This is a genomic window from Specibacter sp. NPDC078692 (assembly GCF_040686835.1).
Lineage (GTDB): Bacteria > Actinomycetota > Actinomycetes > Actinomycetales > Micrococcaceae > Specibacter.
The window spans coordinates 1-57671 of the sequence record NZ_JBFBLV010000023.1 but is presented as its reverse complement, the minus strand read 5'-3'; the positions used below and the strand labels follow the sequence as shown (position 1 = coordinate 57671).

At 56.3% G+C, this 57671-nt stretch carries 49 protein-coding genes and 3 tRNA genes; 29 read left to right on the top strand and 23 right to left on the bottom strand.

The genetic code is table 11. The features are described from left to right. Positions 1–30: 30 nt before the first annotated feature. Positions 31–660 (bottom strand): histidine phosphatase family protein, encoded by a 630-nt coding sequence (locus tag AB0O97_RS14945; RefSeq protein WP_363883744.1) that lies wholly within the window; start codon positions 658–660, stop codon positions 31–33. 46 nt (positions 661–706) lie between these two features. Further along, entirely contained in the window at positions 707–2182 is a 1476-nt protein-coding gene (locus AB0O97_RS14940; protein ID WP_363883742.1) for a CCA tRNA nucleotidyltransferase, read from the bottom strand. A gap of 138 nt (positions 2183–2320) precedes the next feature. Between AB0O97_RS14940 and AB0O97_RS14935 the strand changes: the two genes are divergently transcribed. From AB0O97_RS14935 to AB0O97_RS14910, 6 genes are all read left to right on the top strand, one after another. Next, a complete protein-coding gene (locus AB0O97_RS14935; RefSeq protein ID WP_363844170.1) occupies positions 2321–2851 on the top strand; it encodes an NUDIX hydrolase in 531 nt (176 codons plus the stop codon). Positions 2852–2991: 140 nt separating this feature from the next. Further along, positions 2992–4812 (top strand): lipid II flippase MurJ, encoded by a 1821-nt coding sequence (locus AB0O97_RS14930; RefSeq protein ID WP_363883740.1) that lies wholly within the window; start codon positions 2992–2994, stop codon positions 4810–4812. A 158-nt stretch (positions 4813–4970) separates the two neighbouring features. Continuing rightward, positions 4971–6380: a hypothetical protein gene (locus AB0O97_RS14925; protein ID WP_363883738.1), complete on the top strand. Its 1410-nt coding sequence runs from the start codon at positions 4971–4973 to the stop codon at positions 6378–6380. A 125-nt stretch (positions 6381–6505) separates the two neighbouring features. After that, positions 6506–7462: a thioredoxin-disulfide reductase gene (gene trxB / locus AB0O97_RS14920; RefSeq protein WP_363883736.1), complete on the top strand. Its 957-nt coding sequence runs from the start codon at positions 6506–6508 to the stop codon at positions 7460–7462. A 16-nt stretch (positions 7463–7478) separates the two neighbouring features. Then, positions 7479–7805: a thioredoxin gene (gene trxA, locus AB0O97_RS14915; RefSeq protein WP_363883734.1), complete on the top strand. Its 327-nt coding sequence runs from the start codon at positions 7479–7481 to the stop codon at positions 7803–7805. Positions 7806–8102: 297 nt separating this feature from the next. After that, a complete protein-coding gene (locus AB0O97_RS14910; RefSeq protein ID WP_363883732.1) occupies positions 8103–10550 on the top strand; it encodes a DUF222 domain-containing protein in 2448 nt (815 codons plus the stop codon). A gap of 121 nt (positions 10551–10671) precedes the next feature. Here the strand turns inward: AB0O97_RS14910 and AB0O97_RS14905 are convergent, their stop codons facing one another. From AB0O97_RS14905 to rpmH, 10 genes are all read right to left on the bottom strand, one after another. Continuing rightward, positions 10672–13272 carry a polynucleotide kinase-phosphatase gene (locus tag AB0O97_RS14905; protein ID WP_363883730.1) on the bottom strand — a complete coding sequence of 867 codons (2601 nt, stop codon included), beginning with the start codon at positions 13270–13272 and terminating at the stop codon, positions 10672–10674. Positions 13273–13274: 2 nt separating this feature from the next. Further along, a complete protein-coding gene (locus AB0O97_RS14900; protein ID WP_363883728.1) occupies positions 13275–14690 on the bottom strand; it encodes a 3' terminal RNA ribose 2'-O-methyltransferase Hen1 in 1416 nt (471 codons plus the stop codon). Positions 14691–16392: 1702 nt separating this feature from the next. Next, on the bottom strand, positions 16393–17406 hold the full coding sequence (locus AB0O97_RS14895; RefSeq protein ID WP_363844194.1) for a ParB/RepB/Spo0J family partition protein: 1014 nt from the start codon (positions 17404–17406) through the stop codon (positions 16393–16395). An 89-nt stretch (positions 17407–17495) separates the two neighbouring features. After that, the gene (locus AB0O97_RS14890) at positions 17496–18551 is read right to left on the bottom strand and encodes a ParA family protein (RefSeq protein ID WP_363883726.1); all 1056 of its coding nucleotides are present in this window, start codon (positions 18549–18551) and stop codon (positions 17496–17498) included. Positions 18552–18625: 74 nt separating this feature from the next. Beyond that, positions 18626–19264 (bottom strand): 16S rRNA (guanine(527)-N(7))-methyltransferase RsmG, encoded by a 639-nt coding sequence (gene rsmG, locus AB0O97_RS14885; protein WP_363844200.1) that lies wholly within the window; start codon positions 19262–19264, stop codon positions 18626–18628. An 86-nt stretch (positions 19265–19350) separates the two neighbouring features. Next, on the bottom strand, positions 19351–19896 hold the full coding sequence (locus tag AB0O97_RS14880; protein WP_363883724.1) for a R3H domain-containing nucleic acid-binding protein: 546 nt from the start codon (positions 19894–19896) through the stop codon (positions 19351–19353). Continuing rightward, positions 19896–20864, bottom strand: a complete 969-nt coding sequence (yidC, locus tag AB0O97_RS14875) for a membrane protein insertase YidC (RefSeq protein WP_363844206.1) — start codon at positions 20862–20864, stop codon at positions 19896–19898. The genes AB0O97_RS14880 and yidC overlap by 1 nt, the downstream gene beginning before the upstream one ends. An 18-nt stretch (positions 20865–20882) precedes the next feature. Then, a complete protein-coding gene (gene yidD / locus AB0O97_RS14870) occupies positions 20883–21227 on the bottom strand; it encodes a membrane protein insertion efficiency factor YidD (protein WP_363883773.1) in 345 nt (114 codons plus the stop codon). Positions 21228–21274: 47 nt separating this feature from the next. Continuing rightward, entirely contained in the window at positions 21275–21700 is a 426-nt protein-coding gene (rnpA, locus tag AB0O97_RS14865; RefSeq protein WP_363844211.1) for a ribonuclease P protein component, read from the bottom strand. 54 nt (positions 21701–21754) lie between these two features. Continuing rightward, a complete protein-coding gene (gene rpmH, locus AB0O97_RS14860; protein ID WP_011776797.1) occupies positions 21755–21892 on the bottom strand; it encodes a 50S ribosomal protein L34 in 138 nt (45 codons plus the stop codon). A gap of 566 nt (positions 21893–22458) precedes the next feature. Between rpmH and dnaA the strand changes: the two genes are divergently transcribed. From dnaA to AB0O97_RS14800, 12 genes are all read left to right on the top strand, one after another. Continuing rightward, positions 22459–23895: a chromosomal replication initiator protein DnaA gene (gene dnaA, locus AB0O97_RS14855; protein ID WP_363844216.1), complete on the top strand. Its 1437-nt coding sequence runs from the start codon at positions 22459–22461 to the stop codon at positions 23893–23895. Between the two features lie 455 nt (positions 23896–24350). Beyond that, the gene (gene dnaN, locus AB0O97_RS14850; RefSeq protein ID WP_363844219.1) at positions 24351–25475 is read left to right on the top strand and encodes a DNA polymerase III subunit beta; all 1125 of its coding nucleotides are present in this window, start codon (positions 24351–24353) and stop codon (positions 25473–25475) included. A gap of 21 nt (positions 25476–25496) precedes the next feature. Then, positions 25497–26426: a phosphogluconate dehydrogenase (NAD(+)-dependent, decarboxylating) gene (gnd, locus tag AB0O97_RS14845; RefSeq protein WP_363883771.1), complete on the top strand. Its 930-nt coding sequence runs from the start codon at positions 25497–25499 to the stop codon at positions 26424–26426. Positions 26427–26437: 11 nt separating this feature from the next. Beyond that, positions 26438–27700, top strand: coding sequence for a DNA replication/repair protein RecF (recF, locus tag AB0O97_RS14840; RefSeq protein ID WP_363883722.1), 1263 nt, complete (start codon positions 26438–26440; stop codon positions 27698–27700). Further along, on the top strand, positions 27693–28283 hold the full coding sequence (locus AB0O97_RS14835; RefSeq protein WP_363883720.1) for a DciA family protein: 591 nt from the start codon (positions 27693–27695) through the stop codon (positions 28281–28283). The genes recF and AB0O97_RS14835 overlap by 8 nt, the downstream gene beginning before the upstream one ends. Positions 28284–28671: 388 nt before the next feature. Next, entirely contained in the window at positions 28672–30702 is a 2031-nt protein-coding gene (gyrB, locus tag AB0O97_RS14830) for a DNA topoisomerase (ATP-hydrolyzing) subunit B (RefSeq protein ID WP_363844231.1), read from the top strand. Between the two features lie 70 nt (positions 30703–30772). Further along, positions 30773–33427: a DNA gyrase subunit A gene (gyrA, locus tag AB0O97_RS14825; protein ID WP_363883718.1), complete on the top strand. Its 2655-nt coding sequence runs from the start codon at positions 30773–30775 to the stop codon at positions 33425–33427. Further along, positions 33424–33999, top strand: a complete 576-nt coding sequence (locus AB0O97_RS14820; protein WP_363883716.1) for a DUF3566 domain-containing protein — start codon at positions 33424–33426, stop codon at positions 33997–33999. The genes gyrA and AB0O97_RS14820 overlap by 4 nt, the downstream gene beginning before the upstream one ends. Before the next feature lie 153 nt (positions 34000–34152). Beyond that, a tRNA-Ile gene (locus AB0O97_RS14815) sits at positions 34153–34226 on the top strand. 35 nt (positions 34227–34261) lie between these two features. Next, positions 34262–34381: a DLW-39 family protein gene (locus tag AB0O97_RS14810; protein ID WP_363844240.1), complete on the top strand. Its 120-nt coding sequence runs from the start codon at positions 34262–34264 to the stop codon at positions 34379–34381. 40 nt (positions 34382–34421) lie between these two features. After that, positions 34422–34497, top strand: a tRNA-Ala gene (locus tag AB0O97_RS14805). Positions 34498–34578: 81 nt separating this feature from the next. After that, positions 34579–35445 carry a DMT family transporter gene (locus AB0O97_RS14800; protein ID WP_363883714.1) on the top strand — a complete coding sequence of 289 codons (867 nt, stop codon included), beginning with the start codon at positions 34579–34581 and terminating at the stop codon, positions 35443–35445. 142 nt (positions 35446–35587) lie between these two features. On the opposite strand, the gene AB0O97_RS14795 is transcribed toward AB0O97_RS14800, so the two are convergent. Next, positions 35588–36628 carry a hypothetical protein gene (locus AB0O97_RS14795; protein ID WP_363844245.1) on the bottom strand — a complete coding sequence of 347 codons (1041 nt, stop codon included), beginning with the start codon at positions 36626–36628 and terminating at the stop codon, positions 35588–35590. A gap of 111 nt (positions 36629–36739) precedes the next feature. Here AB0O97_RS14795 and AB0O97_RS14790 point away from each other — a divergent pair, with 111 nt between their 5' ends. Both AB0O97_RS14790 and AB0O97_RS14785 read left to right on the top strand, forming a co-directional pair. After that, a complete protein-coding gene (locus tag AB0O97_RS14790) occupies positions 36740–37282 on the top strand; it encodes a peptidylprolyl isomerase (protein ID WP_363844248.1) in 543 nt (180 codons plus the stop codon). Between the two features lie 96 nt (positions 37283–37378). Next, a complete protein-coding gene (locus tag AB0O97_RS14785; protein WP_363883712.1) occupies positions 37379–38242 on the top strand; it encodes a rhomboid family intramembrane serine protease in 864 nt (287 codons plus the stop codon). A 75-nt stretch (positions 38243–38317) separates the two neighbouring features. Here the strand turns inward: AB0O97_RS14785 and AB0O97_RS14780 are convergent, their stop codons facing one another. Further along, positions 38318–38869 carry a flavin reductase family protein gene (locus tag AB0O97_RS14780; protein WP_363844254.1) on the bottom strand — a complete coding sequence of 184 codons (552 nt, stop codon included), beginning with the start codon at positions 38867–38869 and terminating at the stop codon, positions 38318–38320. Positions 38870–39450: 581 nt separating this feature from the next. Between AB0O97_RS14780 and AB0O97_RS14775 the strand changes: the two genes are divergently transcribed. The 4 genes from AB0O97_RS14775 (at position 39451) to AB0O97_RS14760 (ending at position 43425) form a co-directional block, all read left to right on the top strand. Then, positions 39451–42108 (top strand): LuxR C-terminal-related transcriptional regulator, encoded by a 2658-nt coding sequence (locus AB0O97_RS14775; protein ID WP_363883710.1) that lies wholly within the window; start codon positions 39451–39453, stop codon positions 42106–42108. A 75-nt stretch (positions 42109–42183) separates the two neighbouring features. Next, positions 42184–42624 carry an isopeptide-forming domain-containing fimbrial protein gene (locus AB0O97_RS14770; protein ID WP_363883708.1) on the top strand — a complete coding sequence of 147 codons (441 nt, stop codon included), beginning with the start codon at positions 42184–42186 and terminating at the stop codon, positions 42622–42624. Positions 42625–42681: 57 nt separating this feature from the next. Next, entirely contained in the window at positions 42682–42834 is a 153-nt protein-coding gene (locus AB0O97_RS14765; RefSeq protein WP_363883706.1) for a hypothetical protein, read from the top strand. Between the two features lie 312 nt (positions 42835–43146). Then, positions 43147–43425, top strand: a complete 279-nt coding sequence (locus AB0O97_RS14760) for a hypothetical protein (RefSeq protein WP_363844260.1) — start codon at positions 43147–43149, stop codon at positions 43423–43425. Here AB0O97_RS14760 and AB0O97_RS14755 read toward each other — a convergent pair. Next, positions 43422–43676, bottom strand: coding sequence for a cell division protein CrgA (locus AB0O97_RS14755; protein ID WP_363883704.1), 255 nt, complete (start codon positions 43674–43676; stop codon positions 43422–43424). The two genes, AB0O97_RS14760 and AB0O97_RS14755, sit on opposite strands and share 4 nt — an antisense overlap. A 331-nt stretch (positions 43677–44007) precedes the next feature. Between AB0O97_RS14755 and AB0O97_RS14750 the strand changes: the two genes are divergently transcribed. Continuing rightward, complete coding sequence (locus AB0O97_RS14750; RefSeq protein WP_363883769.1) at positions 44008–44724, top strand: class E sortase; 717 nt, start codon at positions 44008–44010, stop codon at positions 44722–44724. A 168-nt stretch (positions 44725–44892) separates the two neighbouring features. Continuing rightward, entirely contained in the window at positions 44893–45531 is a 639-nt protein-coding gene (locus tag AB0O97_RS14745) for a gamma-glutamyl-gamma-aminobutyrate hydrolase family protein (protein WP_363883767.1), read from the top strand. 62 nt (positions 45532–45593) lie between these two features. On the opposite strand, the gene pknB is transcribed toward AB0O97_RS14745, so the two are convergent. The 7 genes from pknB to AB0O97_RS14710 all read right to left on the bottom strand — a co-directional run bounded on the left by pknB (position 45594) and on the right by AB0O97_RS14710 (position 55302). Next, a complete protein-coding gene (gene pknB / locus AB0O97_RS14740; protein ID WP_363883702.1) occupies positions 45594–47516 on the bottom strand; it encodes a Stk1 family PASTA domain-containing Ser/Thr kinase in 1923 nt (640 codons plus the stop codon). Between the two features lie 64 nt (positions 47517–47580). Next, positions 47581–49380 (bottom strand): protein kinase, encoded by a 1800-nt coding sequence (locus AB0O97_RS14735; protein ID WP_363883700.1) that lies wholly within the window; start codon positions 49378–49380, stop codon positions 47581–47583. Continuing rightward, complete coding sequence (locus AB0O97_RS14730) at positions 49377–50831, bottom strand: penicillin-binding transpeptidase domain-containing protein (protein WP_363883698.1); 1455 nt, start codon at positions 50829–50831, stop codon at positions 49377–49379. The genes AB0O97_RS14735 and AB0O97_RS14730 overlap by 4 nt, the downstream gene beginning before the upstream one ends. Then, positions 50828–52234, bottom strand: coding sequence for an FtsW/RodA/SpoVE family cell cycle protein (locus AB0O97_RS14725; RefSeq protein WP_363844275.1), 1407 nt, complete (start codon positions 52232–52234; stop codon positions 50828–50830). The genes AB0O97_RS14730 and AB0O97_RS14725 overlap by 4 nt, the downstream gene beginning before the upstream one ends. After that, the gene (locus tag AB0O97_RS14720; protein ID WP_363883696.1) at positions 52231–54003 is read right to left on the bottom strand and encodes a protein phosphatase 2C domain-containing protein; all 1773 of its coding nucleotides are present in this window, start codon (positions 54001–54003) and stop codon (positions 52231–52233) included. Before AB0O97_RS14720 ends, AB0O97_RS14725 begins: the two co-directional genes overlap by 4 nt. A gap of 1 nt (position 54004) precedes the next feature. After that, positions 54005–54490, bottom strand: coding sequence for an FHA domain-containing protein (locus tag AB0O97_RS14715; RefSeq protein ID WP_363844281.1), 486 nt, complete (start codon positions 54488–54490; stop codon positions 54005–54007). Beyond that, positions 54487–55302 carry a DUF3662 and FHA domain-containing protein gene (locus AB0O97_RS14710; RefSeq protein WP_363883694.1) on the bottom strand — a complete coding sequence of 272 codons (816 nt, stop codon included), beginning with the start codon at positions 55300–55302 and terminating at the stop codon, positions 54487–54489. Before AB0O97_RS14710 ends, AB0O97_RS14715 begins: the two co-directional genes overlap by 4 nt. Positions 55303–55689: 387 nt before the next feature. Between AB0O97_RS14710 and AB0O97_RS14705 the strand changes: the two genes are divergently transcribed. The 3 genes from AB0O97_RS14705 to AB0O97_RS14695 all read left to right on the top strand — a co-directional run bounded on the left by AB0O97_RS14705 (position 55690) and on the right by AB0O97_RS14695 (position 57249). Continuing rightward, positions 55690–55772: transfer RNA gene (locus tag AB0O97_RS14705), tRNA-Leu, on the top strand. A gap of 158 nt (positions 55773–55930) precedes the next feature. After that, a complete protein-coding gene (locus AB0O97_RS14700; RefSeq protein ID WP_363844287.1) occupies positions 55931–56068 on the top strand; it encodes a hypothetical protein in 138 nt (45 codons plus the stop codon). An 806-nt stretch (positions 56069–56874) separates the two neighbouring features. Next, a complete protein-coding gene (locus AB0O97_RS14695; RefSeq protein ID WP_363844290.1) occupies positions 56875–57249 on the top strand; it encodes a phage holin family protein in 375 nt (124 codons plus the stop codon). A gap of 215 nt (positions 57250–57464) precedes the next feature. Here AB0O97_RS14695 and AB0O97_RS14690 read toward each other — a convergent pair. Next, positions 57465–57671, bottom strand: a 207-nt coding sequence (locus tag AB0O97_RS14690) for a hypothetical protein (RefSeq protein WP_363883692.1), incomplete at its 5' end; no start/stop codon positions are given.

Below are 57671 nucleotides of genomic sequence, written 5' to 3'. Positions count from 1 at the left end.
TAGCGCACGGGCCGTTACGGGACAGCCGCGCTACAGGCCCCACTGTTCGATCGCAGGGGTTTTCTTATCCCATCCAAGAGTGCAAACCTTGGCGGTGCCGAGTACAAAGTGTCGGCCCGAACCGGCTGGCAGCCGCAGCCATCGGGCGGCCATGATGCGCAGGAAATGGCCGTGGGCCACGAGCAAAACATTGGCGGGGGCTCCATCTTCTCTCGTAACGGCTAGCGCCCGGGCCACGATTCTGTCTGCCCGCTCAGCGACCTGCTCCAAAGTTTCACCATTAGGCACCCCATCGTCCCAAATCAAGTAGCCCGGATTTTGGGCGCGTACCAATGAACTATCAATGCCTTCGTAGTCGCCGTAGTCCCATTCGACGGCGTTCGGCTCCACCACAGCGTCGGGAAAACCGGCCAAGGTTGCTGTCCGATGCGCTCGTTGCAGCGGTGAGGTGAGCACAAGGTCAAAGTCGACGCCGGACAAGGCAGTCTGCGCGGAGCGTGCCTGAGTCTCGCCCACGTCCGTCAATGGAAGGTCCGTCAGGCCTGTGTACTGACCACTGCGCGACCATTCGGTCTCACCATGACGCAAGAGCCAGAGTTTCGGTCCACCCGGGACGGGGGCTACGCCAGCAGGAGAGTTTACATTAAATACATTACTCATTGCGTATATTCCAATCAGAGGATATTGATGGTGAAGACTTACTGCTTCAGCCTTCGGAAGGCCGTTCAGGCTGTTCAGGCTCTGCAGCTTGTGACTCGGGCTGCTCGGCCCACCACTGCCGCAAGCTTTCCTCGGCTTTCTCAGGACCTAGCGGGCCATATTCCATCCGCTGTTCCAGGAGGAAGCTGTACGCCCGGCCCACTACACGGCCGGGCTTGATCCCCAGCAGGGCCATGATGGCACCACCGTCTAGATCGGGTCGAATCGATTCCAGCTCTTCTTGTTCCGCCAGGACGGCAATCCGTTGTTCCAGATCGTCGTAGGCGAAGGAAAGACGATCAGCCTTGCGCTGGTTGCGGGTTGTGACATCGGAACGGGTCAGTCGATGAAGCCGTTCCAGCAAAGGGCCCGCATCGGTGACATAGCGCCTCACCGCAGAGTCGGTCCAACCTGCTTCACCGTAACCGTAGAAGCGCATGTGCAGCTCAACCAGGCGTGAAACGGCTTTGATGGAATCATTGTCAAAGCGCAACGCCTTCATCCGCTTGGCAGTGAGCTTCGCCCCGGCCAAATCATGATGGCGGAAACTAACCCCGCCACCCGGCTCAAAACGGCGGGTCTTGGGCTTGCCGACGTCGTGCATGAGAGCTGCAAAGCGCAGCACAAAGTCAGGGCCAGGCACCGGTCCATCAGCGCCGGTCTCCAAAGAAGCAGCCTGCTCCAAGACCTGCAGCGAGTGCTGGTAAACGTCCTTGTGCCGGTGGTGTTCATCCGTTTCCAGCTTGAGTGCGGGAATCTCCGGCAAGACCAGCTCGGCCAGACCCGTCTCCACCAAAATATCGATACCAGCCCTCGGGTGAGCGCCACAGATGAGCTTTACGAGTTCTTCGCGAACCCGCTCTGCCGAGATGATGCTGATCCGCGCAGCCATCCCGGTCATGGCGGCAAGAACGTCCGGGTGCAGGGAAAAGCCCAGCTGTGAAGCGAAGCGTGCGGCCCGCATCATGCGCAGCGGATCATCCGAAAACGAGTCCTCGGCGGTGCCCGGTGTGCGCAGCAGCCCCGCGGCTAGATCCTTCGCACCGCCAAACGGGTCCACCAGTTCCATTTCGGGCAGGCGTAGTGCCATGGCGTTGACGCTGAAGTCACGCCGCTGCAAATCATCCACCAATGACGTCCCGAAGGCCACGACAGGTTTGCGCGATTCAGGATCGTAGGCCTCTGCGCGGTAGGTGGTGATCTCAATGAGCAGCACCTCTTTATGGGCGTTGCGTTTACGGAAGCCGATGGTGCCAAATTCACGGCCCATCTCCCAGTGTGAGTCCGCCCATTTTTTAGCCACCGAAAGGATCTCATCCGGGGTGGCATTGGTGGTGAAATCCAGATCGGGGGAAATGCGGTTCAGAAACAGGTCGCGAACCGGTCCGCCAACGAGGGAAAGCTCAAAGCCGGCGTCGGCAAAGAGGCGTCCCAGTTCGAGAACAACTGGGTCAAATTTTGAGGTATTGGGCACTAAATCCATGGTCCCTTAAGGATGCCAGACTTTTGCCCCTCGATGCTTGCCACATGAAATGCCGCGGCGGCACCGACCTCAAGACACCATCAAGCTGCTCACCGGACCTGTCATCATCCCGGGGCAAAGGTAGCTAGAGTGGACTGCATGGTTCACCCTGTGCCGCGCGCGCCTAAGAGGAACCCGTTGCCACCGGCAATGGGATCGCTCGGAGTGCCCGCTGCACCCAGCCAGCTGCCAACCGTGGAGGAAGTCTCGGCCGGCGGTGTTGTGGTGGAGATGCGCGACGGCGTTCCTCACGTCGCCATTATTGCCCGCATCAACCGCGGTGGTCGCCTTGAGTGGTGCCTGCCGAAGGGCCATCCCGAGGGTGAGGAAACCCACGATGAAGCTGCTGTGCGGGAGATTGAAGAAGAAACTGGCATCGCCGGTGAGGTGGTGGCAACCCTGGGCAGCATTGACTACTGGTTCACGGTCAGCGGCCATCGAGTGCACAAGACGGTCCATCATTATCTGTTGCGCGCCACCGGCGGGTTCTTGACCATTGAGAATGATCCGGACCATGAAGCAGTGGATGTGGCCTGGATACCGTTGGATGAGCTGGCCAGAAAGCTCTCCTTCCCCAATGAGCGGCGCATCACCGACCTTGCCCGGGAATTGCTGCCAGAGCACTTCTAAGCAGCGTCTGCGGGCAGAGTTTTGAGCAGAGCTAGCCTGGTATCGCTGATTTAGTTTGGACAATGGTTTTTGGACCAGAGTTTATGTTGGACTGCACTGTTGTCAGCCCACCCCAAGCCTGCAGTGAGATGATGGTGTCGATGTCTAAAGTTGAACGGGTTAACATCCCGCCTAAACCCGTTGCCGCTCCGCGCGTGCCCTTCTCAAACGCCACTTTAAACACCGGCACCAAGAGCGTGCCTGTCCAAAAGGTGTCTGCCGAGAAGGTTCCTGCTCAGAAGATGCCATCCACGAATAACGGCCGGATGAGTTCTTCCGCGGCCCGCTCCAGCGCGAACATGGCTATGGGCACCTTGGTCTCCCGCATTTTGGGTTTGATTAAAGGCATCATTTTGAGCATCGCCGTGGCCGGCACGGTGGTGGGCGATATCTTTGAAGGCGCCAACTTTCTGCCCAACTTGATCTTCCTCATGCTGGCAGGCGGCGTCTTCAACGCAGTGCTGATCCCGCAGATCGCAAAAGCCAGCAAACATGCGGACGGTGGCAGTGACTTCATTTCCCGGCTGCTGACCGTGGGACTTCTTGGTTTACTGGCACTGACCGCCGTCGTCATGCTTCTGGTGGTCCCCATCATGAGCCTGTCCACATCTTTCAGCGGTAGGCAGCTAGAACTGTCCATCACTTTTGGTTTGTTCCTTCTGCCGCAGATCTTCTTCTACGGGCTGTTCTCACTCTTGGGGCAGGTTCTCAATGCCCATAACTCCTTCAAGGCGTACGCCTGGGCTCCCGTGGTGAACAATGTGGTGGCCATTGCCGGGCTACTCGTGTTCATTTTTGTTGCTGGCAGCTCCGCGACTAACCCGCACACAGTCGGTAACTGGACCACCGGACAATCGTGGATGCTGGCCGGTACCGCCACTTTGGGCATCATCACCCAGTCGGTGGTGTTGCTGGTTCCTGTTCACCGCCTTGGCCTGAAGCTGCGACCCAAGTTCTCTTTGAGGGGAGCAGGGCTAGGCGCCACAGCCAAGATCGCCACGTGGACCATGGGAACCATGATTATTGGCAACTTGAGCTTTCTTGTCATCATGCGCGTCGCCACCATCCCTAGCGGGGACGACAGCGACGCCGGCGGATCCGTGCTTCCAGGCCTTCTGGTGTTAAACCGGGCCACCGAGATGTACATCATGCCGCATTCCACCATTGCGCTATCCATTGCCACAGTGATGTTCACGGCCATGGCACATGCCGCGGCTAACAAGGACCGCTCAGCATTGAGGTCCTCCCTCTCCAGTGCCTTGCGGACTACAGGAATGGCCACGGTCTTTGCTGCTATGGCCTTGCTGGTGCTGTCTGGTCCTCTTGGGATGCTTTTCAGTGGAAATCATGAAGTAGTGGGCCGCCAGGTCGCTATCACGTTGGCTATTTTGGCTGTAGGCGCCCCTCTATTTAGCATCAACTTCATTCTGAACAGGGTGTTTTATTCTCAGGAGAACGCCAAGACGCCCTTCATTCTGCAATGCATCGCAGTGGGTGTGCTGCTGAGCTGTGTATTGATAGCCGGCCTGCTGCCAGCCGAATGGATCGTTTACGGCATTGCCCTGAGCTACACCATCAGCAACTTCGTAGGGCCCGTCATCAGCCACCGTTTCCTGAAAGCCCAGCTGGGCGACTACGGTGGCGGCTTGATCATGCGCGCCCACATGCGCTTCCTCGCTGCCGCCCTAGTCTCAGGCATTGTTGGAGAACTGGTTCTGCGACTCTTTGGAAGCTCCACAACCGGCGGCTTCATGTGGACTTCCATTCAAGCCTCCGTAGCCACCTTGGCTGTCGCGGGAACGGTCATGGCAGTGGTTTATGTGCTCGTCTTGAAGCAGCTGCGCGTTGATGAAGTTGACGCACTGCTCAATCCCTTGATCAACAAAGTCCGGAACCGGTTTCCGCTCACAAAAGTGAAGTAAGTCCGGTTATTCTGCTCCAACGCAGGACTGCTCCGAAGGCAATACGGCAATCCAAGGCCGCAACCACGGATCTTGCAGTGTTTTCCTATAGAATCAGTGAGAATATGGCTCGTGTTGTCCATTCGCACAAGCCACCATGTTTGTAAAAGGAGGACTTGGTGCCACAACCCATTGATGTGGGCTCCATCCTTGGCGGCCGCTACAAAGTGACCGGCCGTATTCTGGCCTCTGCCGAGAACGACATTATCCTCGACGGACTAGATCAGGTTCTCAACCGTCCCGTCAGTATTTTGGTCGCCGCCATTGAGAACTCACCAAATCTGACCCAAAGCGCCAGAGACGTGGCGACCGGCAGCAGAGTATCCAACGTTTCCATTCTGGATCTGGGTGTAGAAGAGAACGCTACGTACCTCGTTGCAGCCAGGACCTCCCCGGTAGATCTGCTTGATCTGGTGGTTCCCATGGAACCAGCGGAAGAGGTCTACCAGGAGCCTTTCTTCACCGATACCCTCGGTACCGAAATCTTCGGCAAGGCACGCGATGCAGCCCCCGTCAGCAGCGCGTATGTTTACGAGGATAATTCCCCGATGACGCCTGCCCACCCGATTCCCGGCGTCACCCAGCCAGCTGTACCGCAGCCGGCCGTGTCACAGGCAGACACACCCACACCGGCGCCCACAGCGGCAGTCGGAGCGGCAGCTGTGGCGAGTGCCGCCGTCGCGCCTCCTAGTCTCGAAACGGCTCAGCCGGTTTCCAAAGTCACGTTGTGGGACGAGGACGACTACGCGTTCATCAACGAAGACCATGAGGAAAGCTTGGCTGAAGCCCGGCGCCCGGGTACTTTCCCCGCGGAATTGCTAACGGAGGACTACGCTCAGGTCGAGGACTCCTTGGAAGAGGACGACGAGGAGAATGCTCCCCGCGCCACCGGCCGTTGGCTGACCGGGGCCATTGTCAGCGTCTTGCTAATTGGTGCGCTCATTTTCGCTATTTCGCACATCACTAACCTGTTCCCGAACGCGGATAATCAGGCTGCCGGAACTACCTCTGCAGCACCTCCGCCCCCCAGCGAAGTCCAGACGCCTTCCACTGCGCCGGAACCGGTAGCAGTGGCTCCGGTCATCAAGGGCCTCACTGACATCACGGTGTTTGCGCCGGGCGCCCCGAACTATGCCGAGGCTTTCTACCCGCGGCTCAAGGACGCTATCGACGGCAACAAGGCTACGTACTGGCCCACGGTGGAGTATTCCAGTGCTCCGTTTGCAGACCAGACGGATAGCATCAACTTGGTAGTGGAGTTGCAGGCCGAATCAACTATCAGTTCTGTCACGATCAATCAGCTTGCCGGTACTGGCGGTCAGTTCAATATCTTGACCAACAGCACGCCAGAGTTGCAGGGTGCTACGAAGATTGGCAGCGGCTCCTTCAGCGCCCCCGATTTCACGCTCACGGCAGCTCCCGGTGTTAAGGCGCAGTACGTGATCATCAACTTCACCGAGCTGCCCCGCCTACAGCCGTCAGTGACTTATCCCTTCGGTTTGAAGATCACTGAAATCAGCATCAAGTAACCCGCTGCTGAGCCGTCCACCGCACTGTATGGAATAACCATGTCCCTGCACCGGTTGTGGATATCGAAGGAGCTAATGGCCCGCCATGGTGCGGCCCATCAATGAAGGAAGAGGAACACTCACCCGTGAGCACTGAAGTTACCCCCGCCAGCGATATCCGCGACGTCATCATTATTGGCTCCGGCCCGGCTGGCTACACGGCTGCGATCTACACTGCCCGCGCCGATCTCAAACCGCTGATGATCGCCGGCTCCGTGACAGCTGGTGGCGAGCTCATGAATACCACTGATGTCGAGAATTTCCCAGGCTTCCCTGACGGCATCATGGGCCCGGACCTCATGGAGAACCTTGGCCAGCAGGCTGAGAAGTTCGGTACCGAGATCATGTACGACGACGTCACTTCAGTGGAGCTTGAAGGGGCCATCAAGACTGTGGTTCTGGCTGATGGCCAGGAATTCAAGGCACGCACCGTGATTGTCTCTACCGGCTCTGCGTACCGGGAGCTCGGTGTTGAAGGCGAAAAGCGTCTTGTTGGCCATGGCGTCAGTTCCTGTGCCACCTGCGATGGATTCTTCTTCAAGGGTCACAATATTGCCGTCATTGGCGGTGGGGACTCCGCTATGGAGGAAGCCATCTTCCTGACTAAGTTTGCCGATTCGGTGACCGTGGTTCACCGCCGCGATTCCCTGCGTGCCTCCAAGATCATGGCTGAGCGTGCCTTGAACCACCCGAAGATCAAGTTCGTTTGGAACTCGGAGGTTATTGGCATTGATGGTGATGCCAAGGTTACCGGCGCACGCTTGAACAACCTGGTCACAGGCGAGAAGAGCGAATTGGCTGTAACAGGAATATTCGTTGCCATAGGCAACGATCCCCGTGTTGATCTCGTCAAGGGCGTCTTGGAACTGACAGATGCCGGAACGATTGCTGTCGAAGGCCGCAGCTCGAAGACCAGCGTCAAGGGCGTCTTTGCCGCCGGCGACGTTGTGGACCCAACCTACCGACAGGCCATTACGGCTGCTGGTTCGGGCTGTGTTGCAGCGCTTGACGTTGAGCACTACCTGGCCGACCAAAACTCCTAAGAGAAAGCAGATTCCAATGAGCAACGCCAAGATCGCTACAGATGCAACTTTTGCAGATGTCGTATTGAATGCAGAAAAGCCAGTCATTGTGGACTTCTGGGCCGAATGGTGTGGCCCCTGCCGCAAGCTGGGCCCCATTTTGGACGAAATGTCCGTGGAGTACTCTGACAAAGTTGAAGTCGTCAAGGTAGATGTGGATGCCAATCCTGCCATCGCTGCCAAGTACGGGATTACTTCCATTCCCGCTGTCTACCTGTTCCAGGGCGGCGAGGTCAAGGAGACCGTTATTGGGGCACGCCCCAAGCAGTATTTTGAGAAGGAGTTTGCAGACGTCCTGAAGTAAGCACTTCTTCAGCACTTCTTGCAAACTGCTTAAATGGGTATGGACCGGATTCTGTCCGGTCCATACCCATTTAAATGTGAATTTCGGCTTCTCCCAGATTGATTCTAAGCGCAAAAGTTGTTCATACTCTTCGCGCAATCCGCTCCCGGAAATGACGCCTGATGGTCCATTCGCGGGATTTGAGGTAAGTTTCACGTGAAACTTGGCCGGCAGCGCCAGTCTGGTCTTATAGAAACTATTTCTGGGAAGTTTCCATAAATGCTTGTTCTTCACAAACATATAAATTAGAATTGTGCTATGGGCAGTTCAGTGAATTTCCCGGTTGGTCGGGATGATTCATCCACCACATTGAGTGTGGCGGACCTGATTGCTGGACTGACTCTTCCTGTCATTGAACCACTTGGCACTGACATTGCCGCGATGTCTGCTCTGCCACCCTTGCCGTTCCCAGTGGCAGCCGACACTTCAGACGCTGACACCGCCACCTCTCACGGTGGCGGCTCGGCAGCCGACCACACTTCATCTCCAAGTCCCGCTCCTAGGGATGCTGCACCGCGGCGTGAGACTGTCGAATGTACTGCTACCGCCGATGCGTCCCTGGAGGACTCTGACGCAACTGCATGGCACCCGCAGAAGCGGGCTAAATCTCAGTTGGAAGCGGCAAGAATGTTGATGGATGAATGCATTGAAGCCGTCGCCGCACTGCATAAACATCAGAACCAGTGCACCGCCCTGGCCGCAGTGTTGATTGATCGTCTACAAGCTTCCACACGATTGGAAGCCACAGTCCTGACGCTGGACTCTTGGCAGCATCAACCTCATATGGCGGGGGTGCGTGCCGAACTTGCGGGTATCCTGAACATCCCTGAGAACATAGCCGATCGACTCATGGACCTTGCCTCCACGCTCGTGCACGACGTGCCGGCAACTCTGGCAGCTCTCGCTGACGGATGGTTAGGGTGGGATCACACAGCGATCATTGCCGATGAGGCCACCTTGCTGCGGCAGGCTGGCCTTCCAATCGAGACAATTGAGTCATTTGAACGAGCTCTTCTGGAGAAGGCCGTTGCATCCACGCTACCCAGTTTCCGCGAGAAAGCGCGCCGCTTGCGTGAACGTAGCTACCCCGAAAGTATCCCTGTCCGGACCCGCCGTTCCTTCGCTAGTCGTTCGTTGAGAGTCGGCCACGGACAAGACGGGATGTCTTGGCTCAGCCTCTACCTCCCAGCACCAACGGTCGAAGGTATCTGGGATCAGTGCACACTCACTGCGCAAGCCGCACAGGGTCCACATGAAGACCGAACCCTAACCCAACTCCGTGCCGATGTAGCCGCAGCACTGTTGCTGAACCAGTCCATGGCCCAAAATCACCTCTACAGTCCCACCTTCTCGAACCCAGCAGCCGGCACGAGCGGGCCCTCCACAAGTCCACCGCCACCCTTGGTAAGCGATCACAGGGGAACCGGGACCACTGGAACAGAACCTTCTGGGACCGAGCGCTCTAGGACAGAATTCTCTGCACCCGACAAGGCCGAAACCTCCCTAACTGGTGCGGCCACGCCGCTCCCAGAACAAAGTACCAGCTGCAATGGCAGCACGGCGTCATCTGGCTTTGTGGGCAATGGGCTGGCACGCAGGATGGCAAGGTATGCCGATCTCGCAAGAGTACGCAACGACCCTAGGAACTTGTTTCAGGGCCCGGAACCGCTGCCCTCCCATGACGGTCCAGTTCCTGACCCGGATCAGGGTTGGTATCGGCTTTCTGCAGAGGAGATCCCTGTTTTCGACGACCCAAACTATCGGGACCCCGGGTACAGGGATCCCGATATCCGTAACGATCCTGATTGGCACCCAGCGGCTAGGCCACCCGTTCTCAGCCCAGCACCTTCCTCCACCGGAATGAATGTGTCTGAAAGCGGTAGAACCGATGCAGTGTGGCCACCGATGCCCCAAGTTACCCCTGTGCTTCTGATTCCTGTCCTGTCCATGTTAGGTGCCACGAATGAACCTGCATGGATGGAAGGCTCCGGACCCATCAGCATGGAAGTTGCCAAGTACCTCATGACCGAATCCTCGAGCTTTTATCGGGTTCTAGTAGATCCAATCACCAATAGGCCTCTGGATTGCTCCCCGCAACGTTACCGAGTCACCAAAGCCATGCGAACTATGCTCCGAATCAGGGATGAATACTGTCAGTTCCCAGGGTGCACAGCCAAGGCCAGTACCTCCGACGTTGACCACATCACGAAGTTCGAAAGTGGTGGACCCACTATTTTCAGCAACCTTCAAGCGCTCTGCAAACGTCACCACAGGATCAAGCATTTCAAGGATGACAAGACCCGTGACGGTCAGTATCGAACCGACCAATCCCCCGAACGCAGCGCTGTGAGACTGCGCGGGTGGACGCCAGTAATGACGGACAACGGCGTAGCGTGGACCTCTCCGTCAGGAAGGTACTACCCGCCCAAGCTCGCCGATAGCCAAGCACCTGTCTACACAAAATGGCTCCGCAGATATATCGATCACTCGCTGCGAATTCAGTACCTCACAGACGATTTGTACTGTGGAGACATTGATGAAAGTGCGCACCCTGACCGCGACCAAGAAGAGCAGTGGAACGACGACATCATCCCTGAACCTCCCGCCGGTACGTTCCCCAGCGACGAGGATGAGGAAATCCTCACTCACATCGCCATCGAGAACTATCTCCTTGAACATGCTTCAAGCGAACCACGCGAAGACTAGTCGGAGGCCTCCTGCAAGCTCTCCGAAGAACGTCTCTGGCGAAGTATCCGCAATCCCCAAATAGATTTATTCGTACATGTTTCACGTGGAACAGCAATAGGAGATTCCTAGATTCCGACTCTCAGAGGCGAGGGTCAACGCGATCCGATTCCAGCGCCAACACCCCGAACACTGCCTGATGGATTCTCCACAATGGCTCGCCAGAAACCAAGCGATCCAAGGCTTCGATACCAAGTGCATATTCTCGCAGTGCCAGAGATCTTTTCAGTGCCAGATTCCGGTCTTTCAACCTGACCAGGTTCCGAGGGTCTGTGTAGTCCGGTCCGTAGACAATACGCAAGTATTCACGTCCTCTTACCTTGATGCCGGGTTGCACCAGATCCTTGTCTACACGGGAATCTCCGGATCTACGAGTCAAGTTCTGCAGCGGTTTCACCACCATCCCTTCCCCACCAGCTGCTGTCAGTTCCTGCCACCACTGTGTTCCTGCAGTACGAGATTCCGAGTTGTCGGTCCTAACGACCATGCGCCGCGTAGCGCGGATTAGTTCCGGGTCTGCCGCTGCTAGCTTGTCCGCTAGGTTAAGGTGCCACATGTGGTCTCGACCAGAATGTACCGCCCCCTCAGACGCCAGCACCTGGAAGGGAGCCAGCTGTACACCGTCCAACCCTTTAGAGGGTGCAGTGTAGTTTTGATAGGCAGCGATGTACGCCGCGGCATTCTCTTTTCGGGAACGAAGTCTACCGAGTATTTCAGCAACGTCAGCTCCTGATTCGAGCGCTTTCTCTAGGGCTCCGGTGGCGTCACTCAGGCTACTAGTGGCGCTAGCACCCACAGCTGCATACTGGCCACGGATCATCTCCTCGGCTTTGAATGACCAAGGAAGAAGTTCTGCATCCAGCAAGATCCAGTCCGTTGCTAGTTCTTCCCAGAGACCTGCCTCCTCCACTGCTGCATCGGTTCGCATCAGAAAATCATCCGCCGTCTTCCGGTTGAAGAATGGCCTTCCTGTTCTCGTATACACAGTTCCACGCCAGCCACGTGGGGCGTCGAATTTTTGAGGATTTCGAGTTAGCAACACCACGGCCCTGGATCCCATGTGCTTTTCTTCGCAGATGACACTCAACACACCGGCCTTGTTATATGACTCAAAAGCTTCAGTTGGATGTTCCAGATAGTCAGTCAGTTTTGATGTACTGACCGGGCTCATCGTGGGCGGCAAATACGGCATCCAGCGTGGATCCGTCGCCCAGCGGCTCATAACCTCAAGTGCCCCAGCTGCTTGCTCCTGACGAATGCTCACCCGTCCATGGATTCCGGTTTGGATCGACTGCTTGCCAAGAACGTCGCTGATCTTGAGCACGCCATCAACACGTTCCCCAGCCTCTTCGGCAGTAGCTCCCTCGGTGGATCCTGATTCAGCTTGCATGGATTCGCGTGCCGGAGCCAGAGGCTTGGCCGGTTCAAACCATACTTGCTCTGCAGGTACCTGTACCACTTCCCTTTCCGGATAACGCAAGGCAGTCAGTTTTCCGCCGAATACACATCCTGTATCCAAGCACATGGTCCCGTTGATCCACTCAGCGTCCAGAGTCGGCGTGTGTCCATAGAGGACGGCAGCTTCTCCTCTGTAGTCATTCGCCCAGGCGTATCGGACAGGAAGCCCATACTCATCCGTTTCTCCCGTTGTGTCACCGTACAGCGCAAAGGCTCGGACTCTGGCGGAAGCTCTCCCCTGATAGGCCTCCGTCATGCCGGCATGCGCGACCACCAACCGCCCTTGGTCCAGGACTAAGTGCGAGACCAACCCACGACAGAAATCCTTCACTTCACGCCGGAACTCTTCAGGCTCCGCAGCAAGTTGAGCAAGAGTCTGCGCTAGCCCATGAGAGGTTTGAACCCTTTTCCCCTCCAATGCCCTGACAAGCTTGTCTTCATGATTCCCGGGAACTGCCCGAGCATTTCCGTGTGCCACCATTCCCATAGCGAGCCTGAGGACCCCGGGACTATCGGGACCCCTATCCACGAGATCCCCAACAAAAATCGCTTTGCGCCCCTGGGGATGCTTGGCGTCAAGCACTCGCCCCTGCTCATCGCGAATCAGCTTGTAGCCCAACTTCTCTAGGAGTGTGCACAGTTCAGCGAGGCAGCCATGCACATCGCCAATGACATCGAAGGGGCCCTCGTCATGACGGAAGTCATTGAGCAGTGGCTCACGGCGAATACTCGCCCCTTCCATTGCTGCGACAGAACTCAGAGTGTGGATCCTCCTGAAGCCCTCTCTGCCAAGACCTTTCAGAGAACGCCTCAACTGATCGTACTGGCGCCTGATGACGTGGTTCTCGAGCACTCGGTCACTTCGCTGCTCATTTCGCTCAAGACTGACAGATAAGGGCAGATCAAGAACTATGGCCACGGGGAGGACGTCGTGGGCCCGGGCTAACGCCACCAATTGCCTGCGAGCATCTGCCTGGACACTCGTGGCATCCACCACGGTCAGGAGCCCTGCATCGAGTCGTTTCCCAGCAATGAAATTGAGTGATTCAAAAGCTGCCTTAGTTGCTGACTGATCATTGACGTCATTGGAGACCATCCCCCTGAAGAAGTCACTACTAAGGGTTTCAAACCTTCCGAAGTTCTTTGCTGCAAAGGTGGATTTTCCGGATCCGCTTGGTCCTATCAGCACCACAAGACAGAGCTCCGGGATTGCCAGCTCACTCATGATCATGCCCTCCTGAAAATTGCCATTTGTGTTGGTGCACCAAGAAGCTGGTCAACTTCACCGATGCTCCGGAGTTCAACGCTGTATCCATAGGTAGACGCTATGCTCGCTGCCCATTGAGCGAATTCAGCTCGAGTCCATTCAAATCTATGGTCTGGATGCCGAAAGGTACCTTCTGGGAGCAAGGGGTAAAGGGAGTTGAACTCGACGTTGGGTGTGGTCACAACGACGGACCGTGGCTGTGCGTACCCAAAAACAGAGTGCTCCAGGGCCGCTAGCCGCTCCGGTTCTATATGCTCCACTACTTCCATGAGGACGGCTGCGTCAAAGTCTCTCAACCGCTCGTCAAGATAGGTGACAGACGATTGCAGCAGGCGTACGCGCTCTCTCTGTCTATCACTGAGCTCACGCAGTCTTAGACGCTCTTCAGCTCTATTGAGCATCTGCGGAGATACATCAGTGCCAACAAGCTCAGTAAAGACCGGGTCTGAGAACAATCTATGCAGTAGCGCTCCTTCGCCACAACCCATATCAACAACTTTACGAGCACCGACGTCGTGGAGTGCCTTCAATACGGCCTCAAGCCTCAGGCCGCGCAGGGTCTTTCTTGCAAGCACCAGCTGGACATCTTCATCAGCTTCAGCTCCTCTTTCCTCATGGATGGGAAAAGCTACCTTCTCAGTCATACTCCTCTGATGAGCTAGATAACGTTGAGTGATTATTTCCCGACGTGGATGCGTCTCCAACCAACCTGCTCCGGCCCGCATGAGTTTTCCGACCTCATCGTCGGAGACCCAGTAGTGTTTGGCGTCGTCCAAGACAGGGAGTAGAAGATATACCTGTCGTAGCGCATCACTGAGTCTAATGGTGCCGGTCAAGGTAATTCGGACGTAACTCGAGTCTCCCCAGTCGGGAAATTCTGGATTCAAAGGGACAGGAATCTCGCTCACCTCCCACCCAAGGGGCTCAAAGAGACTGCTCGCGAACCCCGGCGGGCCCACGACCGAAACCGATGAAAGTTGAATGACCAACTGTAGGGGGCTGACTGCAAGTTGTGGACGCTCCTTGCACCTTCCGCTCATGGCGGTGCTGAACACTTTCCCCAACGCAACGGACATGAGAGACGACGTCACATACGGACGGTCATTAACGTAGTGATCTAACGAGTCTCGCGTACCCAAACGCAGGTGTTTGTTCCGCACCAAGTCTATGGCATCTACTTCCAGAAGTAGTGCTGCCGTGCACCGTTCACCCGAAACTTCAGGGTAGAAGACGGTGGCCACTCCCACATTAAGATCGAAGGACTGAACCTTACTTGGATTCTTATGGAGCAGATAGCCCAGGTCTCTTGCGTCCGGAGCTGTGTAAGTAATTGTGACGAGCAAGTTACCCCCAAGTAGTTGCGATCTTTGCCTCACTCTACATCCGCAGGTCCAATGGTGCAGCTCGTTGCTTGCACATCAACTACGCGCGTACCGCACCGCGAGTTGCCATAGGTTCCACGTGAAACATTCAGGGGATCGCTTCTGCCTCTGGAAACCAAACCTTGTCTAACTGATGGCTCACTTCCCGCTAGGACCACTGCTCATCTGGGTTTTGTAGGACGGTAGCAAGTACCAGGCGTGGCAGAATTGGTTGCTGCTGGAGGTAACCGCGATCCATGATTTTGGCTGACTGGCGGCCCGATGTTCGAAGAAAGCCCCATCACGCCTCTGGTTTCCATGTTTCACGTGAAACGCAGGCCGGTACACCGAAGTATGGGTTTCAGCGTCGAGAACAGCACGGCAAACTAGCCTTGCAAACCCCCGCCACGCAGCCCTCTATAGTTCCGGGTGGAAGACTCCAATGAATTCATTCGCTACAACCTCATGCGGCGGGATGGGACATTGCGGAGACATGTGAAAGCCTAGTGCCCGTCGCGGTCCACGCTAGTGGCTGGAGAATTTCGTCTCCTAGGAAGTGCTTCCAGAAACTCATTGGATCGCAGAACAAATGTGGGACAGTCCCGTGTGTTCCTGATTCGTCAAGGATCCCAGCAGTATCAACATCGGCCTTACCTTTCTGAATTTCACGGTGACAGGATTAGTCCACATGTTTTCACAGTGAACGACGAAAGGTGCTCGAAATTGGTATGTATGTCCACTCCTAGACAGAGCGCGGAGACAGCCAGAGATGCCACAGGGTTCACCATCGGGGCCTGACGCTCCTCTGAGCGCCTATTGACGCCTACTGGGGCGGCGGTCGCAGGATAGGGTCAGAGTCCCTGAGATTGACGCCTGGAGCCCCATGCTCGGCTTTAGCTGGGTCATGCCAGCTCTGACTAGCTAGCCGTCTAGATGCTTGGCCTTGGCCATCACTAAGATCACACGGCTCCAATATGACGCAAATTGGTCTCTTTCAGGACATAGGGTGCGTCAAGTAGGCGGCTACACGTGTACGAATTCCACCGCACCAGGTCCTAATGCACCCGGCTGAAGCTGTATCTAGCGAGGTGTCTACGTCAATGTCTATGTCTATGTCTATGTCTATGTCCATCCGATATTCCAGCTCCTCAGCTGCATTCCCGATCGATTGATGAATAGCCGCACTTTACGGGCCGACCGTGCCCGAGGCGCCGCAAGTTGATGGTGAGTCACGGTAATGAGTGAGACCCTTTCAACCCGGTGCCCCGAGTCAGCGCTCACAATAGAGCAGGCTGCGTCGATGCGGGTTCTTGGCGATATCAGTCAGCGCTCAGCTGACCTAGGAAACTCAGGAACCGCAGAAGAATCGAGGGCAACTACTACCTGCAATCACATCCCACTCCACACCCCCGTGGAAATCTCCGCCCTCGTCCTTATTTGCTCAACCCCCGTACTCGATCCGAATGTCCACAGAAGAAAAGAAATATAGAGAGAACGTTTTTCGCAAAACTACATGAGGGTAGGAATCCGAGATTGATCATGTTTCACGTGAAACACTGCAGTGGTAGCTGCATCTCCATCCGGGAGTCCATATTGCACTCATATCCCCGATAAGAAGGTTCACGAAAGTATTTCTTAGGATCAATCCAGGGGAACCAATTAAAAGACGGTGCCGGTGGTGTTTCACGTGAAACACCACCACCACTATCGAGGAGAACTAATTTCCGCCGGGGCTCAGAACATCCATGATCCGGTTGAGGTCTTCAACGGAGGCAAATTCGATGCTAACTTTTCCCTTTCGGGCACCCAAGGAAATCTTTACATTCGTATCGAGTCTGTCAGCGAGTGAAGTTGCCAAGAAGTCCAACCGCTCATGACGCGGGCTCGGCGTTTTCGATGCAGGCTTTCGTCCATCCAATGGAGACTGGTACAGCTGGACGGCTTCCTCCGTAGCCCTGACCGACATCCCTTCGGCGACAATCTTCTGTGCGAGGTTCTCCATAGCCACCGAATCCGGCAATGCCAGCAAAGCGCGCGCGTGCCCAGCCGACAAAACACCAGCCGCGACGCGGCGCTGGACAACCGGCGGAAGCTTCAACAAACGAAGAGTGTTGGAAACCTGGGGCCGTGAACGACCTATCCGGTCTGCTAACTGTTCGTGGGTGGTGCCGAAATCCTCCAGCAACTGCTGGTATGCAGCAGCCTCTTCAAGTGGGTTGAGCTGACTGCGGTGCAGGTTTTCAAGCAGGGCATCGCGGAGCAGATTGTCATCGGAAGTATCCCTAACAATGACGGGAATAGTCGCCAAGCCTGCGGCCTGGCTGGCACGCCAGCGGCGCTCACCCATGACCAGTTCATACGGCTTATCGCCCTTTTCTGATGACTTTCGAACAACAATGGGTTGAAGAACGCCAATTTCACGTACTGAATGAACCAGTTCAGCCATATCGTCTTCATCGAAGACCGTACGCGGCTGCTTGCGGTTGGGATGAATCTCCCCCACCGGCAATTCCATGAAAGTTGCCCCTGGAACTGCTACGAGTTCAGCGGGTTCAGCGACAGCCGGCTTCTTCGCAGCTCTGGTACCCGTTGTAGCCGGCTTGCGGCCCTTTGGTTCCGGGAAAAACAGATCTACAGGACGTGTCGGCTGACTGGAACCTGTCTCATCTCCTGAAGAGTTCGGGATCAAGGCACCCAAACCACGACCAAGACCCCTGCGCTTGTCAGTCATTGAGACATCCTCCGTTGAATAAATCCCGAATAGTGCGGGTTCTGATGAACTTCATAGTGATTTGCAACGATTCTAGCTGAGTAAAGACATTAGCTCGTTGACCGCTCAGCCAATTCGGCAGCGGCCTCGAGATAGGAAAGCGCCCCTGTTGAGGATGGGTCATAGGTCATGACCGTCTGCTGGTAGCTGGGTGCCTCTGAAATTCGGACAGACCGCGGAATCATCGCCTTCAATACCTGCTGAGGAAAGTGCTCCCTTACGTCAGCTGCGACGTGAGCCGCCAGGTTAGTGCGTCCGTCATACATGGTTAGCAAAATTGTGGACACCACCAGGTCAGAATTTAAATGCTTCTGAATCATCTCGATATTCTTCAGAAGCTGACTCAAACCCTCTAGTGCGTAGTACTCACACTGAATCGGAATCATGACCTCATTTGCTGCACAGAATGCATTGACCGTCAGGAGCCCAAGGCTTGGTGGGCAGTCAATAAAAATGAAATCGAGACGTTCTTGCCCATTTTTTTCCCGGAACTTCTCATACTCGGCGATCGCCCGGCGCAGCCGCTGCTCGCGGGCAACCAAGGAGACAAGTTCAATTTCAGCGCCGGCCAGGTGAATGGTTGCCGGGACACAATACAAATTCGCAATATCAGGGCAGTCAGCAATTACTTCTGCCATGGGTACGTCATTAATTAGGACATCGTAGATACTGTCCACCTCAGCGTGGTGGGGAACGCCCAACGCTGTGGAGGCATTACCCTGCGGGTCATTGTCTATGACTAGGACATGCAACCCGGCCGATGCCAGCGCTGCCGCAATATTCACGGTCGTGGTGGTCTTTCCAACGCCACCTTTTTGATTGGCAACCGTCAGAATTCGAGTCCGGGGCGGGCGGGGAAGCTTTCTCCCCAGCAGACGTTCGCGCCGCTTTGTTTCACTCACCAGCTGACTAGCAATAGGACTGCTGTCATCCAAGTCATCATCCAGTGGGCTCAAGGCGTCGACCTTTGTTTCACGTGAAACGGCAGTTCCTGAACTGCGCTGGCTGAAATCAATTGAATAAGGTTGATTTGAGGCATTTGAACGTGCCGACCCCAATGTCATGAACGGAGGGATCCGTTGCGAAGCTGCTTCGCTACTGGTCACGCTGACACTCTCACTTTCCTGTGGCGATGGTTGCCAACCTCTAGCCTATCGTTTCATTCCCACAGCCGTGGGGATCAGCGCCGCTTCACCTGAACACGGACCACAGTGGTGGGCTCCACCAAGATGTCCTGACCAGCAATCAACACTTCAGTCTTGACGCCACCCAACTTCTTGAGGACCTTGCCGGCCTTGGAAATTTCTTCCTCTGCCGTACGTCCCTTGATAGCGAGGAGAACTCCCTCACCGCCAAGCAACGGGATGGTCAGTGGCGCCAAGGTATTCAATGCCGACACTGCACGAGCAGTGACAACCGAGCATTCGACTTTACCGATAGCTGCTTCGGCCCGTGAACGGACGATCTCCACATTGTTCAGGCCCAGATCCATGACTACTTCTTCAAGCCAGATCACACGGCGTTCAAGCGGCTCGATGAGCGTCAGATACAGATCGGGGCGGGCGATGGCCAGACACAACCCTGGCAGGCCAGCACCGCTGCCCACGTCGGCGACCTTGGCGCCGTCGTCAATCAATTCAGCCACAACGGCACAGTTCAGGACGTGCCGGCTCCACAAACGGGGTACTTCCCTGGGACCAATCAGCCCTCGCTCAATACCTGATGTTGCCAAGTGCTCAACATAGCGCTTGGCCAAGTCAAGACGATCGCCAAAAATGCGTTCGGCCGCAACAGCTTCTTCTGCAGTAAGTTCCACCACTATTTGTGTCCTTATAAAATTTAGGTCCCGGCTGCTCCCTTGAGGCAGCGGCCGGGACCGTTTAGTAACTCTCAAAAAACTGCGACTTAGTGCGCAGCGCTCACCACGATGTGGCGGCGGGCGCCTTCACCCTCGGACTCGGATTCCAGCCCCAACTCGGCAATGGCGTCGTGGACAATCTTGCGTTCGTAGGCTCCCATGGGTTCAAGTGCCACAGTTTCCGCACCATCTTTGATCTGGTCTGCCGCTGCCTGGGCAATCTTGGCCAGTTCAACGTTACGGCGGTCACGATAGCCGGAAATATCCAAAACCAGTCCGGAACGGGTTTCCGTAGCTGAGAGGACACTCAAACGTGTCAGTTCCTGCAGGGCATCAAGGACTTCGCCGTCCTGGCCAACAAGGCTCTGCAATGAGTCGCTTTCTTCATCGGCAACGATCGAAATATAGGTTCGCCCATTACGGATCTCAATGTCGATATCTCCATCGATATCGGCGATGTCAAGAAGCTCTTCGAGGTAGTCGGCAGCAATGTCGCCTTCCTCTTCCAGACGGCTGGCACCGGTTTCCGCCTGAGCGGATACCTCTACAGGGGCTGTTGCTTCCTCAGGGACAAGTTGCGATTCTTCAGGCATTATTTCTTCTTCCTGTTCTTGCGTTGTGGCTGGTTCCGCTGGCCCTTGAGCTCAGGAGTCTCTTCAATGACTTCTTCTTCCTCAATCTTCTTCTTCGAGGCACCCAGCAGCGGCAGACCCTTGGCCTCGCGACGCTTCTGGTATTCCTTGTACGCCGGCGAACCGGGGGTGGGCATGCGGCGAATAACGAAGAACTGCTGGCCCATGGTCCACAGGTTGGTCGTGGTCCAGTAGATGAGAACACCAATGGGGAAGTTGATGCCACCAATACCGAAGACGAGCGGCAGTACATAAAGCATCATCTTCTGCTGCTTCATGAACGGGCCCTGCATGGCTTCTTCAGACATGTTCTTGGACATGATCTGCTTCTGCGTAATGAACTGTGAGGCGATCATGGCCAGGATCATGACGATCGACAGGATGGCGATCGTCGGCGTCAGGTTGCCACCTTGGAAGGAGGGCAGCAGCGCGTCGGAAAGGCGGGCGCCAAAGATCGTGGCCTCGTCGAACTGCACCACTTCGGCGTGGGTCAGTGCTCCAATGCCCTTGCTTTCGGCGTTGGCCTTGGCCACGCCGGAAAGGACCTGGAACAGGGAGAAGAAGAACGGCATCTGGATCAGCATGGGCAGGCATGCGGAGAACGGGTTAGTTCCGTGCTCCTTGTACAGTGCCATCTGTTCCTGGCCCATGGCCTGGCGCGACAGCTGGTCGGTCTTGCCCTTGTACTTGGCCTGCAGCTTCTTCATGTCCGGCTGCAACGCCTGCATGCCGCGCTGTGCCTTGATCTGCTTCACAAAAACAGGAATCAGTGCGGCACGGATAACCAGCACCAGGCCGATGATGGCCAGGGTCCAGGTTACGCCGGAGGCGCCGTCCATTCCCAGGAAGGTCAGTCCGTCATGGAACGCCAACATGATCCAGGAGACGACCCATTTGAAGGGGAACAGAATTGTATCGAAGAAGCCCATATTTCTTTATCTATCTCCTCAAGCCGCTTTGCGGCTTTGTGTTTCCTGTTGCTTAGCCAGAAATACATGTGGGTGGTTCAGCTGGACAATCAGGGGCACTGTGGACGGGTCATCCCAGTCCACAACGGCCGGTGATGGAACCGGATCCAAACCACCTGCACTCCAAGGATGGCACCTAAGCACCCGCAGTAGCGAAAACCATGTGCCCTTGACGGCGCCGTGAACAGTCACAGCCTCCAGAGCATAAGCCGAACATGACGGAAAAAACCGGCACACCTGCCCATAAGTGGGTGAGATGGCGCGCCGGTATAATTTCAAAACGATTATAAGAATATTGCGGGGAAGATGCCACAAGAAACGCACGACGGCGGGAAGCCACCTGGGTGCGTGCCCTTGAGTTTGTGAACGGGTCACAAAACATCTTCTCCTTTAGACTCGTGTGCCTTGTCTACTGTTGGTGTTGAAGGTAATGCCGAAGAGCCCGTCGACTTCGCCCACAAGCGGGTGGAGGCAACGGAAAATGCTTTTCGGTAGTCCATGACAAGGTCACTGAAGGAAGCCTGCGCGGAAACGGGCAAGGCCCGAACAACTACATTGACTCCATGTGGATGCGCCTTAATTGTCTCAACAACAATCTCCCTTAGTCTCCTTTTAACGAGATTACGGGTCACAGCGTTCCCAACAGTCTTCGCCACGATGAACCCGATCTGGCTGGGTTCATCGAGGGAAGTGGACACCATATACAACACTACGTTCCGGCGTCCATTTCGGACACCGGAACGTACAGTATGTGAGAAGTTGGCGGAAGTCCGCATTCTATTCTTGGTGGCTAGCACCTGCGATCAACCGCTACTTCACTAAGGCTCGACGAATCGCCAAGCAGTTATTGTTTAGGCCGACAGCTCTACGCGACCCTTGCCACGGCGGGCGGCCAGAATGGCGCGGCCGGCGCGGGTGCGCATACGAAGGCGGAAGCCGTGCTTCTTGGCACGACGGCGGTTGTTCGGCTGAAAAGTCCGCTTGCTCACGGTAGTTACTCCAAGACAATCAAAGATGCGCCTTGCCCGTAGCTAACAGGTAAGAAAGGGGTCGACGCTAAGTAAATGGATGCCTGCTCGATTCACTCCTCAGTAAAGAGGCGCGCACGCCGAAGCGCAAAACAGACACATGGGACTTCACAACGTTAGGTCACTGGACACCTGCCAGTCAAACCGGGACAAGATAACCCAGGTTCCAAAAACGTCGATTCGGTCTTCATCTGGCCCCAATAGCCCTCCGCGAAGGCCCGATGAGTGTTCATCCACAACTGTGCATAACTAGGTGGACAACTTCTGTGGATGAGGCGCTGAAGAGTACACCGCTGTGATATTTATCCACAAGCACTTTCCTTCGCTATCTTCTAGCGTATCCATCCTCTAGGCTAGGCCCGTGGCAAGTTATCCACTGATGTGTATAACCCTGTGGATTACTTCGTTTTGGAGCATCTGCGCACATCAAAATTACATTTTTTCGTGTGTAACAGACGTCACGCTCAAAGTGTGTGTGAATTAAGAGATTTCTGGCCCAACGGCCAGCGGTAAGGATGGAAAGGTCAATGAGCACTGAGGACATCAACGACGTAGGCAGTTCCTGGCGGCGAGTCATTCGGATTCTGGAACAGGACGAACGGGTTTCTCCCCGGCAACGTGGTTTTGTGGTTCTCACCCAGCCTCAAGGACTGATTGGCAACACCTTGTTGGTAGCAGTTCCCAACGAACTCACCCGCGAAGTACTTCAAAACCAACTCCACACTGCATTGAGCAACGCTCTCTCTCAGGTTTTTTCCGAGGAAATCAGTTGTGCCTTCAGCGTCAACGCTGATCTTGTCCCACCAGCTAAGGAAGAAGAGCCTGTCCCTGCCCCGGCTCCGTCCCGGAGTGAAAACATCACCCGCGCCGAGCCTGTGGAACATATTTCTAAGCCGTCCCCGATGTTGCCCAGCACATCTCAGGAGTTTGGCCGTCTGAATCCGAAGTATGTTTTTGATTCCTTCGTGATTGGTGCCTCCAACCGATTTGCCCACGCAGCTGCGGTTGCGGTGGCTGAGGCCCCCGCAAAGGCTTACAACCCGTTGTTCATCTACGGCGATTCGGGTCTGGGCAAAACCCACCTATTGCATGCCATCGGCCACTACGCCCGCCGTCTCTACACGGGTATCCGAGTGCGCTATGTGAACTCTGAGGAGTTCACCAACGACTTCATTAACTCCATCCGCGACGATGAAGGCGCCAGTTTCAAGCAGCTATACCGCAACGTGGACATTCTCCTGATTGACGATATTCAGTTCTTGGCCAATAAGGACGCCACCCAGGAAGAGTTCTTCCATACCTTCAACGCCCTGCACAATCACAACAAGCAGGTCGTCATCACCTCTGATCTGCCGCCGAAGCGTCTACAAGGGTTTGAAGAACGCATGCGTTCACGGTTTGAGTGGGGTTTGCTCACCGATGTGCAGCCGCCAGAACTGGAGACTCGCATTGCCATTTTGCGCAAGAAGGCCATTGGAGAAGGGCTGTCTGCTCCGGACGATGCTCTGGAATACATCGCCTCAAAGATCTCCACGAACATCCGTGAACTTGAAGGCGCCCTCATCCGTGTGACAGCTTTTGCCAGCTTGAACCGCCAGCCTGTCGATGTTGGTCTGGCAGAGCTGGTCTTGAAGGATCTGATCACTGATGACGGCGCACAGGAGATCACATCCACCGCAATCCTTGGTCAGACAGCCGCCTATTTCAACATTTCCTTGGAAGAGCTGTGTAGCAAGTCCCGAACTAGGACGCTTGTCACCGCGCGCCAGATTGCCATGTACCTCTGCCGTGAGCTTACTGACATGTCCTTGCCCAAGATTGGCCAGGAATTTGGTGGACGAGACCACACGACAGTGATCCACGCAGATCGAAAGATCCGGGAATTGATGGCTGAACGACGCGCTATCTACAACCAGGTCACTGAGCTCACTAACAAGATCAAACAGCAGCAGCGCGAGGGATAACCCGCGCAGCGGGTTAGAAATCTAAGAAATTAACAGCTGTGGATAAGTCTGTGGATTACTCGGGTACAACCATCACCAACCTGCGGATAACTCCACGTCCCCCTGTGGATCATTAAAACCACCGAAAAAGTTCTCCACTTCTCCTCACAGCCTCAAGCTGGCTAGCCCCACAGCCTGTGCACAGCCAACTTCGCCTAGACCCCGTGGCCAGAAGCACTTATCCACAGTATCCACAGGACTTATTAACACTACGAACTACAAGAATCTTTCGTTTCAAACAACATTTACCTTCTGCTTCAACCTGCCCGGCAACGAGCCTTGACCAATGCCCAAATGGGCTGGTCAAGGGGCTAAGCTATCTCCAAGCATGTAATTTCATTCATGGGTCACCTCCTAAGGGATATGACCCAACGCATCACCAAAATTTTTCGCACCATGAAAGGCGGCACCCTTCCGTGAAGTTCCGAGTCGAACGGGATGTTCTGACCGAAGCAGTCAGCTGGGCCGCACGATCCTTGTCTCCACGTCCTCCTGTTCCGGTCCTCTCAGGACTGTTGCTGAAAGCTGAAGCTGGCACCTTGAGCCTGGCCAGTTTTGACTACGAGATCTCTGCGCGTCTGCAAATCCCTGCAGATATCACTGAGGAAGGGACCATTTTGGTCTCTGGACGGCTACTGGCGGATATTTGCCGCAGCCTTCCAGCTGCGCCCGTGGATATTGAAACCGACGGCACTAAAGTCACTTTGACCTGCCGCAGCAGCCGTTTCCACTTGGCCACCATGCCTGTCAATGACTATCCAGAACTCCCAGCGCTGCCTGATATCAGCGGAACTGTTGATGGAGAAGCCTTTGCCCAGGCTGTTTCTCAGGTCATTATCGCCTCAAGCAAAGATGACACCTTGCCTGTTCTCACAGGCGTAAAAATGGAAATTGAAGGCGACCTGATCACACTTCTGGCTACCGATAGGTACCGGCTGGCACTGCGCGAAGTTCGTTGGAGTCCTTCCACCCCCAACATTTCCGCTGGTGCCCTCATCAAGGCCAAAACTCTCAGTGAAGTCGCTAAAACATTGGGCAGTTCAGGCAATATCAACATTGCGCTCTCGGGTAACAGCGAGCTCATTGGTTTCGAAAGTGGCGGTCGTCGCACAACGTCGTTGCTGGTGGACGGGGAATACCCGAAAATCCGTTCACTTTTCCCGGACACCACACCGATTTACGCAACTGTCGAGACACATGCCCTGGCAGAAGCAGTCCGCCGCGTCTCACTCGTTGCCGAACGCAACACTCCGGTTCGTCTCATCTTCACGGACGGTCAACTCACCCTCGACGCGGGTACAGGCGAAGACGCGCAGGCCTCTGAAAATCTCGAAGCTACACTGGTTGGCGAAGAAATCACCGTCGCTTTCAACCCGCACTACCTCAGCGAAGGTCTGAGCGCCTTTGACAGCAAATACGTTCGGTTCTCATTCACCTCGGCTCCTAAACCAGCCATGATCAATGCTCAGGATGACATTGATGGTGAACGCCGTGACGAATACCGTTACCTGGTTATGCCGGTGAGGTTGCCTTCTCAGTAGTTGCCCCGCTGCCATTCCACCATCAGCTGCAAGACCACGGAAGAGAGAAAAAACGTGCATATTGGACTTGTTGGACTAGGAAAGATGGGCTTCAACATGAGAGCCCGCCTGCGCGCAGCAGGAATCGAGGTCACTGGATTTGACCGAAATCCGAAGGTCACCGATGTGGCTTCCATGCAGGAACTAGTCGCAGCAGTTCCTGCACCGCGGCTCATTTGGGTGATGGTCCCCTCCGGCGATATCACCGAAGCAATCATCACTGAACTTTCAGAACTGTTGGAATCTGGAGATTTGCTTGTTGACGGCGGAAATTCACGGTTTACCGAGGATCAAAAGCACGGCGAAATGCTTGCTTCCAAGGGCATATCTTTCATGGACGTTGGTGTTTCTGGAGGAGTTTGGGGTCTCGAGAATGGCTACGGACTCATGGCTGGTGGCGCTCCAGAAGACGTGGAGCGGGCACTGCCTGTCCTAGACGCTCTGCGTCCCGAGGGTGAGCGGGCCGACAGCTTTGTGCACGTTGGCGGAATTGGTGCCGGTCACTACGCCAAAATGGTTCACAACGGTATCGAGTATGGCCTGATGCAGGCCTACGCAGAGGGCTACGAACTGCTTGCCAAAAAAGATATCATTCAGGACTTGCCGGGAACTTTCCGTGCGTGGCAAAAGGGTACCGTCGTGCGTTCTTGGCTCTTGGATTTGATGGTCAAGGCCTTGGATGAAGATCCTGGTCTGGAATCCATTGACGATTACGTCGAAGATTCCGGTGAAGGACGCTGGACTGTCGAGGAAGCCATCGCCAATGCCGTGCCGGCCCCGGCCATTACGGCGGCTCTCTTTGCCAGGTTCTCTTCGCGTGAAGACAATTCCCCTGCCATGAAAATGGTCTCCGCTCTCCGCCACCAGTTCGGCGGCCACGCAACAAAACCAGCCAGTCCCAGCATTGAATAAATCAGCTTTCCATGTATCTTGAACACCTTTCTCTGACCGATTTTCGTAGTTATGCGCAGGTTGACCTGACACTGACGCCAGGAGTGACTGTCCTGGTTGGTTCAAATGGTTTGGGTAAAACCAATCTCGTAGAAGCGATCGGCTATTTGGCCACGCTCTCCTCTCACCGGGTGAGCCAGGATGGTCCGCTACTGCGTTTTGGTACCGAGGTGGCTCTCATCCGTGCTCAGCTGGTGCGGGGCGAACAAAAAGTTATGGTCGAGGTCGAAATTAACGCGACTCGCGCCAATCGGGCACGCATCAACCGGGCAAATCCTGTCCGAGCTCGCGACATTCTGGGTCTTTGTCGGACGGTACTTTTTGCTCCCGAGGACTTAGCTCTCGTCAAGGGTGATCCTGGAAACCGTCGCCGGTTCTTGGATGATCTGTTGGTGGTGCTTATGCCCAAACACGCGGGGACCCGCAGCGACTACGATCGTGTACTCAAACAGCGCAACGCCTTACTGAAGTCTGCCCGGTCGCAACATTTTTCTCGGTCCGGGGTGTCAGAATCTCACCTCGCGACGCTAGACGTTTGGGACCAGCACATGGCTATGGCCGCAGCCCAGCTGCTCTTGGCGCGTCTTGACCTGCTCAACCGTCTGCGCCCCCATATGGCTGAGGCTTATGCACAGCTCACCGACGGTTCCAAAATATTGCGTGCGCTGTATCGCAGTAATTTGGACCAAGAAGTTCCTACTGAGCCGCAGGAATCGGGATATCAGGACATGTCCGACGGCGTCTCCTCCGATCCTTTCGGAGAACCAAGTGGTGGGGTGCTTCCGGAGATCCCTGATGGGGAGGATCTTTCCCTGTGCACGCTTGAGGAACTCGCCGAAAGGTACCGCGCTGAGCTCGTGGCATCCCGAACCCGAGAACTGGAACGCGGAATGTCGCTGGTGGGACCGCACCGGGATGAATTGGATCTGCTGTTGGGCAACGCCCCGGCCAGAGGCTATGCCTCGCACGGAGAATCGTGGTCCATTGCCTTAGCACTGCGTTTGGCTTCTTTCCATGTGTTGGATGAGGACAAACATGTGGCAGGTAATCAGCCAATTTTGATCCTTGACGATGTTTTTGCCGAGTTGGATGCCCAACGGCGCCGCAAATTGGCACTCATGGTAGGAGCTGCCGAGCAGGTTTTGGTGACAGCCGCCGTGGGAGAAGACATCCCCGAAGAATTGTCAGGGTCTACCATTCAGGTCATTCCCGGCGGCGTGATTTTCGATGAGTGAGACGTCTGCGGAAAAATCTGCAAACGATCCAACCGGAAAGAAGGGCAGCCGTGAAGCTGCCGCACATGATCATGCCACTGAAGTGGATGCAGCCCAGGCAGCCCTCAACCGCATGCGGACCATAGCGAAAAGTCGTGGTGAACTGCGGATTGCCAGGAACCGTTTAGGCGAGAAAACCACGCCGAAGAATAAACGCAAACCATTTATGGATGCCAAATACGGTGGTGGCAGGGATCCCCAAGGACTGGGAAATGTTGTCAGCCGGCTCGTCTCGGATCGAGGCTGGAGTTCTCCTCTAGCAGTTGGTTCCGTGATGGCTCAATGGGATGCTTTGGTAGGTCCTGAGATTGCAGGGCATTGCAGGCCTGAAAGCTTTGAGGCCACCACATTACATGTCAGATGTGACTCCACCAGCTGGGCAACTCAGCTGCGGCTCCTCTCATCATCACTGCTGGCAAAATTTGATGAAGAACTGGGACATGGGGTGGTCAGCAAGATTATGGTTTTGGGACCGGCTGCACCGAGTTGGCGCAAGGGATTTCGGCATGTCAAGGGACGTGGGCCCAGAGACACTTACGGGTAGAAGCACCCGAAGTGGGAAAACTTGCCAAGGCGCTGTAGGGCGTTTCAAACCCCAAGGGCCGTACATCCCCTTAAAGAAAGCCAATCGATTCCGTTCTAAGCCGGTTTTCTCGGCTTTCAGGGCAGGTTGAGACGCCATATGGGTCCGTCACAAGGTAGAATCTGACTATAACCGTCTCTCCGCGGCGCTGTGATAAGGTTTCAGGTTTTCGTTGGGAGCGGTATTTATCTGCCTTCAACGAGGTCAAAGCACGGGAGACGCCAGTCTGCCCGTCCCCGAGGTTGGCAACCGAGCTGAACAATTAAAGGGGTCGAACGCGCCTGTGACGACGAACAATTCGGATAGTGCCGTGAATCCAGAGCCGGATAGCACGGAGCCAAGCGCGGAAGTGAACACCGCAACACCGTCCGCGCCAGCCGATACTAGCCACTACGATGCCAGCGACATCACTGTTTTGGAGGGCTTGGCAGCCGTCCGTAAACGTCCCGGTATGTACATTGGCTCCACGGGCATGCGTGGTCTGCATCATTTGGTCTATGAAGTTGTTGACAACTCTGTGGATGAGGCCCTGGCCGGCTACTGCGACCACATCGAGATCACCTTGACCGCCGAGGGTGGCGTCAAAGTAGTAGACAACGGGCGTGGTATTCCCGTCGATATTCACCCCACTGAGGGTAAGCCGACGGTTGAAGTGGTCATGACCATCCTGCACGCCGGGGGTAAATTCGGTGGCGGGGGTTACGCGGTTTCTGGCGGTCTGCACGGCGTGGGTATCTCCGTCGTTAACGCCCTTTCCCGCAAGGTTGATACTGAGATTCGACGACAAGGCTTTGTCTGGCGGATGAGTTTTGCCGACGGCGGCAAGCCGCAGGGCACCCTGGTCAAGGGTGAAACCACCACCGAGACAGGGACCACCCAGACGTTCTACCCGGACCCCACCATCTTTGAATCGGTGGAGTTTGAATTCGAGACTCTTCGTGCGCGCTTCCAGCAGATGGCCTTCCTCAACAAGGGCCTGAAGATCACGCTCTCCGACGAGCGCGTGGTTGCTAGCTCCGATGATGACGAAGTGGATCTAGACGCAATCCCCGAGGGTAAAGACCTTGCCACCGGCAAACGGGTTGTGATTTACCAGTACAAAGATGGACTGCTTGACTACGTCAAGCATTTGAACACCTCAAAGAAGTACGAGCCCGTTCATGAGGACGTCATCGCTTTTGAAACTGAGGATGCAGGTCGGAGCATGGCCGTGGAAATCGCCATGCAGTGGACCACATCCTTCTCCGAGAGCGTCCACACTTATGCCAACACCATCAACACGCATGAAGGTGGAACGCATGAGGAAGGTTTCCGGGCGGCTATGACGTCTCTGATCAATCGCTATGCGCGTGAGAAGAGCATCATCAAGGAAAAGGACGACAACCTCACCGGTGATGACATCCGTGAAGGCCTCACAGCCGTTATTTCCGTGAAGCTCTCCGAACCCCAGTTTGAGGGTCAGACCAAAACTAAGCTCGGTAACTCGGAAGTCAAGGGATTCGTTCAGCGTGTAGTCACCGACGGACTCGGCGATTGGCTCGAGCGTAACCCGGGCCCGGCCCGCGACGTGATTCGCAAGTCAATCCAGGCCTCCATGGCCAGGTTGGCTGCCCGCAAGGCCCGCGAAAGCACACGCCGTAAGGGTCTGCTTGAATCCGGTGGAATGCCAGGAAAGCTCAAGGACTGCCAGTCCAAGGACCCGGCGTTGTCGGAAATTTACATCGTGGAGGGTGACTCTGCAGGCGGCTCCGCCGTGCGCGGACGCAACCCAACAACGCAAGCAATTTTGCCCCTGCGTGGAAAGATCCTCAACGTCGAACGTGCACGCTTGGACCGGGCATTGGGAAACGCCGAAGTTCAGGCCATGATCACCGCGTTTGGTGCAGGCATTGGCGAGGACTTCGATGTCAACAAGGCTCGGTACCACAAGATCGTGTTGATGGCCGATGCCGATGTTGATGGCCAACACATCACTACCTTGTTGCTGACGCTGCTGTTCCGTTACATGCGCCCGCTCATTGAAAACGGCTATGTGTACTTGGCTCAGCCGCCGCTGTACCGGATCAAGTGGTCCAATGCGCCCCACGACTATGTGTTCAGCGACAAGGAACGCGACGCGGCTCTTGCCTCTGGCGCTGCAGCCGGGCGTCGTATCCCCAAGGACAACGGTATCCAGCGCTACAAGGGTCTGGGCGAGATGGACTACTCGGAATTGTGGGACACCACCATGGATCCGGCCCACCGCACTCTCCTGCAGGTCACTATGGAGGACGCGGCAGAGGTTGACCAGGTTTTCTCCACCCTCATGGGTGAAGACGTGGAATCCCGACGTAACTTCATTCAACAAAACGCCAAGGATGTCAGGTTCCTCGACATCTAGCCCGGGCTAGGTATAGCCCGCTAGTTATAGAGACAACCCGACATATATCGCGAATGGAATACATAAGATTATGAGCGAAGAAACACCGCAGAATCCGCAGGAACCCACGGTGGAAGACACCAGTGCAGAGATCCTCGAAGGCAATCTGCTGCATGACAAAGTAGAACAAATTGATCTCCAGCAGGAGATGAAACGCTCCTACTTGGACTACGCCATGGCCGTCATTGTGGGCCGTGCACTTCCTGACGTCCGTGACGGACTGAAGCCTGTGCACCGCCGCGTGCTGTACGCCATGTTCGACGGCGGTTACCGCCCCGAGCGCTCCTTCAACAAGTGTGCCCGCGTTGTTGGTGAAGTTATGGGCCAATACCACCCCCACGGTGACAGTTCCATTTATGATGCCTTGGTGCGTTTGATTCAAGACTGGACCATGCGTTACCCCTTGGCCCTGGGGCAGGGAAACTTTGGTTCTCCCGGTAACGATGGCGCGGCCGCACCTCGATACACGGAAACAAAAATGGCCCCGCTGGCCATGGAAATGGTTCGAGACATCGACGAAGAAACAGTCGATTTCCAGGACAACTACGACGGTAAGAATCAAGAGCCCACGATTCTGCCCGCACGTTTCCCCAACCTGCTGGTGAATGGTTCCTCCGGTATCGCCGTGGGTATGGCCACCAACATTCCGCCCCACAACCTACGTGAGGTTGCCGAGGGTGTGCAGTGGTACCTGGCAAACCCGACGGTAAGCCGTGAGGAACTTCTTGAGGCGCTCATTGAACGCATCAAGGGACCCGATTTCCCGACAGGCGCTCAAATCCTGGGCCGCAAGGGTATCGAGGATGCCTACCGCACCGGACGCGGTTCCATCACCATGCGTGCCGTTGTCAACGTTGAGGAAATTCAGGGTCGCACCTGCTTGGTTGTTACCGAGCTGCCGTTCCAGGCAAACCCGGACAACCTAGCCATAAAGATCGCTGACCTGGTCAAGGACGGCAAGATTTCTGGCATCGCCGATATGCGCGATGAAACCTCGGGCCGTACCGGTCAGCGCTTGGTCATTGTCCTCAAGCGTGACGCGGTTGCCAAGGTTGTTTTGAATAACCTGTACAAGCACACTCAGCTGCAGGAAAACTTCAGCGCCAACATGTTGGCGATTGTGGACGGTGTCCCCCGCACTCTTCCGCTGGATGCGTTCATTCGCCACTGGGTCACGCACCAGATGGATGTCATCGTTCGGCGTACCCGTTTCCGTCTGCGCAAGGCTGAAGAAGAAGCTCATATTCAGCGTGCACTGCTGAAAGCGTTAGATGCTCTGGATGCGGTCATTGCGCTGATTCGTCGTTCCAGCACTACCGAAGAAGCCCGTGACGGGCTGATCGAGTTGCTCGACATCGATGAGATCCAGGCCAAGGCCATTTTGGACATGCAGCTGCGACGTTTGGCTGCCTTGGAGCACCAGAAGATCACGGACCGCTTCAACGTCCTGGAAACCATGATCACAGAGTTCAACCGCATCCTGGCAGATCCGGAAGTTCAGCGCGGCATCGTCAGCGAAGAACTCGCTGAGATCACCGCCCGCTTTGGTGACGATCGTCGTACCGAGATCATGATGGGTTACGACCCCAACATGAGCATGGAAGACCTCATCCCTGAAGAAGAAATGGTTGTCACCATCACCCGCGGTGGTTATGTCAAGCGCACCCGTAGCGATAACTACCGCACACAGCACCGCGGCGGCAAGGGTGTCAAGGGCGCGCAACTGCGTGGGGACGACGTCGTCGAACATTTCTTTGTCACGACCACACACCACTGGCTGCTGTTCTTCACTAACTTGGGCCGCGTGTACCGGGCTAAGGCCTATGAACTTGCCGAGGCAGGTCGTGATGCCAAGGGCCAGCACGTCGCGAACCTGTTGGCGTTCCAGCCCGACGAGAAGATCGCCCAGGTCATGGAGCTCAAGGACTACCAGCAGTCTCCCTACCTGGTGTTGGCCACGAAGAATGGACTGGTTAAAAAGACTTCACTTGAGGACTACGACACCAACCGCTCTGCCGGCGTCATTGCCATCAACCTGCGCGACGGCGACGAACTCGTCTCCGCTCAGCTGGTTTCTGATTCTGATGACTTGTTGCTGGTTTCCCGCAAGGGACAGTCCATCAGGTTCACGGCCACCAACGAGGCCCTTCGGCCCATGGGTCGGGCCACCTCGGGTGTCACGGGTATGAAGTTCCGTGACTTCGATGAGCTACTGGCTGCCAACGTCGTTACTGACGATTCCTTTGTGTTCATTGTCACAGAAGGCGGCTACGCCAAGCGCACGGCCGTTGAAGAGTACCGCTTGCAGGGACGAGGCGGCCTGGGAATCAAGGTTGCCAAGCTCGTGGAAGACCGTGGAGACCTGGTCGGGGCCTTGATTGTCCAAGAGGATGACGAGGTTCTGGTGGTGATGAGTGGCGGAAAGGTGGTTCGCTCCAACGTGTCCGAGGTGCCCGCCAAGGGACGCGACACCATGGGCGTTATCTTCGCTAAACCCGACAAGAACGACAAGATCATTGAGGTTGCGCGCAATAGCGAGCGGGGCCTTGACGACGATGAAGAATTGTCGGAAATTGAAGCTCCGCAAAGCCCCGAGACCACTTCTAACAGTGATTCCGAGGGAAACCAACAGATTGATGAAGTACCGTTAACGGGTCAAGACGGATCAACTGGAGGTACCGATTGAGCACCAACAACCCGATTCCGCGGCCCGGTTCCGCACCCAGGGTAGGTGCACCTGCCCGCCCCGCACAGCGTCCCGCACAGCGCCCCACCAGCGCTCCGGCGGCAGGAGCGGCCACGGCGAAGCGCCCGGCATCCAAGACGCCGGCACCCAAGACGCCGGCGCCCAAAACGCCTCCGGCGCTGGTGAAGCCCGCGCCTAAGGCCAAAGCGCGGCGTGCGCGCCTGCTGGTTAGCAAGGTTGATCCGTGGTCAGTGCTGAAGATGGCGTTCTTGCTGTCGGTAGCGCTGGGCATTGTGACTGTGGTTGCCGCGATTGTGCTGTGGTCACTGCTGGACACAATGGGCCTCTTTGAAACGGTCAATGCCTTCATTAACGAGATTCAAGGCAAGGAGGGAGGGGTTCCCTTCGACCTGCTGACCATTGTTTCGCTGGGACAGGTAGCCTCCTTCTCCACGATTGTTGCCGTGGTCAATGTTGTGTTGTTAACCACACTTTCGGTGCTTTCGGCCGTGCTCTACAACATCTCGGCCACCTTGGTGGGCGGCATTGGTGTCACCCTGACGGATGACTAAGAAGCAAAAAATCACGGATTTTGGCTAAAAGTCCTTGACATTTGCGTCCATTATTCAAAATCGGCGGGTTCGTAGAAACCTTTGGACCCGCCGATTTTGGACTTTGGGAATGTGTGGGGTAAAGTTTTATCTCGGCCCGATGAGGGCTAAGAAGGGCGTATAGCTCAGGCGGTTAGAGCGCTTCGCTGATAACGAAGAGGTCCCTGGTTCAAGTCCAGGTACGCCCACGGAACCAATCGGTTCTTGGCAAGGATGGTGTGTAGTGAAGAAGTTGCTGATCTTGATCGCGGCTTTGGGTGCTGCAATTTTCCTCAACAAGAAGCGGCGGGAATCCAACGTTGTGAAGACAACATGGAGCAAGGCAACTGATTCAATCGATTGAATTTTTTCGCCAAGTTTCATATATACTGAATCAGCCTCATGGGGGCATGGCGCAATTGGTAGCGCACCTGCTTTGCAAGCAGGGGGTTCGGGGTTCGAGTCCCCGTGCCTCCACCATGAGAAACAACCCCGGTCACTTGACCGGGGTTGTTTTTTTATCTGGAGAACAGCTCAACTCCAGTGGCCTAGGCTTGGGCAGTGATCTTTTTTCTGGCCGTTGTGGGCATCTTGGGTGTTTCAGCATCCGGCCCCATCATGGCAGCCACCATGGCCCCGGCACTGACTATTGCGCTCTGGCGCAATGTATTCGGAGCATTGGTGTTGGGCACACCTGTACTGCTGAAAAGTCCTCGATTTCTTGCATCCCTGACACGGATGGAAATCAAATACACCGCCATAGCGGCAACAGCCTTGGCCCTGCACTTCGCCTGCTTTGTGACCTCCGTGAAACTCACCAGCGTTGCGGCCGCGACAGCTCTCGTGTGTCTGCAGGCCGCATGGATCGCGTTGTTTCAGTGGCTCAGGGGCTCTAAGCCAGCCAGACCGGTTCTGCTGGGCTTAGGAACGGCGCTGCTGGGTGTAGTGGTCATTACGGGTTTCGATATGGGTGTTTCCCGCGAAGCGCTCGTGGGAGACCTCTTAGCGGTGGTGGGTGGGGTGCTTGCCGCCATTTACACCTTGGCTGGCTCAAAGGCCCGTAAAACTCTTTCCACGGGCGTCTACACGAGTCTTTGCTACGGACTGTGTTCGCTGATCCTGCTAGTCATGTGCCTGATCTTCCGCCAACCCTTGCTCAACTTTCCACCGGAGGCCTGGTGGGGCATTGTTGGGGTGACAGTGGCCGCTCAGCTTTTTGGGCACACCATCTTCAACTACCTCTTGGCCACGATTTCCCCGCTGGTGGTGTCCATGATGATTTTGGTCGAGATCCCCGGGGCGGCATTGCTGGCCGGATTCTTCCTCGGGCAGCAATTGCCTCCTGGCACGTACGCCGGACTGGCACTGATTCTGGCCGGCCTGGCCGTGGTGGTCCTACGCCAGGGACGCAGCGGACTCAAGAAATAGGACTGGCAAAGGTCTCCCCTAACAGGGCCCGAGGCAACTGGATTCACAGGGTGCCGATAGACGCAGGAGGACCGGGAGCTAATGCTCCCGGTCCTCCTGCTTATTCTGCTTAGCGCTGTGCCTAGGGCTCAGTCACTAGCACTTAGTGCTTGGGGTCCCTCGGCTTCGGAGTTGCGTCGTTGGCAGCAGCCACAGCGGCGTCCTTGGCCTTCACGGCTGCATCCTTGGCATCGGTGGCAGCCTCGCCCAGATTTTCCTTGGCGGAGTCCACAGTGTCGGCGACCTTCTCGGAAGCGCCCTCAACCACGTCTTTGGCTTTCTCACCCACGGCGTCGGCGTCGGCGACGTCGGCAGCCTTGGAGGATACGGCGTCGTCCGCGGGAACGGGAGCCGGCACAGCAACGGGAGCCGGCGTGGCAACAGGGGCGGCGGGAGTAGCCGCGGGGGTAACAGGAGCCGGCGTCTGCCAGGGATCGGCCACCGGCTTGGACGCCTTCCACGCAGCAACACCAGCGGCAGTGGCGGCAACAACTACGCCCACGACAATCCAGCCACGACCCTTGCGCTTCTCTTTCTTGGCGGCCTTGCTCATCTCAGCGGCAAACTTCTTGGCAGCCTCGGCAGCAGCTTTTTCAGCCTGAGCCAAAGCCTTCTTGTTACCAGTCAGCTTGGCCGCAGCAATCTCGAGCTGATGCGCAACCTTGGACTTTTCGAGGGCAACTTCGACGGCGTGGGCGGCCTCGCCCAGCTTGTCCGACACGAGTGGGAAGAAATCATCCACTACCTTGTCCTTGGCGCTGGTGATGGCCGGAGCAGCCTTCTCCAAGGTTTCATGAAGGTGCGGGGTGGCTTCATCAACAGCATCTGAAATCCTAGGTGCCAACTTTTCCAGGCCCTCCTGAAGTTTCGGGGTCACGGCCGCAACGCCGTCGGCAGTGTACTGGGCAGCCTTGCGTAAACCGTCCTGAACAATGGGGGACGCCTGTTCAATACCTTTTTCAATGCGGGGAACAGCCCAATTAAGAGCCGCCTCAACGCGGGGAGCGGTCCAGTCCTTGGCGGTTTCTACATGCGGCGCAGCCCAATCGCGGGCAGTATCTACGCTGGTGTTCAATGAATCTTCCAATCCTTGGGTAAAGCGGTCGACCTTCTTCACGTTTCCTCCAGATGTCAGCAGTTTCATGATTTAGCCTACGTCTAGCGAGGCCCTGTTGCCATCACCTAACAGTTCGCCGGGCGCGGAATGCTTGTGTCTTGACAGAAATTTCCCATTTTCACATGACAGACTAACGCCATGACTGCTATCCCAACCGCAAAAGCAACTATCAGCACGAGCCTTGGCGACATTGAGGTAAACCTCTTTGGAAACCACGCTCCCAAGACCGTGGCAAACTTCGTTGGCCTGGCTACGGGCGCCATTGAATGGACGCACCCGGGCACCGGCGAGAAGACCAACGCCCCGTTGTACAACGGCACCATCTTCCACCGCATCATCAAGGACTTCATGATCCAGGCTGGCGATCCCTTGGGTCGCGGCATTGGCGGACCGGGCTACCAGTTCGACGACGAGATCAACCCCGACCTGAACTTCAACGAGCCCTACAAGTTCGCCATGGCTAACGCCGGCACCCAGGGCGGCCGCGGCACCAACGGTTCACAGTTCTTCATCACCACCGTGAACACCAGCTGGCTCCAGGGCAAGCACACCATCTTCGGTGACGTCACAGACGAGGCCTCCAAGGCTGTTGTTGACGCCATTGAAGGCGTTGCAACCGGTGCGGGCGACAAGCCGCGCGAAGACGTTGTCATCAACTCCGTCACCGTTGTAGAGCTCTAAACAGCGTTTACCCCTTCTGGCTTTGGTTGCCGGTCGCCTTCATGGGCGTCCGGCAACCAAAGCCTTCCTTATATATCTCTTATTAGGATCTGTTTCATGAGTTCTGCCTATCCGGTCCCGGAATCCTCCACTGGCGCCCCCGTCTGTCCACGGCACCCCGATCGGGTTTCCTATGTGAGCTGTCAGCGGTGCGGGCGGCCGGCGTGCCCGGACTGTCAGCGCAGTGCTGCTGTGGGGATCCAATGCCTGGACTGTGTCAAGGTGGCAGCGAAGTCTGTCCCGTCCCGCAGAACTATTTTTGGTGGCGTGGCCCGTGCCGGAAGGCCCGCCGTGACCATCACCATGATGGCCATTTGTGTAGCCATGTACGCCTTGGATCTGGCGATTCCCAAGGACTTCATTTTCCAGAACTTCGCCTACGCCCCGTTCTTCACGGAAACGGAACCGTGGCGGATGGTGACATCAGCCTTCTTGCACTCAACAAACCTGATGCACATCGCCTTCAACATGTATGCACTGTGGATTTTGGGTAACGCCCTAGAACCTGCCTTTGGCCGAGTACGTTTTCTCGCCGTCTACCTGGTGAGCGCGTTCGCAGGATCCGTGGGTGTCCTCTTGCTTTCGCCCATCGACACTGTGGTTGTGGGTGCTTCCGGCGCCGTCTTCGGTTTGTTCGGCGCCCTGTTCGTGGTGCAGAAAAAGCGCGGCGGAGATCTGCGCCAAATCCTTGTGCTGCTGGCCATCAACGCAGCCATTGGATTCATCATCCCCAACATTGCCTGGCAGGCCCACTTGGGTGGTTTGATCGCCGGCGCACTCTGCACCGCAGCCATTGCCTACGCCCCCGCGAAGAACCGCAATCTGGTGCAGTGGGGCGGAATTGCCGCGGTGACAGTAATACTTCTTGCCCTGACCGTGTACAAGGTATCCACCTTCCCCGCCTTCACCCTCGTCAGCTAACGTTCGACGGCGCGCGGCCCGCCCTGCACTGAGCTGCTTGCGTGCCGAGCAGCCGGGTTGGGCACCTCGGCTGCGCTAGGGCTTGAGCCGGCGGTAGTCTCCGCCGTAGTGGATCAACGGTGACAACTCCCGGGCCCACTGAGCGTCTTCCCCCATGGAGACGATATTTCCTACCACCAGCAGGTGCGTCGCAGCCTCATGGATGGCCGTCGTTTCCACTTCAAAGCAGGCCAAAGCCCCTGCCATAATGGCGTTGCCCGTGACAGGCCCACGCCTGAAATCAATCTGGTTCAACAGTCCCTCTATTGGCGTGCCCGGACTGGCCAGCCAATTCGCCTGTGACTTCTGTTCTGCGGTTAACAGGGACAAAGCCCAGGATCCTGATTCGGCAACCGCCAAGGCAATCCGGGATTCGGCGTAGAGGCTGACCAACAATGTCGGAGGGTCATAGGACACTGACAGGTAAGCGCTCACTGTCGCTGCATGGTCACGGTTACGGAGTCGGGTGCTGATAATGGCCACCGAGCCAGCTTGTTCTGCACTGAGCCTGCGATATTCATCGATCGATTCTTGTGAGAGACGCTGTGGGAAAACTCTGTGCATATCGAAGGGATCAGGTAGTTCCATAGCCCTATCGTCGCACGTATCCACAGTTATCCACATAGATGTCCACACGTGGGCATAACTTACAGAGCTGTAGTTCGAGTATCTTTGAAGCTCTAGAACATAAGGTTATCCCCACGGTTATCCACATTGGATATAAGTTACACACATGTCATTCCACAGCTGTGGATTACTTTTCTGACAGCGTTCAGGGCTTGTCTGGTCAAAATCAGCAGAAAGTTATCCACTTCTGTGGATAACTTTGTGAACAACTATGGATAACCCAGGTTTCGAAAACAGCTTGTGGATAGTTCGAAGAAGTTGTCCACGTTGGTGGATAAGCCTGTGGGTTGTGGGAAAAAGTTATCCACAGTGTGGAGAACTCTGGGGATAGTGGACGATCCGCTATTTACAAGGCCCGCTTAGTCTGCGAGAATTCACGGTTCCGGCCGTAATTTAGGCGACGCGTCGACACATGGGATCCCGGGTACTTAGACTAAGGGCAGTGTCTCTGGTCTTGGTCTGGAGCAAGGTAGTACGCGGCCCGTCATAGGGCCGCTAAATGGCAGTGCCGGATGGGCTGGTGCTGCATGAAATGGGGATGAGTGGCCCGACGCGCAAAGGCTGGGGATATTGTTCTCCAGCTGAGGAAGAGCACTTCACGGGGGGTGCTGATCGTTGGTGCCCGCGGTGCAGGGAAAACCTGGATGCTGGCCCAGATTCTGGATGAGCTTGGCCCGGAATCCAGCACTATTAGACTTTCCGCTAGCAAAGCCCTGGCCGCAATTCCTTTGGGAGCCGTCAACGCCCGGGTGGGTGCCAACGCGGTCCGCAGTAGTGACTACTATGAGGTCCTCAATGGCCTGCTTGAGCAAATTCACGCAGCAACTGCGACTTGTACGCGCGTGTTCTTGATGGTCGATAATTCCGAGTATCTGGATAGCCAAAGTGCAGCCGTCATCATGCAAGTAGTTATGTCATCGGAAGTGAAGCTCATTGTGGTCGACCAACACGGTAGCCACAACAGCCAGTTGCGGGAGCTGTGGCGTGACGGCCACTTGATTCGATTCGAACTGGGACCGCTGCAAACAGACGACGTACGCGAAATGCTCGAGAAAGAACTCGGCGGACAAATTGCCGGTCCCGCCATCAACTATTTAACGAGCCGCTCGGCAGGAAACGCTTTGGTTCTCAAGGGGCTCATAGCAGGCGCCCAAGAAGAAGGTTCGCTGCGCAACGTCAACGGTGTGTGGATTTTGGACCACCCCGGCGACAAGCTGAGCTCAGAGTCCTGGGAATTCATGCAGATGGACCTGGCGCATTTGCCGGCCGATTCACGCATGATCATTGATATTTTGGCGTTGGCCGGTACTTTGCCACTAGATACAATTTTGGAGCTGTCCAGTGTTCAAGCGGTGGATGACATTCAGCAGCGTGAACTGGTGGTTATTGTCCCGGGCCCTGTCTTGAGAATGCAGCTATCCCGTCCAGCCACGGCAGCATCCATTCGAGCCATGGTTCCCCTCGGACGCAGTCGGCAACTGCTGAAGGAAGTTTCAAAAGCACTGCCAATCACGAATCAATCTTCGCCGTTAGAAATTACCAACATCACGCGGTGGACTCTGGATTGTGGCCTTCCCATCGAAGACGACCAGCTCCTTAGAGCAGCGGTTTTCGCCAATCAGCTGATGCGGCCAGCGGCGGCATTGCAATTTTGCAGTATGCCGGTTCAATCAGAATATGTGGCGGCACTGTTGGCGGAAAAAGCCGTGGCACTGTTGAACCAAAACCAAGTAGTGGAAGCCCGCAGCCAAGCCCGGCGCGCGTTCGAGATGGCAACTACTCCGGAAGCAGCAGCCAGCGCCCTGAGAGCAGTTCACGTGAGTCACTTTGCAGAACTGGACTATGAGGAGCAGGTCACCCGCGTGTTGGAGCAATTTCAACACCGTTTTGGCATAGTTTCCGTGCACACGGCCACCACCCGGGCGCAGATTGATGTCCTGATGGTGATGGCCAAACGGGATGTGACCCTTGGGAATGTTGAGGCGGCCCAGACCATTATCGAAGAAATCCAGCAACACCCCTTGACTGACAACGTCAGCGACAGAGTGCTTTTGAAGGCACTTTTGGCTGAAGTTTTCTGTGCCACGGGAAGAATGAGTCAAGCCGTGGTACTGGCTGGCGAGGTTTTTGCGGAGTTGGAGCGGCCCGAGGGCTTTCCCCGACCCGATGTTTCTTTGCTGGCCTACACCCGTTCTGTGGCCGCCCTCATCTACGACGGCGACTGGGACCTTGTGCGTGCGGCCTTGCAACCGGAGATATTCGTCAATACAGATCTGATGTTGGCTTCTGGAGGACTGCGCGATCTTGCTGCCGCAACGATGGCCTGTCGGCGCGGCCATTTTGAAGAGTCCCTGCCTGCCCTGCGGTCTGCGTCTGTAGCATTGGCTGATTATGATCCATGGTCGGTACTACCCACTGCGTTAGGACTGTTGGCTTATTCCCTGGTCATGCAAGGGGATTTGGTAGGTTCTCAAGAGCAACTCTCGCAATTGGCGCTGCTGAACCGCCGCAGTGGAAAATTTCATGAGCTTGAAGCATCCGCCTACGCGGCGGCCGCGCAGGTCATGACAGGGCAACGTGAAATGGGGCTTGCTAGGTTGCGCAGTCTGCAGCGTGAATGCCGGACGCGGGGTTTGGTGGGGATCGAGATGACTGTGCTCTCTCTGCTGATGCGTGTTGGTGACAGCACTGCCGTGCCCCGGTTGTCGGAAGTTGCGGCAATGGTGGATTCCGGAAGCAAGGAGTTTTTCCTTGAATGGTCCAATGCTTTGGGTTCACAAAACCCGGCAGATCTAGACCGGGCCAGCATCGTGGCCATGAAGTACGGTTTTGATCTGGTTGCCGTTGAACTGGCAACTCATGCTCTGAACAAATTCCATGACAGCGGCAAGGTCCACAGGAGCAGAAAGACCGCCAGCAAGGTGGTGGCCATGCGCGAGCAGATGCCAGGGCTGGTATCTCCGGTGTTCAACGCCATCGAAGCCCCCAAGATGACGCGTCGGGAGCACCAGATAGCGCTCTTGGTTGCCCAAGGCGAATCTAACAATTCCATTGCCACCAGGCTCCACGTTTCTTTGCGCACAATTGAAGGCCACCTATACCGGACGTTCATCAAGCTGGATATCCAATCCAGGGAACAACTAGCCTCTTTGATGAATGGTGAAGAGCCTCAACAACTGACCGACTCTTACTACTCGTAAAGACCCCGATTTCAACCACTCGCAAGTGCCACGCTTTCAACCTTCACCGTCCCGACGGATGGCACCAAGGTATTAGTGACGGCGGCTAACCCGATCACGCGCTCCTACGGAGAGTTCAGCGTCAGCAAGAGCAGTGACCTTGTTAGTGGTTCACAGCTCAAGATCGGCCAGAAGGTCACGTATACGTTGACTGCGGTCAACACCTCAGAGGTTCCTGTACATGATGCGGTCCTCAGCGATGACCTCTCGAGCGTACTGGCAGCAACCTCCCTGGTAGACAATCTCCAGCAGACACAAGGTAGCCCCAGCATTGAGGGCCAGCTGCTTTCCTGGGATCTGGGCACATTGGCGGCAGGGGAAACACAAACCCTGACGTACACAGTCCAAGTCAATGAGGGCAGTGAGAGTAAGACCATCACCAACATGGTCTTGGGATCGGCGGATGTGCCGCCCACATCCTGTGTGGCAGCAGTTCCCGCCGCGCGGAGCATGGAGAGCGCGGGGCAAACGCCGTAGGCCTAGGCAACGTGCGGCACTACTCACACAGTGGTTCCGCCTACGGTGCCGCCGACCGTGACCCCTACGGTGCCGCCGACACCGGTTGCGCCGCCGCTGGCATCAATTGGCGTCTCCGGGCTGTGGTTCCTTGGCCTTGGAACGCTGTTGCTGGCAGGCGGGGTGGGCGTTATTGTCACCAACCGCCGGCGTGAACAAAGAACTCTCTAGTGCTTTCGTAGCACTAGAGGACTGCCGGCAACTAAGTCCCCCAGCTGGCTGCCGGTAAGGAGAAACATCAAGACCCTGCCATCCCCCGGCAGGGGCCTTGATGTGTCTTGGCTGTTCTTTGTGAACAGGTTTGTGAACAGGTTTGTGAACAAGTCTGTGTAGGGGGCAGTGATTCAGACTCCGTGGGTGTGCTCGAGCAGTGCCCGCGCTGCCCTGTCCAGAACTGCGACACAAGACTAAAATTGGACTAAAGGCGGCACCCCCACTCCAGCTGGCGAGAGCTGCTGGTGCTATGAAAGGTAGGTCAGCACCATGTCAAAGCAGGAAGGTAACCACGGGCGCTACGTGCAGGGTTCCTACGGCAAGGCCGGTTCTGAGGCAGAGCACAGCACAGAGGATTCTGAAGGCCGCTACGTTGAAGGTGACTACGGGCAGGCAGGTACCGAAGAAGCGGAGCTTGAGAGTGAGCGTGGAAGGTTCGTTGAAGCCGACTACGGCACGGCCGGAGACGTACCGGGCCGTGCCGCAGAGGATCCCCGTGGCCGCTACATTCAAAGCGATCCGGGCGAAGAGAAAAAGTCTGAAAGCTAGCTGCGCCAGCGGGTGGTCATCATGAACCCGGCCAGTGCAATGGCAAAGCCAATGGCGATGTTCCAGTTGTGGATGTTGGGGATGGGGAACTTCCCGTCCGAGATGTAGTAGGTGATGATCCAGAATAAGCCTACGAGCATCAAGGTCACCATGACGGGAAGGAACCACACGGCATTGGGTTTCTGTGTCTTACTAGAAGGCGTTTGAGCCGGACCTTTGGTGGGATGGCGACGCGATTTTGACTCAGGCACAGAAGCTCCTTGACATTGTGATCGCTGAAAACGACCACCTCGGTGGGGGTGGACTGTCCATTGCCTGTGATGTTGCTGGGGAATTGTTCCAAGGCCCTGAACTGCCGGTATTGTTGACGTAATTCTAGCTGTATTTAACGCAGCTGCAGATTGCATGACATTACCGCTCAACTTCAGTCAGGAGACCCGCGTGGTTCGATCGCCTAACCATGTCGAATCAGCTGTGGGTGTTGACGATCTCATCACCGATAACGAGAAGATACGTACCAGGAACAAGCGTGCTGCCCGGCGCCAAAAGGCTCAGCGTCCCAAGCAAGGTTTCTTCCGCACCCTGATCCAAGTCCTGGGCGAGCTGCTTATTACCTGTGGCGTTATCTTGCTGCTATTCGTGGTGTGGGAACTGTGGTGGACCAATATTGAGGCTAATTCCGCCCAGCAAGCCGCCGTCTCCCAGTTTGCACAGGACTTTCAAGGTCCGGTGACGCCTCCGCCTGCGGACGCACCGCCCGTAGATTATGGAGATCCTAAGGTGATGGCCGCGCCTGATCAAGGAAGCACAGTGTTCGGAGTGGTCTACATTCCCCGCTTTGGCGCAACGTACAGCAGGCCGCTGGTGGAAGGCACCGCCCCGGCACAGTTGGATACCCTCGGTTTGGGCCGCTACGACAGCGCCGTCATGCCGGGCGGGGTTGGAAACTTTGCCGTGGCCGGTCACCGGCAAACTCACGGCGCGGTTCTTGACGCCGTCCACACCTTGGTTCCCGGAGACAAAATCTACGTTCAGACCAAGGACGGCTACTACACCTACGTGTTCCGGAACAACCAAATTGTCATGCCAAACCGGGCCGACGTCCTTGCTGCCGTCCCCACCCAACCGGATGCCACACCCACTGATCGTTTTATGACCATGACCAGTTGTAATCCCCGCTTCGGCGCGGAAGAGCGGATTATCAGCTACTCGCTGTTGGAGTCCTGGCAGCCGGCCAGCGCCGGCCCGCCAGCAGAGATTGCCGCCCAAGTTGCGGCGAACCAGAACGGGAAAGGCTGAGTATGTACGGCTGGATTTTTAGAAACCTCCCGGGGCCCTTGTGGTTCCGCATCATCACAACGATCCTTTTCCTGGCAGCAGCCGTCCTAGTGTTGATGCAGTTCGTCTTCCCATGGCTCTCCCAATTCAACCCTCTGAATGACTCAACGATTGGTGGTGGAGTCTGACATGGCAGTGCGGATTCTTGTCATAGATAACTACGACAGCTTTGTCTACACCCTGGTTGGCTATCTGCAACAACTAGGAGCTGAGACCACAGTTGTGCGCAATGACGACGTCACCTTGGCAGAAGCTGTGGAGTTGGCTGGCACGCGCGACGGCGTACTGGTCTCCCCCGGTCCCGGCACGCCCGCAGAAGCTGGTGTGTGTATCGAATTGATCAAGTGGTGCGGAAGCAACAACAAGCCCATGTTGGGCGTCTGCCTCGGCCATCAGGCGTTGGCTGAAGCTTATGGTGGTGTGGTCACGCACGCAGAGCAGCTCATGCACGGCAAGACCAGCGAGGTCCATCATCACGGCGCCAGCGTGTTTGCTGGCCTGCCCAGCCCTGTCACAGCCACTCGCTATCACTCGCTTTCCGCTGTTCCGGATAGCATTCCTGAGGTCCTTGAGGTCACGGCAGAAACGGCCGACGGCGTGATCATGGGTTTGGCGCATAAGGGCGCACCTCTGTGCGGGGTCCAGTTCCATCCAGAGTCTGTGCTCACCGAAGGTGGTTACACCATGTTGGGTAACTGGCTGGAATCACTGGGCCTGACAGGTGCTGCCGCTAAGGCTGCCACACTGAGCCCACTCATCAACAGCTAGACCCCACTCCAGTAGCCACGGCTAGATCCAAGTAGACCTGGCTAGCCACAGCAACGGCCAGACTAGGGCTTCTTGGGTGTTTTCGTGGGGTCTGGTTCCGCCGGGGCTGATTCGGTCTGTTTGGGTGTTGGGGTAGGTGTGGGGGTCGGGGTAGGTTCCTCTGGCTCCGGTGCTTTGGCCAAAGTAACCACAACAGTTGTCCGCTGTGCCACGTCCGTGCCGGCCTGAATGGACTGCCCTGTCACCATACCCGGGGTGACGACAGAGTTCTCAGATTCCTCAAACGTCACCTCCAGATGCTCCGAGACCTTCTTCAAAGCAGCCGTCACGGTTTCCTTCACCAGCGCAGGGTCCTTAGTTAGGTCGAACAATGATGGCATCGATACCTGGCCTGTGGAAACCTTGATGGTGACGCTGGTGCCTACGGGGACTTTCTCTCCCGGAGCAGGGTCGGTGGTAACTACCAGATTGGCCCCTACGGAGCCGTCATTGACCAGATCGGTGGAACGGATGAGTAAGCCAAGATCAATCAGATCCTGACGCACATCGCCCTCGGTCCTACCGGTCACTGCCGCGGGGATTTGTACTTCGGAAGGTCCCTTGGATACAAATACCTCTACGGAGGTGCCCAATTCGGTGACGATACCAGCCTCGGGATCCGTGCGAATCACATCTCCCTTGTCCACTTCAGTGGAGAACTCTTCGGTGCTGCGCGGGTCCATGCCCAAGTTTTTCAAGCGGAACATTGCGTCGTCTTTAGCCATTCCGGCCAAGGCCGGAATGGTTTCCTGCGCAACAGCAGCAGGTGCTTGGTTCAACATGTTGTATCCCAGCACTGCCCCACCGCCGAGCATGATCGCCAACAGGACAAAGAGCGTCACCATCCAGGCTCGACGGCGGCGCTTGACGGCAGGAGCCACGTCCTCTGGTTCTTCCGGAACCACTTCCTCAGTGGTTAACGCTCCCCCCGCCATAACCTTGGCCATGGCGCGACTGGAGGGGCCGGCGTCGTGCAGCTCCTGTAGGGGGGTTGAGGCAATGGTGTCAGCAACCGTGGCGATCACTGTGGTCTGGTTCGCCTCGGCATGGGCCGGCTGATCGTGTCCGGGAGGTGGCATGACGCCCGCCCCGGCCGCACGGAGAGCGCGGCGGAAGGAAGCGGCATCCTGAAAACGCTGTTGCCTATCCTTCTGGAGTGCACGCATGAGTAAAGCATCTAAGGCAGGTGTCAGGGCTGTGTTGAAGGTACTCGGTGCGGGGGGCAGCTCACGCACATGCTGGTAGGCCACGGAGACGGGCGAGTCACCCGTGAACGGCGGCCGTCCAGCCAGCATTTCATAGAGCAGGCAACCTGCAGAATAAAGGTCGCTGCGTGCGTCGACACTTTCTCCGCGTGCTTGTTCCGGCGACAAATATTGGGCGGTGCCCATGACAGTCTGCGTCTGAGTCATAGTGGCTGCAGAGTCGGAGATGCTCCGTGCGATGCCAAAGTCCATGACCTTGACCTGTCCCAGAACACCATGTTCGTCCTCGGTCACCATGACATTGGCAGGCTTGATGTCGCGGTGGACAATGCCCGCTCGGTGACTGTAATCCAGGGCAGCCAGAACGCCCATAGAGTACTCCAAGGCTTGCTCTATGGTGATGTTCTTGGCGCGGATCAGATCTCGCAGCGTCTTGCCATGAACATATTCCATGACAATGTAGGGCACATGTGCACCATCGCCGGGATGGTCACCGGAGACGTGTTCGCCCGTGTCATAAACGGCGACGATGGCAGGGTGGTTTAGGCCCGCCACAGCCTGGGCCTCCCTACGGAAACGAGCCTGTAGCTGCGAATCACGCGCCACATCGGCGCGTAGCAGTTTAATCGCCACAGTCCGGCCCAAACGAATGTCCTGAGCCTTGTACACATCAGCCATGCCGCCACGGCCTAACAATTCCCCAATCTCATACCTGTCATTGAGGACGCGCGGAATACTCATGAGTACCAGTCAGTCCTTTCTGAGGACGGTAAATTTCGGGGTTTCTTGGCGGGCAAGTCCACTGCTACGGCTTCGGCGTCGGTTCTTCCGACGCCGGCGTCGGAGTTTCCTGTACTGCCGGACCACTAGAGACGTAGTAGGTCACCTGTGATTGCAGCTCTACCTGAGTTCCAGCGACAGGGTTGACAATGATGACATTGCCCTGGGGCACGCTGTCCGAGGCTTGTTCGAGACGGTTGGGGATCAACTGGGCGGCAACGAGGGCCTGATCATAGGCATCACCGGTTTGCCCAGCAAATGAAGGTACCGCTGTGGTTTGCGGTTTCTCGGGACCCTTGGAGACGGTAACCGTGATGGTGGTACCAAGAGGCTGCGCCCCGGTAGGGCTTACTGAGATGACTATTCCTTCAGCATCCCTATCGCTGAACTCATCAACGCGGTTAACCCCAAGCTTCTGACTTATCAGCGTTTGTTCAACCTCTGCGAAGGGTTTTCCTGCTAGTGCACTGTTGATCACATCAACCGTTTCGGGTGCTTCCGTGGTGGGTGGCAGCGACTCCTCGGTTGGCGAAGGTGCCGCAGACGTGGTCGGGGGCGTCGAACTCGGAGGTGTAGAGGCGGTTGATGAGTTCGACTCCGTGGGAACAGGTGTTCCCCCAAAGAAGTTAGTGTTCTGCAACAACAATGCACCGACGGCAAAGACCAGCAAAACAATCAAGCCGACCATGGGCCAGGTCCACGGGCTGCGGCCCTTCTTGGCTGGTTCCGCAGGCGGCACAAAGTCATCGTCCGAATCTGCGACCGCAGGGTTGTCCTGCTCTGCCTGCCAGGCTCGCTCCGCACCAAGAATCTCAGCTCGGGTGGGAGCCGCGGGAGCATCTTCGACGTCTTCAGAGATCGTGGGAAGCGCCGTGGTACTAGGTTCGGCGACACTGGTGACCACGGAAGTGGCAGCCGTTGCGTCGATGTCCACGGGAGCTGTGATGGGGCCGGTGGTGGCTTCGAAAAGCAACATTCCCGGGACGGCAGCATGTGCGGCCTTGATGTCACCGGCACGAATGGCCTCGGCGGCCTCACTGAGCTTCAAAGCATTGGCCGGACGGTTGGCAGGTTCCTTGGCCAGCATGGACATCAGAAGTGCCCGCACCGGTGTCGGTAAGGTATCGGGCAGCGGCGGAGGAGCGTCGTTGACCTGTGCCAGGGCAATGGCAATCTGGGATTCGCCCGAGAATGGACGGTGTCCGGTAATGCACTCATAACCTATGATGCCAAGCGAATATATGTCACTCGAGCCGGTGGCGATCTGACCAGTGGCCTGTTCCGGGGCCAAGTACTGGGCTGTGCCCATGACCTGTCCGGTCTGGGTCAAGGGGACCTGATCGGCCAGGCGGGCAATGCCAAAGTCGGTGATCTTGACCTTACCCTCAGGAGTAATGAGCAAGTTGCCAGGCTTCACATCACGGTGGACCAGGCCTTGAGCGTGTGCCACTGCCAGTGCACGAGCCGTCTGGGCAATCATGGACAAAGTCCAGTCAGCCGAGAGCACACGTTCACGCTCGATCATGGTGGAGAGCGGTTCGCCAGGAACCAGTTCCATGACGAGGTAGGCGGAGCCATCCTCTTCGCCGTAGTCAAAGACGTTGGCAATACCCTCATGGTTGAGCAGGGCTGTGTGTTTGGCCTCTGCCCGGAACCGGGCGCGGAAGCCCGGATCGCCTGTGTACTCATCCTTGAGGATCTTGATGGCAACAATACGACCCAGAACCTGATCCTGCGCCTTCCATACCTCGCCCATGCCGCCAATGGCAATGCGTGATGTGAGTTGGAACCTGCCGCCTAAGGTGATACCAGAAATAGGCCTCACTTGTTCAACACCGCCTTGAAGAGTTTGCTTGCATTGGGACTTGTAAGTTGTGCGCCGGTGGCAACATCCACCTTGGGCATGACGATGGTGACCACCACTTGGGGATCATCGGCCGGAGCGAATCCGGTAAACCATGCGTTGTTCAATCCATCTCCAAGTTCTGCGGTTCCTGTTTTGCCGGCGACCTTGACGCCAGGGACGCCCGCAGCTGTAGCAATGCCATTGTCAACCACGCTGACCATCCAATCCTTGATTTGGGAGGCGATCTCCGGCGTCGTGGATTGACGCAGAACCTCCGGCGTGAGGCTAGAAACAGTCTTGAGATCGGGAGTCCGCACCGTCTTGACGAGATTGGGGGCCATCTGCTGGCCACCATTTGCAATGGCTGCAGTCATCATGGAGATCTGCAACGGTGTTGCAACGACATTCAGCTGGCCAATGGCGCTCTGGGCTAAAGCCGCGTCATCAAGCTTGCCTTGACTGCCTGGGAAGCGGCTGGTCTCCACCGCAGAAGGGAAGGAAAGCGAGTTGTCATTGAAGCCGAACTTTTCGGCTTGGGCTGTTATGGCGTCCTGGCCGAGATCCAAGGCAATACTGGCAAAGGGCGTATTGCACGAGTTCTCCAACGCGAAGGTGAAGGAAGCTTTGTCCTTGGTGTAGCACTGGCCGTAGGCGTAGTTGGGCAGTGCGTAGTCCATGCCCGGGAACGTTAACTCAGCCGGGTTGGGAAGCATGCTGTCTTTGTTATATTTTCCGGATTCAAGGGCCGCTGCGGTATCGATGATCTTGAAGACCGAGCCTGGCGCGTAAACCTGTGTGAAGGCCGATGAGCCAGCCAGGTTGATGCCGGGAACCTTTACCAATTCCGCCATGGAGGCATCAAAGGCCGTTTTATCGTGGGTGGCCATCAAGTTGGTGTCGTATGTGGGTTTGGAGGCCATGGCGATGATGGCGCCAGTCTTCGGATTTTGCACCACGATGGATCCGCCGATGCCATCGGGGATCATGTCCAGTGCCAGTTTCTGAATTTCAGAATCAATGGTGAGCTCTACGGAGCGACCCTGAGGTTGCTCGCCCGTGAAGATCTGGGAGATGCGCTCGAAGAGGGCATCATCAGATTTACCTGTTAGCTCCGCACTCATATCCGCTTCAATACCGTATTGTCCGGACCATTTGCTGAAGAAGCCGGTGAGGCCGGCATACAACAGAGGATCGTTGTACGTTCGCTGATACTTACAGTCCGTGTTTGTGGCAACAGATTCCGCAATGGCCTGACCGTCAACAAGGATGGGCCCCCTGGCGCTGCAGAAGCTCTTCACGAGTTGCCGCTGATTGCTGGGGTTTTTATTGAGGGCGTCCACGGCAAAAAACTGCACATAAGAGACTGAACCAAAAAGCAGTGCGAACAAGGCGATGGCCACTATCCAGGAATTACGAATCGCAGCATTCATGGTGAGGGCACCTCCTTTTGGGTCTTAACTTGGGTCTTATCGATATGGGGCGTTGGATCGTTGGTGGCAGACAATGTAGAGACATCAATGGGTCGCCGTGCTGCATCGGAAATCTTCAGGATCAAGGCAACGATGATCCAGTTTGCTAGCAGTGATGACCCGCCGGCCGCTAGGAACGGCGTTGTGAGGCCGGTTAGCGGAATGAGGCGGGTTACGCCGCCAATGATGACGAAACACTGCAAGGCCACGGCGAAGGACAGCCCCACTGCCAGCAGTTTTCCAAAAGCATCTCGGGTGCCCAACGCGGCTCGGAATCCACGAGCAATCAACAGTGCGTACAGGCAGAGGATCGCGAAGAGCCCAATCAATCCAAGTTCTTCGCCAATGACTGCAATGATCATGTCGCTATTGGCCACAGGCAGTGCATCGGGTGAACCCTGACCGAAGCCGGTACCGATGAGGCCACCGTTGGCTAGGCCAAACAACCCCTCGACAACTTGGAAGCTTCCGTAAGGAGCGCCAATATATGCGGGGTCAAAAGCATTCACCCACACATCAATGCGTCGAGCTACGTGCGGGAAAATCTGGTACGCGGCAAAGCCGCCTACAGCTATCAGAGCCACACCAATAAGTATCCAGCTAACTCGGCTGGTAGCCACATAGATCATGACCATGAACAAGCCAAAGAACAGGATTGAGGAACCCAGATCCCGCTGGAATACCAAGACGCCAACGCTGGCAAGCCACGCCACGATCATCGGCGCAAGATCTTGCACTCGCGGGAGCTGGAGTGGGCCGATCTTCTTTCCTGCAAGGAGGATCAGATCTCGGTTGGAGGAAAGATACCCGGCAAAGAATATAGCCAGTGTGATCTTGGCAATTTCGCCTGGTTGGAAGGTGAAGGGGCCAATGGAAATCCATACCGTGGCGCCGAAAACACTACCCGCCGAAATGCCTGGGACGAGTGGCAGGATGAGGAGGACCACTGAGACCAGCAAGGAGATGTAGGTGTATCGGCGTAGGATCCGGTGATCGCGCAACACCCAGATCACGGTGATCGCCGCCACCACGGCAAGGCTGGTCCACATCCATTGGCGGGTGGCGGCAGTGTCGCCGGAGGTGATGTCCAGCCGGTGAATCACAGCCAGCCCCAAACCATTCAGGGCCACCACCACGGGCAATATTACCGGATCGGCATATTTAGCCTTGAAACGCAGAACAACGTGGAATGCGATGGCCAGGGTGGTCAGAATAGCGATCTGTGTATAGAAATCGTTGTCAAAAGTCCGGCCTAGATTCAAGTTGACCAGTGCCGTAGCCATGGCTGACATGGCAAGGGCCAGAACCAACAAGAGAAGTTCCGTATTGCGGCGAGGTTTAGCCACAGTCAATAGTTGACTCATTGTCCATCACCAGGAATGCAGGTAGGTTGCGCCGGTGACGGAGCAACGGCAGTTGCTGATGGGCTGGGACTTGCGCTACCGCTGGGAGTGGCACTAGGTGTGGGTGTAGCACTTGCCGTTGCCGTTGCCGTTGCAGTCCCAGTCACCGTTGCGGCGGGTGTGGTTGGCGGCGAGGATTCCAACAGCTCACAGGGCGGCAGGCTTGTCCCCGTACCCAACTGCAGATCGCTAATGATCTGTTCGGCATCGCTTAGAGTACGTGCTGGCATGGTTGATGCCACCAACTGCTGTGAATAGGCGGGCAGAGACGTAACTTTCACTTGGGTTTCCCGGTGCAATTCTGAGAGCGAGATAGGTCCGAGGGATTGTGAGACACCTTGGAAAATCGCCACGTTCCCGTTGTTGACGCCCACAAAGTACTGGGTCTGGGTCCATGCATATGCAGCCCATGAGCCCGCAACGATGGCTAGGGCTACCAAGAATCCTACGATCGCCAATACCAGTGGGCGTTGGCGCAGCCTAGGCAGCGACTCTTCTGTGTCTTCTACGACGGTGGGCTCTGCTGCGGGTTTGTGGGTAAGTACCGTTGCCGCGCGATGTGAGGACTGCGCCTTTGTCAGAAGCGGTATCCGGCCATCAGTTGCTGCCGTTACCGCAGCCCCCACGAGTTCATGCTTGCGTGTTTGAAGTTCTTTGCGGATGGCAGCTGCGCGAATGTGAGTATCCAGTGAATCCGACGTGTCGCCGTGACTCTCACCTGGTTCAGTCAACTCTGCGGGCTCACTAAGCTGAACGGGTTCCGAGGCAGCCTCTGTCGGGTCAGTTGACGGAGCTGGCGAAGAATCTTCTGAGGGATCAAGAAGGGCTGCTTGTTCGTCACCGTCGACGGGGGCAGCGGAAGCCGCCGCGGCCGCGAGAGGAGGGGCTCCAGCGTCGTAAGCTTCTGGGCTCTGCTCCACGGCCCGCTGCTTAGTATCATCCGAGGCCAGGGCGTCCACCTCTACGGCTTCCAACGCCGCGGTTTGCGTCTCCTCCGGATTGGATTCAACAATGTCGAAAACAACAACGGTGACGTTATCGGGGGAACCGGCCGCCAATGTCAACTCAATGAGGGTGTCCGCGGCACTCGATAGGGACTTGGTGTGGCGGATGACCTCTTCGACCATGGCGGGACGGACAAAGTTCAGGCCGTCGGAGCATAGGAGCCAGCGTTCACCAGGCGTGGCGTCAAAGTACTTCAGATCAAGCTCAGGGGAGGCATCCACGTCGCCGAGGACACGCATCAAAACGTTCTTGTGGGGGTGAACTTCAGCCTCGGCCTCGGTCATGCGGCCTTCGTCGATCATGCGCTGGACGAAGGTGTGATCGGTGCTCAGCTGTTCAAAAACGCCATCCTTGAGGCGGTAGGCACGAGAATCGCCAATATGCGCATAAGCCAATCGGTTCCCGGAGAGCAGCAGAGCCGTCACCGTTGTGCCCATACCTGCTAATTTTGGGTTCACATGAACTAGCTCTGACAGCAGTGAATTGGCGGTTTGAATCTCATCAGCGAGGTGCGCGCCGGCGTCGTCATTGTGGTGGTTGTGATCTAGATGCACCAGATCCAGAACCGTGGAAGCGCTGGCAACATCGCCGCCCGCATGGCCGCCCATACCGTCAGCAACAACTGCCAGATGCTCGCCAGCGTAGGCGGAATCATCATTTTTGGCGCGGACAAGGCCTACATGGGACCTAGCTGCGTAGCGCAGTATTAGCGGGTATTCGGCCATGTCACGGCCTCAATTCGATGACCGTTTTGCCGATCCGCACAGGAACCCCGAGTTCCACGGGGAGGGCACGCGTCAACGCAGTGCCGCCAAGGAATGTTCCATTGGTGGAGCCGAGGTCTTCAATGAACCACCGGGTGCCTTGGGGGAACAAGCGCGCATGGCGTCCCGACGCGTAATCATCCTCGAGCACCAAGGTTGCCTCTTGAGCGCGACCCAAAAGAATAGGGGTTCCACTGAGTTCCAACGTGGTACCTGTTAGCGGCCCCTCGGTGACAACCAGTTGGCGGGCCTGGGCTTTTGGTGGGGGCGCCGTTTCAACCAGTTCCGGGTGTTTACGGGCCTGCCGGGCTGTTGGTTCGCCCACTTTGGCCTTACGGCCAATGACCAAGTCTCGGCGCATGGCTGCAACGACACTGAAAACCATGACCCACATCAGGAGCAGGAAACCGAAGCGCAAGATGGTGACTACAAGAGTCATATCGTTCATCGCTGACCACCGCCGCGTCGAGGCAAAATACGGAAAATAATTTCAGTGCGACCCATTTTGATCGTGGATCCGTTGTGCAGTTCGGTGCTCCCCTGCACACGCCGGCCATCTACATAGCTGCCGTTGGTCGAGCCAAGGTCCACGGCGGTGTTGGAGCCCTCTTCACAGCGGATTTCCAGGTGCTTTCGCGAAACGCCAGTGTCATCGATGAGAATGTCCGCTTCGGAGGAGCGGCCCAAAATAATGGAGTTAGCATTCAGGGCATAGCGCTGTCCGTCGATGTCCACAACGGGCTGGCCCTGTGCCGGGGGCGCCTGGCGCTTGTACACAGGTGTGGCCTGAGCGGGGGGTTGGCTAGCGGCAGGTTGAGCGTTGCCGGGCTCTTGGCGTGGCCGTACAGGTGGGTGGGCAGGGCTTTGTAGAACTTGAGAGCCTGTACTGTTTTCCTTCTCGGTGGAGGAAACAATCTCAAACTGTCCCGGGCGCAGGTCCTCGAGGTGGTTGAATGCCACCCGTACCGGGCCTTGGAGCACATAGCCTTGGCTGCGCGCGTGGTTAATGACCACATCGCACAGTTCTTCAGCGAGGGTCACACCCCATGAACGTGCCCGTTCGAAGTCAGCATCTCCCAGCTCAATATTAAAAACATTGGGAGCCAGTGTCCGGCCGGCATCCAACGTCATCGCCTTGTCGTCAAGTTCCCGACGAAGAGCGCTTGCCACTTCAACCGGCTGCAACGATTTGGAGCCTAGGGAGAAGGCGCCACGTACTGCCTTTTCAATGCCTTTTTCAACGTTGTCAAACAATCCCATATGCTCTCCTCTCTTTCTATGTTGCGGTGGCAAGGGTGATGCCCTAAATTCTTTGGAACCGCTGCGCTACGGAGAGCGCAACTTGAACGCCGTCCGCGCTGCGGGCAACCAGGTTCAAAGTTGATACTACTGCCGGAGTCTTGGAATATCCCCATTAGTTGGCTCGGATGTGGCAAATTTCCTACCTGGGCATGATGCTGTCAAAACTTTTTTACACAGCATAACTTCCGCGTCAGTTGGCGGAAATACGCCTGTTCAGTGGGCCATTTTGCAGTGTTCAACGGCTCTTAGCGGGGCTCGTTTAGGTGAATCGGCGCGATGTCCTATATGCTTGATCTCGCTGTTCCACTGAGAGTCGAAAGACAAACCCGGTGGATAGCGAAAAACGCGCGAGTGGCGGAACGGCAGACGCGCTGGCTTCAGGTGCCAGTGTCCGAAAGGGCGTGGGGGTTCAAATCCCCCCTCGCGCACGTTTTTGAAAAGCCCCGGTGGAACCAATGGTTCCACCGGGGCTTTTTCGTGCCCAGATCTGGGTGGGTTCGGGGGTTAGCGGGGGGTTAGCGGCCAAAATGTGTGTACAGCCCGGGCATGTCAGTGGCTTCTTCCGCCCCATCCCGTTTGGATCCCGTTGCAGCATTGGTTGCTCAAGGCGGTGTTGTGGCGGATTGGCAAGATGGGCTCCGCAGTTACTGATGTGGTCTTCATCGACGCCTTCCTGTATGTCCCGTTGGACGTAACCAGCGTAAGTACTGCCCTGATGATGTAGTGCCCTGGTAAGTGGCACCTGTGGGACGCGATCCATCGCCAGGTGCTCAGCCGTTTGAAGGATTTGGATGGGCCGACATGAGCACTGCTGGAAGGTTGATTCCGCTCTGGACGGATCATTCTTCATATGTTCCTGGGTACACGCACCCCACTTTGGTCTGTCTCTTGGGAACCGTCACGCTCTTGGGAACCGTCGCCCCGCATGCTTTCAAAGCATGTTTACACCCCTACGGCACGCATAAGCACTGGACAAAACGGCAATTCTATACAGACGTTCTGGCCACTAACCCGGCCTTGTACGGAATGCTCCGAGTACGTAGCGGCTGGGTGTTCTCTCTATGTATGTGTCGGCCATAACGGTCTCCTAGGGGGTCTCCGCTAGCCAAGCGTGATGGCCGGGATAGCACTTGGCCCGAAGAACCACTGTGGTGACCCGCGGTTATGGCCGGGTAAATCGCTATATCCGTAACTGTCCTATGGATTGACGGAGGACTTCATAAGGGCGCCGGGATGGACATCGGACACAAACAGGAGCGGGACACTACTTGAGTGCAGTAGCCGCGGTCGCACTATATACAAGGACGATCCCAGCGCGAACTAGATAAAGCTGACTCTGATACCTATATATGGAGACGAGTAGAGGCGTAGGTCCACAGAGGGTTCCCATCCGGCGGAGTGTTTTGCTGGCGGACTACGTGCCGTTTGACGTGTTGCTCCTATGAACACATAGGTCGGAACCACTTCCCCGCTGGCTGTGATCAGGACTCGACTCATGAGATCAAGGAATTCGAGGCATAGGATCGGAACATGAAGAACCTCATGATTCGCATCGGTGTCCAATTAGGCAGTTCAGCTGTCGCAATTATTCTTGCCGCACTAATCCTGCATGGCTTTACTTTGCACGTTGGTGGGCTACTGACCGCCGTCGTTGTCTTTACGATTGCACAATCACTTCTCGAGGGCTTCGTCTCAAAGCTGGCCACCAAGTACACACCAGCCCTTGCCGGCCTCGCATCACTTGTTTCCACCTGGTTGGCGTTGATCATTGCCAGCATGCCATTCGGGGGCATCAGGATCCATGGATTCTTCACGTGGATCTTGGCGGCACTTGTCATCTGGGCCGTCACGGGGCTCTGTGCCGTACTGGTTCCAAAGTATGTACTGAAGAGCGCTACCAGGTAGTGGCAAAAATGTCGCAACGACGGACCAGTCGAAGTGCATCCCGGCGGTAGCTATGCATCGGAATACATGACCAGCGGCTGATCGAGCGGTGGATTTGCATAGATGCGAAACGGGGTGTATTGTTTTTCGAGTTGCCCCGGTTGATGGGGGAACGAAAATCCCGAGTTTATGTGGCCGGTTTTGCCGGTCTATTTCTCATGTTTTGATGGTGTTGTTCACTGTTTAGTGGATTTGCGTTGTTGAAAGAGTTCGGGTAAGCTTGAAAAGTTGCCTCGGCACTGATCGTCATGGATTGTTTGTTGGTTTGTGGTGTGTTGGCTGGGTGTGGTTGTTGTTTGAGAACTCAATAGTGTGCCAAGTTTTATTGATACCAATTTATTTATATTGAATTGGTTATTTGGTTGTGTGTTGCCGCCCCTGTG

Coding starts and splice junctions, on each gene's coding strand:
- AB0O97_RS14880 (WP_363883724.1), bottom strand. CDS start 19,896: ATGCCTGAAGAATCGCAACTTGTCCCTGAGGAAGCAACAGCCCCTGTA.
- AB0O97_RS14720 (WP_363883696.1), bottom strand. CDS start 54,003: ATGGCCGAATACCCGCTAATACTGCGCTACGCAGCTAGGTCCCATGTA.
- gyrA (WP_363883718.1), top strand. CDS start 30,773: ATGAGCGAAGAAACACCGCAGAATCCGCAGGAACCCACGGTGGAAGAC.
- AB0O97_RS14940 (WP_363883742.1), bottom strand. CDS start 2,182: ATGGATTTAGTGCCCAATACCTCAAAATTTGACCCAGTTGTTCTCGAA.
- AB0O97_RS14780 (WP_363844254.1), bottom strand. CDS start 38,869: ATGGAACTACCTGATCCCTTCGATATGCACAGAGTTTTCCCACAGCGT.
- AB0O97_RS14945 (WP_363883744.1), bottom strand. CDS start 660: ATGAGTAATGTATTTAATGTAAACTCTCCTGCTGGCGTAGCCCCCGTC.
- AB0O97_RS14795 (WP_363844245.1), bottom strand. CDS start 36,628: ATGAAACTGCTGACATCTGGAGGAAACGTGAAGAAGGTCGACCGCTTT.
- AB0O97_RS14935 (WP_363844170.1), top strand. CDS start 2,321: ATGGTTCACCCTGTGCCGCGCGCGCCTAAGAGGAACCCGTTGCCACCG.
- dnaA (WP_363844216.1), top strand. CDS start 22,459: ATGAGCACTGAGGACATCAACGACGTAGGCAGTTCCTGGCGGCGAGTC.
- AB0O97_RS14910 (WP_363883732.1), top strand. CDS start 8,103: ATGGGCAGTTCAGTGAATTTCCCGGTTGGTCGGGATGATTCATCCACC.
- AB0O97_RS14895 (WP_363844194.1), bottom strand. CDS start 17,406: ATGACTGACAAGCGCAGGGGTCTTGGTCGTGGTTTGGGTGCCTTGATC.
- pknB (WP_363883702.1), bottom strand. CDS start 47,516: ATGAGTATTCCGCGCGTCCTCAATGACAGGTATGAGATTGGGGAATTG.
- yidC (WP_363844206.1), bottom strand. CDS start 20,864: ATGGGCTTCTTCGATACAATTCTGTTCCCCTTCAAATGGGTCGTCTCC.
- AB0O97_RS14835 (WP_363883720.1), top strand. CDS start 27,693: ATGAGTGAGACGTCTGCGGAAAAATCTGCAAACGATCCAACCGGAAAG.
- AB0O97_RS14785 (WP_363883712.1), top strand. CDS start 37,379: ATGAGTTCTGCCTATCCGGTCCCGGAATCCTCCACTGGCGCCCCCGTC.
- AB0O97_RS14745 (WP_363883767.1), top strand. CDS start 44,893: ATGGCAGTGCGGATTCTTGTCATAGATAACTACGACAGCTTTGTCTAC.
- AB0O97_RS14790 (WP_363844248.1), top strand. CDS start 36,740: ATGACTGCTATCCCAACCGCAAAAGCAACTATCAGCACGAGCCTTGGC.
- AB0O97_RS14760 (WP_363844260.1), top strand. CDS start 43,147: ATGTCAAAGCAGGAAGGTAACCACGGGCGCTACGTGCAGGGTTCCTAC.
- AB0O97_RS14905 (WP_363883730.1), bottom strand. CDS start 13,272: ATGAGTGAGCTGGCAATCCCGGAGCTCTGTCTTGTGGTGCTGATAGGA.
- AB0O97_RS14695 (WP_363844290.1), top strand. CDS start 56,875: ATGAAGAACCTCATGATTCGCATCGGTGTCCAATTAGGCAGTTCAGCT.
- AB0O97_RS14730 (WP_363883698.1), bottom strand. CDS start 50,831: ATGAATGCTGCGATTCGTAATTCCTGGATAGTGGCCATCGCCTTGTTC.
- AB0O97_RS14725 (WP_363844275.1), bottom strand. CDS start 52,234: ATGAGTCAACTATTGACTGTGGCTAAACCTCGCCGCAATACGGAACTT.
- AB0O97_RS14715 (WP_363844281.1), bottom strand. CDS start 54,490: ATGAACGATATGACTCTTGTAGTCACCATCTTGCGCTTCGGTTTCCTG.
- AB0O97_RS14930 (WP_363883740.1), top strand. CDS start 2,992: ATGTCTAAAGTTGAACGGGTTAACATCCCGCCTAAACCCGTTGCCGCT.
- AB0O97_RS14710 (WP_363883694.1), bottom strand. CDS start 55,302: ATGGGATTGTTTGACAACGTTGAAAAAGGCATTGAAAAGGCAGTACGT.
- recF (WP_363883722.1), top strand. CDS start 26,438: ATGTATCTTGAACACCTTTCTCTGACCGATTTTCGTAGTTATGCGCAG.
- trxA (WP_363883734.1), top strand. CDS start 7,479: ATGAGCAACGCCAAGATCGCTACAGATGCAACTTTTGCAGATGTCGTA.